Annotated in this window: 36 protein-coding genes; 31 read left to right on the top strand and 5 right to left on the bottom strand. The window is 29.9% G+C overall.

Annotated elements, in window-relative coordinates:
• Positions 1 to 38 precede the first annotated feature (38 nt).
• Positions 39 to 644 (bottom strand): DedA family protein, encoded by a 606-nt coding sequence (locus RH99_RS06700; protein WP_026038423.1) that lies wholly within the window; start codon positions 642 to 644, stop codon positions 39 to 41.
• A gap of 380 nt (positions 645 to 1,024) precedes the next feature.
• On the opposite strand from RH99_RS06700, the gene pyrB reads away from it, so the two are divergent.
• From pyrB to yihA, 18 genes are all read left to right on the top strand, one after another.
• On the top strand, positions 1,025 to 1,948 hold the full coding sequence (gene pyrB, locus RH99_RS06695) for an aspartate carbamoyltransferase (protein ID WP_010235662.1): 924 nt from the start codon (positions 1,025 to 1,027) through the stop codon (positions 1,946 to 1,948).
• On the top strand, positions 1,949 to 2,371 hold the full coding sequence (locus RH99_RS06690) for an aspartate carbamoyltransferase regulatory subunit (protein ID WP_010235660.1): 423 nt from the start codon (positions 1,949 to 1,951) through the stop codon (positions 2,369 to 2,371).
• A 70-nt stretch (positions 2,372 to 2,441) separates the two neighbouring features.
• Positions 2,442 to 3,629 (top strand): dihydroorotase, encoded by a 1,188-nt coding sequence (locus RH99_RS06685; protein WP_010235658.1) that lies wholly within the window; start codon positions 2,442 to 2,444, stop codon positions 3,627 to 3,629.
• 13 nt (positions 3,630 to 3,642) lie between these two features.
• Positions 3,643 to 4,512, top strand: coding sequence for an orotidine-5'-phosphate decarboxylase (pyrF, locus tag RH99_RS06680; protein ID WP_010235656.1), 870 nt, complete (start codon positions 3,643 to 3,645; stop codon positions 4,510 to 4,512).
• A 149-nt stretch (positions 4,513 to 4,661) separates the two neighbouring features.
• A complete protein-coding gene (locus RH99_RS06675; protein ID WP_010235653.1) occupies positions 4,662 to 5,402 on the top strand; it encodes a dihydroorotate dehydrogenase electron transfer subunit in 741 nt (246 codons plus the stop codon).
• The gene (locus RH99_RS06670) at positions 5,395 to 6,294 is read left to right on the top strand and encodes a dihydroorotate dehydrogenase (protein WP_010235650.1); all 900 of its coding nucleotides are present in this window, start codon (positions 5,395 to 5,397) and stop codon (positions 6,292 to 6,294) included. The genes RH99_RS06675 and RH99_RS06670 overlap by 8 nt, the downstream gene beginning before the upstream one ends.
• Before the next feature lie 50 nt (positions 6,295 to 6,344).
• On the top strand, positions 6,345 to 6,926 hold the full coding sequence (pyrE, locus tag RH99_RS06665) for an orotate phosphoribosyltransferase (protein WP_010235647.1): 582 nt from the start codon (positions 6,345 to 6,347) through the stop codon (positions 6,924 to 6,926).
• A 177-nt stretch (positions 6,927 to 7,103) separates the two neighbouring features.
• Positions 7,104 to 8,621 (top strand): M1 family metallopeptidase, encoded by a 1,518-nt coding sequence (locus tag RH99_RS06660; protein ID WP_010235645.1) that lies wholly within the window; start codon positions 7,104 to 7,106, stop codon positions 8,619 to 8,621.
• Between the two features lie 398 nt (positions 8,622 to 9,019).
• Positions 9,020 to 10,105, top strand: coding sequence for a glutamine-hydrolyzing carbamoyl-phosphate synthase small subunit (gene carA, locus RH99_RS06655; RefSeq protein ID WP_010235643.1), 1,086 nt, complete (start codon positions 9,020 to 9,022; stop codon positions 10,103 to 10,105).
• 71 nt (positions 10,106 to 10,176) lie between these two features.
• Positions 10,177 to 13,362 carry a carbamoyl-phosphate synthase (glutamine-hydrolyzing) large subunit gene (gene carB, locus RH99_RS06650; RefSeq protein ID WP_010235641.1) on the top strand — a complete coding sequence of 1,062 codons (3,186 nt, stop codon included), beginning with the start codon at positions 10,177 to 10,179 and terminating at the stop codon, positions 13,360 to 13,362.
• 279 nt (positions 13,363 to 13,641) lie between these two features.
• Entirely contained in the window at positions 13,642 to 14,442 is an 801-nt protein-coding gene (locus RH99_RS06645; protein WP_010235639.1) for a hypothetical protein, read from the top strand.
• 21 nt (positions 14,443 to 14,463) lie between these two features.
• On the top strand, positions 14,464 to 15,246 hold the full coding sequence (locus tag RH99_RS06640) for a sugar phosphate isomerase/epimerase family protein (protein ID WP_010235638.1): 783 nt from the start codon (positions 14,464 to 14,466) through the stop codon (positions 15,244 to 15,246).
• Positions 15,247 to 15,448: 202 nt separating this feature from the next.
• Positions 15,449 to 16,744, top strand: coding sequence for a trigger factor (gene tig / locus RH99_RS06635; protein ID WP_010235636.1), 1,296 nt, complete (start codon positions 15,449 to 15,451; stop codon positions 16,742 to 16,744).
• A gap of 132 nt (positions 16,745 to 16,876) precedes the next feature.
• The gene (clpP, locus tag RH99_RS06630; RefSeq protein ID WP_010235634.1) at positions 16,877 to 17,461 is read left to right on the top strand and encodes an ATP-dependent Clp endopeptidase proteolytic subunit ClpP; all 585 of its coding nucleotides are present in this window, start codon (positions 16,877 to 16,879) and stop codon (positions 17,459 to 17,461) included.
• A 20-nt stretch (positions 17,462 to 17,481) separates the two neighbouring features.
• Positions 17,482 to 18,828 carry an ATP-dependent Clp protease ATP-binding subunit ClpX gene (gene clpX / locus RH99_RS06625; protein WP_010235631.1) on the top strand — a complete coding sequence of 449 codons (1,347 nt, stop codon included), beginning with the start codon at positions 17,482 to 17,484 and terminating at the stop codon, positions 18,826 to 18,828.
• Positions 18,829 to 19,053: 225 nt separating this feature from the next.
• Positions 19,054 to 20,730, top strand: coding sequence for an ATP-dependent protease LonB (gene lonB, locus RH99_RS06620; RefSeq protein WP_010235629.1), 1,677 nt, complete (start codon positions 19,054 to 19,056; stop codon positions 20,728 to 20,730).
• A gap of 112 nt (positions 20,731 to 20,842) precedes the next feature.
• Positions 20,843 to 23,161, top strand: coding sequence for an endopeptidase La (gene lon / locus RH99_RS06615; protein ID WP_010235627.1), 2,319 nt, complete (start codon positions 20,843 to 20,845; stop codon positions 23,159 to 23,161).
• A 4-nt stretch (positions 23,162 to 23,165) separates the two neighbouring features.
• Entirely contained in the window at positions 23,166 to 23,762 is a 597-nt protein-coding gene (gene yihA, locus RH99_RS06610) for a ribosome biogenesis GTP-binding protein YihA/YsxC (protein ID WP_010235625.1), read from the top strand.
• A gap of 171 nt (positions 23,763 to 23,933) precedes the next feature.
• Here the strand turns inward: yihA and RH99_RS06605 are convergent, their stop codons facing one another.
• Positions 23,934 to 24,890, bottom strand: a complete 957-nt coding sequence (locus tag RH99_RS06605; RefSeq protein WP_010235624.1) for a hypothetical protein — start codon at positions 24,888 to 24,890, stop codon at positions 23,934 to 23,936.
• A gap of 98 nt (positions 24,891 to 24,988) precedes the next feature.
• Positions 24,989 to 25,423 (bottom strand): transcriptional regulator PerR, encoded by a 435-nt coding sequence (gene perR / locus RH99_RS06600; RefSeq protein ID WP_010235623.1) that lies wholly within the window; start codon positions 25,421 to 25,423, stop codon positions 24,989 to 24,991.
• A gap of 382 nt (positions 25,424 to 25,805) precedes the next feature.
• Here perR and RH99_RS06595 point away from each other — a divergent pair, with 382 nt between their 5' ends.
• From RH99_RS06595 to RH99_RS06535, 13 genes are all read left to right on the top strand, one after another.
• The gene (locus RH99_RS06595) at positions 25,806 to 27,182 is read left to right on the top strand and encodes a PhoH family protein (RefSeq protein ID WP_010235622.1); all 1,377 of its coding nucleotides are present in this window, start codon (positions 25,806 to 25,808) and stop codon (positions 27,180 to 27,182) included.
• Between the two features lie 448 nt (positions 27,183 to 27,630).
• Positions 27,631 to 28,707, top strand: coding sequence for a phosphodiester glycosidase family protein (locus tag RH99_RS06590; RefSeq protein WP_010235620.1), 1,077 nt, complete (start codon positions 27,631 to 27,633; stop codon positions 28,705 to 28,707).
• 22 nt (positions 28,708 to 28,729) lie between these two features.
• The gene (locus RH99_RS06585; protein ID WP_010235618.1) at positions 28,730 to 29,758 is read left to right on the top strand and encodes a hypothetical protein; all 1,029 of its coding nucleotides are present in this window, start codon (positions 28,730 to 28,732) and stop codon (positions 29,756 to 29,758) included.
• 86 nt (positions 29,759 to 29,844) lie between these two features.
• On the top strand, positions 29,845 to 30,879 hold the full coding sequence (locus RH99_RS06580; RefSeq protein WP_010235616.1) for a phosphodiester glycosidase family protein: 1,035 nt from the start codon (positions 29,845 to 29,847) through the stop codon (positions 30,877 to 30,879).
• Positions 30,880 to 30,889: 10 nt separating this feature from the next.
• The gene (locus RH99_RS06575; RefSeq protein WP_010235614.1) at positions 30,890 to 31,915 is read left to right on the top strand and encodes a hypothetical protein; all 1,026 of its coding nucleotides are present in this window, start codon (positions 30,890 to 30,892) and stop codon (positions 31,913 to 31,915) included.
• A 130-nt stretch (positions 31,916 to 32,045) separates the two neighbouring features.
• Positions 32,046 to 32,702, top strand: a complete 657-nt coding sequence (locus tag RH99_RS06570) for a site-2 protease family protein (RefSeq protein ID WP_010235613.1) — start codon at positions 32,046 to 32,048, stop codon at positions 32,700 to 32,702.
• A 491-nt stretch (positions 32,703 to 33,193) separates the two neighbouring features.
• Positions 33,194 to 33,829, top strand: coding sequence for a tRNA (guanosine(46)-N7)-methyltransferase TrmB (gene trmB / locus RH99_RS06565; RefSeq protein ID WP_010235612.1), 636 nt, complete (start codon positions 33,194 to 33,196; stop codon positions 33,827 to 33,829).
• A gap of 129 nt (positions 33,830 to 33,958) precedes the next feature.
• A complete protein-coding gene (locus tag RH99_RS06560) occupies positions 33,959 to 34,216 on the top strand; it encodes a DUF3892 domain-containing protein (protein WP_010235610.1) in 258 nt (85 codons plus the stop codon).
• A gap of 373 nt (positions 34,217 to 34,589) precedes the next feature.
• Positions 34,590 to 35,705, top strand: coding sequence for a rod shape-determining protein RodA (gene rodA, locus RH99_RS06555; protein WP_010235608.1), 1,116 nt, complete (start codon positions 34,590 to 34,592; stop codon positions 35,703 to 35,705).
• A 458-nt stretch (positions 35,706 to 36,163) separates the two neighbouring features.
• Positions 36,164 to 37,267 carry a rod shape-determining protein RodA gene (gene rodA, locus RH99_RS06550; protein WP_010235606.1) on the top strand — a complete coding sequence of 368 codons (1,104 nt, stop codon included), beginning with the start codon at positions 36,164 to 36,166 and terminating at the stop codon, positions 37,265 to 37,267.
• A 40-nt stretch (positions 37,268 to 37,307) separates the two neighbouring features.
• Positions 37,308 to 38,054, top strand: coding sequence for an elongation factor P 5-aminopentanone reductase (gene ymfI, locus RH99_RS06545; protein ID WP_010235604.1), 747 nt, complete (start codon positions 37,308 to 37,310; stop codon positions 38,052 to 38,054).
• A gap of 69 nt (positions 38,055 to 38,123) precedes the next feature.
• Complete coding sequence (locus tag RH99_RS06540; RefSeq protein ID WP_243441463.1) at positions 38,124 to 39,008, top strand: MBL fold metallo-hydrolase; 885 nt, start codon at positions 38,124 to 38,126, stop codon at positions 39,006 to 39,008.
• Between the two features lie 241 nt (positions 39,009 to 39,249).
• Positions 39,250 to 40,143 carry a DUF2156 domain-containing protein gene (locus tag RH99_RS06535; RefSeq protein WP_010235597.1) on the top strand — a complete coding sequence of 298 codons (894 nt, stop codon included), beginning with the start codon at positions 39,250 to 39,252 and terminating at the stop codon, positions 40,141 to 40,143.
• 43 nt (positions 40,144 to 40,186) lie between these two features.
• Here the strand turns inward: RH99_RS06535 and RH99_RS06530 are convergent, their stop codons facing one another.
• Together RH99_RS06530 and RH99_RS06525 are read right to left on the bottom strand one after the other, a co-directional pair.
• Entirely contained in the window at positions 40,187 to 40,444 is a 258-nt protein-coding gene (locus RH99_RS06530; protein WP_010235593.1) for a hypothetical protein, read from the bottom strand.
• A gap of 119 nt (positions 40,445 to 40,563) precedes the next feature.
• On the bottom strand, positions 40,564 to 41,073 hold a 510-nt coding region (locus RH99_RS06525), incomplete at its 5' end, for an MBL fold metallo-hydrolase (RefSeq protein ID WP_010235592.1).

Genomic DNA, 41,073 nt, shown 5'->3' with positions numbered 1-41,073 from the left:
ACACGTAGTATTGCAGCTTTATATTATTTAAAGTTAATTTATTCACTTACAGTTTTTTTCCTTGTAGCAAATTTATATATGATAAATGCTACTATTAATATAGCTACAACTATGTCTGCATAGTGATAATAAGAATGTATGATCTTCCAATTTTCACCCATCATAAATCCTAGGTATCCTAGAAAGGCTGTCCATATTGCGGAACCAACCACAGTATATAATACGAATTTTGAAAAGTTCATTTTAGCTACTCCAGCAGGTAAAGATATGAATGTCCTAACAATAGGAAGGAGTCTTGAAAAAAATATTATTTTGTCACCATACTTATTAAACAGGGCATCACTTTTTTCAATCTTCTCTTTTGATAAATGGAGTTTACTTGCATATTTTTCTACAAGATGTCTACCACCTCGAGAGCCTATTAAATAAGCTATAATAGAGCCAATAGTTCCCCCTAATGTACCTGAAATTATCATGAGTATTAAATTCAGATGACCTTTAAAACTTAAATAACCTCCAAAGGGTAAAATAATTTCGCTGGGAATAGGAATACAGGCACTTTCAAATAACATACCTAAAAATGTTCCCCAATAACCTAGTTTGTCCAATATGAGAATTAAGATATTTATAATATGTTCTACCAAATTTAACACAATCCTTTCCTTATTAATACACATTATCTATTTTAATAGTTTAGGACAATTTTTTCTATAACAATTTTAACAAAAAGTAAAAAATAACAAAAATTAATATTTATTTCAAAAGTACTTTAAGTAATAACTTATAATGTTCATTGACATTGATATTTTGGTATGATATCATATTCAATAATAAGTGAGCCTTTAAATTCAGTCCTGTGAGACTGGGAAGGTACCGTGAATAGGGATTCCTATGCCTTCTGTTGTGGAGGCATTTTTTATTGTATAAAAACAAATATGTAATTAAAAAAATGGAAGTGGAAATTGATTTTATCAATTTTTATACCTTTAAATTTAGTACAGTGAGACTAAGAAGGAGGAGTATTATGTTAAAAGGAAGAAGTTTAATTGATCCTATGGATTTTACTACAGAGGAACTTGAGGAAATATTTTCTCTAGCAGATGATATAATAGAAAATCCTAAAAACTATCTTAATAAGGCAAACGGTAAAATTTTGGCTACACTTTTTTATGAACCAAGTACAAGAACTAGATTTAGCTTTGAAGCTGCAATGTTAAGACTTGGTGGTCAAGTAGTTGGTTTTTCTGAACCAAATTCAAGCTCCGTTTCAAAAGGTGAAACTGTAGCTGATACTATAAGAGTAGTATCCTGCTATGCAGATATAGTTGCTATGAGGCACTCTAAAGAGGGCGCACCTAAAATAGCTTCCATGTATTCTGAAATTCCTGTTATAAATGCAGGAGACGGAGGACATCAACATCCAACTCAAACATTAACAGATCTTCTTACCATAAGAAAAATGAAAGGAAATCTTTCTAATTCAACAATTGGTATATGCGGGGACTTAAAATTTGGAAGAACTGTTCATTCTCTAATAAAAGCATTATCAAGATATAAAAATAATAAACTTGTGTTAATTTCACCACGAGAACTGAAAATACCTGAATACATAAAAAAAGAAATACTTGAAAAAAATAATATAGAATATATAGAAGCAAAAAAATTAGAAGATGTAATAGATAAATTGGATATTTTGTATATGACAAGAGTGCAAAGAGAAAGGTTCTTTAATGAGGAAGATTATATAAGATTGAAAGATAGTTATATATTAAATAAAGAAAAGCTAGATAATGCAAAAAAGAATATGATAATACTACATCCCCTTCCAAGAGTTAATGAGATATCTTACGAAGTAGATGAAGACGAAAGAGCTTGTTATTTTATGCAGGCGAAATTTGGCATGTATGTAAGAATGGCATTAATTGCTAAACTTTTGGGGGTGTGTTAATTGATTACAATAAATAGTATAAAAAGCGGTATAGTTATAGATCATATAAAAGCCGGTCATGGAATAAAAATTTACAACTACTTAAATCTTCAAGATGCAGATTTCCCTACAGCTTTAATAATGAATGTTACTAGTACAAAAAATGACAAAAAAGATATAATCAAGATTGAAAATGTAATAGATTTAGATTTTAAAATGCTTGGGCTCCTAGATCCTAACATCACTGTTAATATAATAGAAAATGAAAGCATTAAGGAAAAGAAGAAACTAAGTTTGCCAGAAAGAGTTGAAAATGTAATAAAGTGCAAGAATCCTAGGTGTATAACTTCTATTGAAAAGTATGTACCTCATATATTCCACCTTGTAGATAAGGAAAAGGGTGAATATAGATGTGAATATTGTGATGAAATAGTGACAGTATAAGGTATATGAAAATAGGTTAGTGTTGTGGTCATTTATAATGACTAACATTTAATAATAAGGGGAGAAAGCTATGGAGCTTTTAATAAAGAACGGAAGAGTTATAGATTGGGCGTCAGATTTTGTTGGAGATATATATATTAAGGACGGAATTATAAAAGAAATTGGCCATAATTTAGATAAAAACTGTGAAGCTATAGATGCTAAAGGGTATACAGTTATGCCTTCTTTTGTAGATTTACACAGCCATTTTAGAGATCCAGGTTTAGAATACAAAGAGGACATAGAAACAGGTAGTAAAGCAGCAGTTAGAGGTGGATATACGGCTGTGAACCTTATGGGAAATACTAAGCCTATATGCAGTGATATGGAAACTGTAAATTATGTTACAGGCAAGGCTAAAAAAGTAGGGCTTATAGATGTGCATCAAACTGTTAGTATAACTAGAGATCTTCATGGAAAGGATATAAGCCATCTGTCTGATATAGATGATTCTGTTAAATGTATATCTGATGACGGAAAAGGTGTATACAGCGGGAAAATTATGGCTGATGCTATGATGGTAGCTAAAAAGAGAAATTTTGTAGTAATGTCTCATGCCGAGGATGAGGAAATAACACCTATAAGTACTAGACTTTCCGAAAATATGATGACATCAAGAGATATTGCTTTAGCTAAATTTACAGGTGCTCATCTACATCTATCTCATGTAAGTACAAAAGAGGCTATGAAGGATATTATTGATGCTAAAAAAGAAGGCTTTAATATAACTTGTGAAGTTACTCCACACCATATAGCTTTAACAGGAGAAGATAAATATAAGGTGAATCCACCAATTAGGGAACAAGAAGATGTAGATTATCTTATAAAAGCTATTCATGATGGATATGTGGATGCTATAGGTACAGACCATGCACCTCATACAAAAGAAGATAAAGAAAAGGGTGCTTGTGGAATATCTGGTATAGAAACTTCCTTTTCTGTATGCTACACAAAGCTTGTTAAGGAAGGAAATTTAACTATAAATAATCTTTCAAAAATAATGTCTAAAAATCCTTCAGAAATACTAAGACTTAATAAGGGAAGAGTGGCTATAGGTTATGATGGTGATTTAGTAATTGTAGATTTGAATAACAAATATACTGTGGACTCTAAGGATTTTCAGTCAAAAGGTAAAAATACACCATTTGATAGTATGGAAGTGTACGGAAGTGTTATTAGAACAATAAAGTCAGGTAAAACTGTATTTCAAGGTATATAGGAGGAACGGAATTATGATTATAGATGAGCTTTACCAAAAGGTTGCAAAAAACGGACACGTTTGTTTAGGATTAGATACGGATATAGATTACATACCAAGTTATTTTTTAAATAAATATAATAATATTGAGGATGCAATATTCAATTTCAATAAGAAAATAATAGATGAAACTTTAGACGCAGTAGCTTGTTATAAGGTTCAAATTGCATATTATGAAGCTTATGGAATCAAAGGACTTAATGCATATAAGAAAACCTTAGAATATATAAAGTCTCAAAAAGCTATATCCATAGCAGATATAAAAAGAGGGGATATAGCAAAGACTGCTGAAATGTATGCAAAAGCTCACTTTGAGGGAGATTTTGAAAGTGATTTTGTAACGCTAAATCCATATATGGGATTTGATAGTGTAGAGCCATACACTCCTTACATTAGAGATAAAGAAAAAGGTGTGTTCATATTATTAAGAACTTCGAATCCAGGTTCAAAGGATATACAATACATCAGTACTGTTGATAACGATAGAGTATACAATGTTGTAGGTAAGAAAATAAATGATATAGGTAAAGAATATTTAGGAGAATGCGAATATAGTTCTATAGGTGCTGTGGTTGGATGTACTACAGGGTTTGAAGGAAAAGAAATAAGAGATAAATATAAATCTACATTTTTCCTTATACCAGGCTATGGAGCTCAGGGTGGAACTGCCGAAGAAGTAGCTAACTATTTGTCTAATGGAAATGGTGGTATTGTGAATTCTTCAAGAGGTATACTTCTTGCATATAAAAAAGTTGAAGACGGAGAACATAAATTTGAGCAGTGTGCAAGAAATGCTGCTATAATTATGAGGGATGATATTAGGTCATATTCAAAAAATAAATAAGTGAGTATGCTAGTCTATTTTCAATTCTATTGCATCAACAGAATCTGTTTTTTGTTGAATTGAAAATATACGTGGCATCTTCCACTTAGTATTAATTTTCATATGCCTTAAAAAACATAGGTTAGAAATATGGAGTTTGGAGGAAATTCATGAGCGAAAAATATATGGTGAAAAGTGTATATAGCAATGAAAAAATAGAAGATGATATATATGAAATTACTATAGAGGGAAATTTTGAAGGAAGACCTGGTCAATTTTATTTATTAAGGGCTTGGGATATTGAGCCCGTATTGTCTAGACCTATAAGTATATATGATAAAGACTCAGAGAAAATAAAGTTTCTATATAGAACATTTGGAAGAGGTACAGAAATATTAGCTAGATTAAAAAAAGGTGATGAGATAAAACTTACTGGACCTTTAGGAAATGGCTTTGATTTAGAAAAGATACATGGAAAAGTTGCATTAGTAGCTGGAGGGATAGGAATAGCACCTATGCTCTACTTATCAAAAGAATTAAAAAATTGTTCGGTAGATTTATATGCAGGTTTTAGAAATAGTAGCAGAACTGTGGATAATGTGGAAAAATATGTTAATAACTTTTATTTATCCACAGAAAATGGCGAGGTTGGACATAAAGGTTTTGTTACAGATATACTTAATGTGGAAAAATACGATGTGGTTGTCTGTTGTGGTCCAGAAATAATGATGGCAAAAGTAATAAAAATGTGTAATGAGAAAGATATACCATTATATGTATCTATGGAAAACAGAATGGCATGTGGAATTGGGGCATGTCTTGTATGTACCTGCAAAACTAAGGATGGAAGAAAGAGGTCTTGTAAAGAGGGACCTGTATTTTTAGGAGAGGAGCTTGTGTTAAATGACTAATGTTAGCATTTGTGGAGTGAATTTTAAAAATCCTGTAATAGCGGCTTCTGGAACTTTTGGTTTTGGAAATGAGTACATTAATTATTTTAATGTAGGGAAGCTTGGTGGTATTTCTTCAAAGGGATTAACTATTAATCCTAAAGAAGGAAATGATGGCATGAGAATTTATGAAGTGGCTAGCGGTATAATGAATAGTGTAGGTCTTCAAAACCCAGGAGTTGAGCATTTCATAAAAGAAGAGCTTCAGGATATGAAAAAACTTAATACAGTTGTAATAGCTAATTTAGGCGGTGGAACTACACAAGACTATGAGAAGGGTATAGAATTATTAGATAAGACAGATGTTGACATTATAGAACTTAATATTTCTTGTCCAAATGTGAAACATGGTGGTATGGCTTTTGGTATAAAGTCAAAGGTTGCCTTTGATGTAGTTAGCAAAGTTAGAAAACTATGTCATAAACCTCTTATGGTAAAATTATCACCAAATGCAGAAGATATAGTAGACATGGCTGTTAAATGTACTGAGGCAGGGGCTGATTCCATATCTTTAGTTAACACTTTTAAGGCAATGGCAATTGACATAAATAAAAGAAAACCTGTATTTGATAATATAAGTGCAGGTCTTTCGGGTCCTTGTATAAAACCAATAGCTTTAAGAATGGTATATGAAGTTGCAAAGGCTGTAGATGTACCTGTAGTTGGTATGGGTGGAATATCTAGTGGAAAAGATGCTTTAGAATTTATTATGGCAGGAGCAACAGCAGTACAGGTTGGAACAGCTAATTTCATGAAGCCAGATATATGTCTTGATATAATAGATGATATTGAAAAATTCATGAAAAAAGAAGGAATAAAGAATTTGTCAGAAATAACAGGTATAATTAAATAGACTATTTAAAAGAAAATTATTTATAATATAACTAAGGAGAGTGTATAATTATGGAAAATACAGAAAGCAAGGTCATAGAAATCTTAAGAGAATCAGAAGCACTTTTAGAGGGTCATTTTTTATTATCATCAGGAAGACATAGCGAAAAATATTGTCAATGTGCTAAATTGTTACAACATCCAGATAAGGCTGCAAAAGTTATAAGCGTAATTACAGATAAAATAAAGGATGTAGATTTTGATATAATCGTTGGACCTGCTATGGGAGGAGTATTAGTCTCTTATGAATTAGCAAGGCAAACAGGCAAACCTGGAATTTTTGCTGAGAGAGTAGACGGGAAAATGACTATTAAAAGAGGGTTTGAAGTAAAAAAAGGAGATAAAGTAATAATTTCAGAAGATGTTATTACTACAGGGAAGTCTTCTCTTGAAGTAGTGGATATTTTAAGAAAGCTTGGAGCAGAAGTAGTTGCTCTATGCTGTATAGTTGACAGAAGAACCAAGGATGTAAAAACTGAATTCCCTATATATAGTGCTGTTAAGCTTGAAATAGAAAGCTATGAAAAAGAGAATTGCCCTCTTTGCGCAAAGGGATTAGAGTACATAAAACCAGGTAGTAGAAATATAGTTTAATTGATATAGTTTTCAATAAAAATTTAAGAACTTTTTAAATATTTAAAGTGGTAGATTTCGGTCTACCACTATTTTTTTTGGATGAATGCAGTCAGTAAATAGCGGCGAAATAAAAAATAAATTAATCTGTATGATATGATTGAATTTTACATAAACTTTCATTCAGGAGGAATGTTTATGATGAAAAAGATATGGAGTATTATATGTGTATTTGCAGTTATAATGTTATTAATAGCAGGATGTGGAAATGAAAATCGAAGTGCTCAAGTATTCAATCCCAGTAGCCCAGCAGTAAAAAACATAAATTTAATAAAGCCTGCACAGGAGAGCAGTACAAAAATTGATTTTTTGAAAAATCAGTATAAATTAGATGTGAAATTGGATACTAAACTTAAAACTTTAACTGGAAAGGAAAAATTAATTTATGTAAATAAAAGTAAAGTGCCTCTTAAAGAAGTGTATTTTCATGTTTATCCTAATGCATATAAAGAGAGAGCTACTACACCATCTCAATTTGGATTCAATCAAACTTTTCCAGAAGGGTTTAGTGCGGGAAGTATTGATATAAAAGATGTATGCACAAATGGAAAACCATCTGATTTTGAGATAAGTGGAAAAGATAAAACAATTTTAAGAATTCCATTAGAAAAAGAACTTAAACCGGGTAAAAAAGTAGATTTAAGTTTGGATTTCATAGTGAAGATTCCAAAGGGTAAAGACAGGTTAAGTTACTATGATACATCCTATAATTTTGGAAATTGGTATCCAATAGCAGCAGAATATGATAATAAGGGATGGCATTTAGATTCTTATTATAGCATGGGAGATCCTTTTTATAGCACAGTGTCTAATTATAAGGTAGATGTAACTGTACCAAAGGATTACATAGTAGCATCTACAGGTGAAGCCGGCAAGGAAAAGATTAAGAATAATTTAAAGACCTATTCTTTTAGTGAGGAAAATGTAAGAGATTTTGCTTTTACTACCAGTAATAAATTTAAAGTTAAAGAGGAAAAAGTAGACGGAATAAATATAAAATGTTATGGACTTGGAACGGATTCAGAACTTTCCTATGAGATGAATTATGCAAAGAATTCTATAAAGACTTTTAATAAATTCTTTGGTAAATATCCATACAAAACCTATTCAGTGGCAGAAAGCAGTTTTTTAACTGGCATGGAGTATCCTGGAATAGTTTTTATATCTAATGATCCATCTTATAAAAAAAGTGGCTACTATGAATCAATTGTAGTTCATGAAACTGCTCATCAGTGGTGGTATGGAGTTATAGGTGATGATGAAGTAAATGAGGCATGGCTAGATGAAAGTTTTGCATGTTATTCTGAAAATATATACAATGAAAGTGTAAAAAGTAGCAGAGTCGATTTCTTAAGGTTAAAGGATTACTATAATATTTATTCTAAAGTGAATCCTGATAAAAATGTAATATTAAAGCCAGTACAGGATTTTAAAGATGATATAGAGTACTCTACGTTAGTATATTATAAAGGTGCCGTAATGCTGGATGATTTAAGAGAAAAAATTGGTGATGAAGAATTCTTTAAAATAATTCAAACGTATTATAGCAGATATAAATATAGGATTACTACTACTGAGGATTTTATAGGAGTAGTAAATGAAATTACAGGTGAAAATTGGAATAATTACTTTAATAAATGGCTAAAAGGTCAATAGAAGATAGAAAAATAAATAATAGGATGATAGATTGGCATATTAAATGGTTATTTTTTTAGATGCATAAAATTAAAAATAAATAATTGATATATATATAATTATGGTGTATTATATTATATAGAAAATTAAATATGACCTTTAAATTTGGTCCAGAGAGGCTGAAAAGGTGAAATTGTATATACTGGATAAAAAAAGCAACATTATTATATGTATAGCTTTGTTTTTGTATGCAAGAGCCTTCTGCCATAGTAGAAGGCTCTATTTTTATAAAAAGGTATCATACATGTGTAAGTTTGAGTTGACAGACAAAATAAACTTATGCTAATCTATGAATAAATATAAAAAAAAGTGTATAAATATTAATAATGATGTTTTAATATAAAGAAGAGGTGTATTATATGAAAGGAATATTATATTTAGAAGATGGTACGATATACAGCGGTGAAGGTTTTGGAAAAATTGGTACATCTGTTGGTGAATTAGTTTTTAATACTTGCATGACAGGATATCAGGAGGTACTTACAGACCCATCCTATGCAGGTCAAATAATAAATATGACATATCCTTTAATCGGAAATTATGGAACAAATAGTTTTGAAAGTGAATCAGAAAAAGTATATGCTAAAGGATTTATTGTAAAATCAGTAAGTGATATTCCATCAAACTATATGAATGAAGCCAGTTTAGATACAATGCTTAAAGATATGAATATAGTTGGAATTTGTAATGTTGATACTAGATCAATTACAAAAAAAATAAGAAGTGGTGGAGCTACAAAGTGCATAATATCAAATGAAGAATTATCTATTGACAAGTTAAAAGAAATTATGGATAAAACAAAGCTTAGTAAAAGTTATGTAAAAGAGGTAAGCCCAAAGGAAGTTAAACATATTCCTGGAACAGGTTTTAAAGTTGCATTAATGGATTTTGGTGCTAAGCAAAACATAATTGAAAACTTAAAACAAAGAAATTGCGACATAACAATATTCCCCTATGATGCAACCTATAATGATATTATGGAGATAAAACCAGATGGATTATTCTTAAGTAATGGACCAGGAGATCCAAAAGAAATACCGGAAACTGTAGAAACCGTAAAGCAATTAATCAAATCATTGCCTACCTTTGGAATATGTCTTGGACATCAGATATTGGCATTAGCTGTAGGTGGAGACACATACAAATTAAAGTTTGGTCATAGAGGTGGAAACCATGGAATCTATGACATAGAGAGAGATAAAGCATATATAACTTCTCAAAATCACGGATATTCAGTAGATGAAAAAAGTATAGAAAATAAGGGTATGGTAGTTACTCATAGAAATCTTAATGACAACACTGTTGAAGGAATGAAACATAAATCCTTACCAGTTTTTTCAGTACAATTCCATCCAGAAGGAGCACCGGGGCCAATAGATACAGCATACTTATTTGACAAATTTCTAACTATTATGGATGGAGCAATTAATGACGAAGCAATGTAATTAAAATAGTGTATTCTTAACTTATTATTTTAAAATGACTAATAATACTAATGATTTTGGAGGAAACAAATATGCCTTTAGATAAAACAATAAAAAAAGCTCTTATTATTGGATCGGGTCCGATAATCATCGGTCAAGCAGCCGAATTCGATTATTCAGGTACAGAAGCTATTAAAGCCATAAAGGAAGAGGGAATAGAAACAGTTCTTGTAAATAGTAATCCTGCCACTATAATGACAGATTATCATATAGCAGATAAGGTTTATATAGAACCATTAACAGTAAGTGCTTTAGAAAAAATAATAGCAACAGAAAAACCGGACGGCATACTCGCTGGATTTGGTGGCCAAACTGCACTTAATCTTGCAATGAAACTAAAAGATGAAGGTATTCTTGAAAAGTATAATGTAAGACTCCTTGGCGTAAACAGTGAAGCTATAAAAAAAGCTGAAGACAGAGAAGAGTTCAAAAATCTTATGGAGGAAATAAATGAGCCTATACCTAAAAGTATAATTGCAACTAAGGTAGATGAATGTGTAGATTTTGTAAATAAATATGGATTTCCAGTAATAATAAGACCAGCATACACTTTAGGTGGAACTGGTGGTGGAATAGCAGAAAATATGGAAGAATTGCTTGAAATATCTAGTAGAGGAATTGAAATGAGTCCTATAGGACAAATTCTGTTAGAGCAAAGTGTTGCAGGCTGGAAAGAAATTGAATACGAAGTAATTAGAGATAAAAAGGATAACTGTATAATAATATGTAACATGGAGAATATTGATCCAGTTGGAATTCATACTGGAGATAGTATAGTTGTTGCGCCTTCTCAAACTCTAAGAGATACTGAATACCAAATGCTTAGAAATGCAGCTATAAAAATTATAAGAAACCTTAAAATAGAAGGTGGATGTAATATTCAATATGCATTAGATCCAAAAAGCAACAACTATATAGTAATAGAAGTAAATCCTAGAGTTAGTCGTTCTAGTGCTCTTGCATCTAAGGCCGCTGGATATCCAATAGCAAAGATTGCAGCTAAAATAGCTATAGGATATAGTTTAGATGAACTTAAAAACTATGTTACTAAGAATTCTAGTGCTTGTTTTGAACCAGCTCTGGATTACTGTGTAGTAAAAATACCAAAATGGCCTTTCAATAAGTTTGATACAGCTCTTAGAACACTTGGTACACAGATGAAGGCTACTGGTGAAGTAATGGCTATAGATAGAACTTTCCACAATGCTCTTTTAAAAGCTGTTACATCCTTAGAAGGAAAGTTTAGTGCTTTGAGAATAGAAGCTTTTGAAGCATTAAATGTAGATGAGCTTGTTAATAAGATAAAGAAACAGGATGATGAAAGAATTTTTGCTATAGCAGAAATTATGAGAAAGGGAATCTCTATAGATGAAGTACACAATATAACAAAAATAGACAAATGGTTCCTAAATAGCATAAAAGTAATAATAGATATGGAAAATAAGCTTAAAGAAAAAGCTACAAGAGAAAATATAATTGAAGCAAAGAAAATTGGATTTACAGTAAAAGAAATCAGTAGACTTACAGAAATAGATGAAGAAAAAATAACAAATATTTTAGTGGAAAATAATATAAAGCCAGTATATAAAATGGTTGACACATGTAGTGGTGAATTTGAAGCAGATACGCCATACTATTACTCTTGTTATGAAGATGAGGACGAAGATGAAATATCAGATGATAAGAAAATAATAGTTTTAGGATCTGGTCCTATAAGAATAGGTCAAGGTATTGAATTTGACTATTGCTGTGTTCATGGAGTCTGGGGAATTAAAGAAGCTGGATATAAATCAATAATTATAAACAATAATCCAGAAACAGTAAGTACAGATTTTGATACAGCGGATAAATTGTATTTTGAATCTTTATATATAGATAATGTACTTGATATTATTGATAAAGAAAAACCTTATGGTGTAATTGTTCAATTTGGTGGTCAAACTGCAATAAATCTTGCAGAAATGCTTGATAAAAAGGGGATAAACATTCTTGGGACTTCATTTAAATCTATAGATTTAGCAGAGGACAGAGAAAAGTTCAGTGAACTTTTAAACAATATAGATATACCACTACCAAAGGGATTATCTGTAACAAGTATGGAAGCAGCTTATAAAGCAGTAGAAGTCTTGGGATATCCGGTAATAGTAAGACCTTCTTATGTAATTGGTGGTAGAGCTATGCAAGTAGTATATGATAAAACTACTCTTGAAAAATATATGAAAGAGGCAGTTAATCTATCTACGGCACATCCTGTACTTATAGATAAATACATAAGAGGAACTGAAATTGAGGTAGATGCAATCTCTGACGGTGAAGATGTTTTAATACCAGGAATTATGGAGCATGTAGAGAGAACTGGCGTACATTCTGGAGACAGTATAACAATGTATCCTACTAGAACACTTTCAAAAGATGTATTAAATACATTAAAGGAATATACACAAAGGATTGTAAAGGCTCTTGATATTAAAGGGCTTGTAAATATACAATATGTTTTTGATGGAAAAAATGTATATGTAATAGAAGTAAATCCAAGAGCATCAAGAACAGTACCTATTTTAAGTAAAGTTACGGGAGTTCCTATGGTTAAACTTGCAGTAGAAATAATACTTGGTAAGAAACTAGAGAATCTTGGTTATGGAACTGGAATTAATGAAAAATATAGATTATGTGCGGTTAAAATACCAGTGTTTTCTAATGAAAAGTTAGTAGATGTAGATACTTATCTAGGACCTGAAATGAAATCTACTGGTGAAGTATTAGGAGTAGATGAAGATTTTGAAGCTGCTGTATACAAGGGATTCTGTGCTGCAAACTATGATATCCCTACTGGTGGAAATATATATGTATCTTTAAATGATATAGATAAAGAAGAGGGTTTAGATGTAATCAAGAAGTATATAGAGCTAGGTTTCAATATAATTGCATCTGAGGGAACAGGTGAGTTCTTAAGGAATAAAGGTATAAAATCTGATATAAAGCCACTAGCTGAAATAATAGATAATTTAGTTGACAACAAGATAGCATTTATAATTGATTCACCAACTAAAGGAAATAATATCAATACTTTAGGCTTTAAGCTTAGAAGAAAGGCATCGGAACACAGAATACCAGTATTTACATGTATAGATACTGCAAATGTATTCATAACTGCTATAAATTATAACATGTCAGGAAAAGAAGTAGAGTATTTCCCTATGAATAAATACTTCATGTAATAAATATTTATTTAAAGGGGAAGGTTATTATAGAAAATTATTAATAGCATTAGACTCTTAATATATTATTACATTAAGTACAATGAAAACACTATCAAAGCTATTGAAATTCAATAATTTTGGTAGTGTTAATTTTTAATTTGTAATTTCCTGTTAAAATATACTTTACTTTAACAGTTTTTTAATATGTTTAATAATTAATATACAAAAAATTATTATTAAATTTTTTAACAATGAGTTATAATAAATGATGTATGGTTCATGCAAGGAGGGTTTAATGTGGCAAAACCAAGTATTTTTAGTAATCGGTATAGAAGACAAATGAAAAAGAGGAGAAATAGAACTGTTATTATTATAGTATGTGCTATTGTTATAATTGCTGCAATAGTAGTATTAGCAAGTGGCAGACTAACTGACTGGACTAAAAATAGTGCCAATGTAAAAAAAGTACCAGCAGCTCAGTCTGATAAAAAACAGAGCACAGCAGTTAAAGAGGATACAAGTAAGAGTGCTGAAAAACCAGCAGATAATAAAGAATCGCAAAAGCCAGTAGATAAGGTATTTGCTGTTAATATGCCTGATGGGAAAGCTATAAATGTTATATATGATGATAGTTCAAATACAAGGAAAATTACAAATATACAAAATCAAGATCAGGATATGGAGTTTAATATTAATCCATCAAGTACAGTGGCAATATTATATGAAAAGAGTACACAAAATATGTTGCTTGTAAATGCAGATGGAACTTCCTCAGATAGTGCAAGTACTTCATATAAGTCAACTACAGGAACAACTTTTAATAAAGATAGTATAATAAAAGATAAGTCTGGTTACATATGGCAGCAATCGCCTAAGTTTATTGATGATAATAATATAGCATATATAAGTCAGTTACCATGGTTTGATAACAGAACTAGTAAGTTTATATGGAAATATAATATTAAAGACAAAACAAATATAAATACAAATATAACAGGTACAAATGTTCAAATAAATAATTTAACCGATAAAGGGCTTGAAATAGTAACAGATAATGTTACTCAGTATCTAAAAGGTGATGGGTCTGTAACTAAATAATTATATTTTGGGAGAACTTTTATGAAGATAGGATTGTCATCAGCAGTATTTTATCCAAATTTGAAAACAGAAGATAGTATAAAATTAATTTCAGAATTAGGTTTTAGTTGTGCTGAATTATTTTTGAATAGTCCTTTTGAATATGAAACAGAATATGTAAAAGGACTTGTAGAAAAAAAGGAACAATGTGGACTAAAAATAAATAGTGTGCATAGTTTTTCATCTTCTTTTGAGCCTTATCTTTTTGATGCGTATAAAAGAAGAAGAAAAGATATGTTGAAATTTTTTGAAATGGTATGTAAGGCGGGAAGGCTTTTAGGAGCAAAATGTTATACTTTTCATGGAATGCGAATAGGTCCTAGTGATTTTGTAAGCAAAGAACTTATGCACGATGTATATAATAACCTTACATATATAGCAGGAGAAAATGAAATACAATTAGCTCAGGAAAATGTATCTTGGTGCATGTCTAGTAAGATTGAATATTTAAAAGACTTAAAAGAAAGTTGTAAATATCCTTTATATTTTACATTTGACATAAAGCAAGCTTACAAAGCAGGGGTTAATCCTATGGAGTATCTAGAAGTTATGGGTGTGGATTTAACAAATATCCACATTAATGATAGGGACGATAAAAATGTATGCTTACTTCCTGGAGATGGAAAAGTAGATTTCAAGAGTATATTAGATAAGACAAAATCATTAAATTATAAGGGAAATGCTATAATGGAAGTCTATAGTACCAACTACAATTCATATGAAGAAATAAAAAATTCTAAGAAATATTTAGAAAAATTTTTATAGTGATAAATTACTTAAACTTATAATTGTAAACTTATACTCCTTTGTTATATAATATATATAGATAGATTATATAACAATTTTTAATAAGAAATTCAACTTGTAGTATAACTATTTTGTAATATTATTTGTAAATACATAAGAATATGTTATAATGTTTAAGTTAAAATAAGAAGCTTTTACTTTGATTAGGAGGAATTTACGTATGAACGCTAAAATGGAAAAATTAGAAAATAACGTCGTTAAATTTGAAATAACAGTTGAATCAGCAAAATTTGACGAGGCCGTTAAAAAGGCATATAAAAAGAACTGTAAAAAATTCAATGTACCAGGATTTAGAAAGGGAAAAGCACCTTTATCTATAATAAAGCAATACTATGGCGAAGGAGCATTTTATGAAGATGCAGTAAACTTTTGCTGTGATGATACATACCCAGTAGCTTTAGAAGAAAATAGTATAAAGCCTGTGGATTATCCAGAAATTGATGTGGTTGAAATTGGTGAAGGAAAAGATTTTGTATATACAGCTAAAGTAACTGTTACTCCAGAAGTTGAACTTGGAGAATATAAAGGATTAGAAGTTAAAAAAGTAGAATATCCTGTAACTGATGAAAGTATAGATAATGAATTAAAATCTATGCAAGAAAAAAATGCTAGAATTGAAACAAAAGATGAAGAAGCTGCCGTTGAAAAAGGGAATCTTGCAGTTATAGATTTTAAAGGTTTTGTAGATGGAGAAGCTTTTGAAGGTGGAGAAGGTACTGATTATTCTCTAGAAATTGGTAGTGGCTCATTTATAGATAACTTTGAAGATCAACTTATAGGAATGAAAAAGGACGAGACTAAAGACGTAGAGGTTACTTTCCCAGAAGAGTATGGTAAAGAAGAGTTAAATGGTAAAAAAGCTACATTTAACGTAACTATAAAAGAAATAAAAATAAAAGAAGTACCAGCAATTGACGATGAATTTGTAAAAGAAGTATCAGAATTTGATACATTAGATGAACTTAAAAATGATATAAAAACAAAGATGGAAGAAAGCAACAATGCTAAAGCTAAAGCTGAGTATGAAGATAAAGTTATAGATGCGGTATGTGAAAATGCTAAGGTTGATATTCCAGAAGTTATGATAAAGAATGAAACAGATCAAATGATTAAAGAACTAGAAATGAAATTAAAATATCAAGGATTAGATCTTGATTCTTATTACAAATTCACAAATAGTTCAGAAGAAAAAGTTAGAGATTACATGAAAGAAACAGCAGAAAAGAGAGTTAAAACAAAACTTGTTATTGAGAAAGTAGCTACTCTTTCAGAAGTTAATCCAACAGAAGAAGAAATGTTAGCAAAAGCTACAGAGATGGCTAAACAATATGGCGGTAAGGATACAGAGAAAATGGCAAAATTATTGTTAGATGCTCAAAAACCTATAATAGAACAAGATGTAATAAATGAAAAAGTGATAGATATGCTAGTAAATAGCAGTAAAGCAGTAGATTAAAAAAAAAATAATTATATTTAATTATATATTGATTATTTGGTGTGATATGTTAGCATAATATAAAAGGGGTTAATTGCCAGAATGTATTTCTGGCAATTAATTTTAATATTCATATAAGAGGAGGGAATTTTTATGAGTTTAGTACCTATGGTAGTAGAACAAACAAATAGAGGAGAAAGGTCTTACGATATTTATTCTAGACTTTTAAAGGACAGAATTATATTTTTGGGTGAGGATGTAAATGATACAACTGCTAGTTTGATTGTTGCTCAACTTTTATTTTTAGAAAGTGAAGATCCAGATAAGGATATATCACTATACATAAATAGCCCAGGAGGATCAATAACTGCTGGAATGGCTATTTATGACACAATGCAATATATAAAACCGGATGTATCAACTATCTGTGTTGGAATGGCAGCATCAATGGGAGCATTTTTACTAACTGCTGGTGCAAAGGGAAAAAGATTTGCATTACCAAATAGTGAAATAATGATTCACCAACCACTTGGAGGTTTTCAAGGTCAAGCAACAGATATAGGAATACATGCTGAAAGAATATTGAATATTAAAAAGAAATTGAATTCAATATTAAGCGAGAGAAGTGGTCAGCCTTTAGAAGTTATAGAAAGAGATACTGAAAGAGATAATTTCCTTGAAGCTATAGAAGCCAAAGAGTATGGATTAATTGATGAAGTTATTACAAAAAAGAAATAACCTTATAAAGGGGTGCAGATATGTCAAAATTTGAGGATAAGAAACAACTGAGATGTTCGTTTTGTGGTAAGAGTCAAGATCAAGTAAGAAGACTTATTGCTGGACCAGGAGTATATATTTGTGATGAATGCATAGAGTTATGTTCCGAAATAATAACTGATGAATTTGAAGACAATTCTTCTGTAGAAGTAGGTTCTCTTCCAAAACCTATTGAAATAAAAAATTATCTAGATCAATATGTTATAGGTCAAGAGGAAGCAAAAAAATCTTTAGCTGTAGCTGTATACAATCATTACAAGAGAATTAATTCAAATGTAAGTAATGAAGATATAGAATTACAAAAAAGTAATATTTTGCTTTTAGGACCCACAGGTTCAGGTAAAACACTTTTAGCTCAAACTTTAGCTAAGTTCTTGAATGTACCATTTGCTATAGCTGATGCAACAACATTAACTGAGGCAGGATATGTAGGTGAAGATGTAGAAAATATACTTTTAAAGCTTATACAAAATGCTGATTATGACGTTGAAAGAGCAGAAAAAGGTATAATATACATTGATGAAATAGATAAGATAGCAAGAAAATCTGAAAATCCATCAATAACAAGAGATGTTTCAGGTGAAGGAGTACAGCAGGCATTACTTAAAATATTGGAAGGTACTGTGGCTTCAGTTCCACCTCAAGGTGGAAGAAAACATCCTCATCAAGAATTTATACAAATAAACACTACTAATGTTTTATTCATATGCGGTGGAGCTTTTGATGGTGTAGATAAAATAATAGAACGTAGAACGAGAAAAAGTTCTATGGGATTTGGTGCAGATGTTCAATCAAAGAAGGAAAAGGATATGGGTATTCTTTTAAAGGATATTATGCCAGGAGATTTATTGAAATTTGGTCTTATTCCTGAATTTGTTGGAAGACTACCAATACTTGTTACTCTTGATGCTCTTGATGAGAAGGCACTAATAGAAATATTAAGTAAGCCTAAAAATGCATTAGTAAAACAATATAAGAAACTATTCCAAATGGATAGTGTAGACTTAAGTTTCAAAGAGGCAGCTCTTAAGGCTATAGCTAAAGAAGCTATTAATAGAAATACTGGTGCAAGAGGTTTAAGGGCAATAATAGAAGATATGATGAAGGATATAATGTTTGATATACCATCAAGACAGGATATTAAGAAAGTATCTATTACTGAAGAGACTTTAAAATCTAAAAAACCAGAATTAGAACTGAAAGATGCTAGTGAAATAGCGGCTCCTCAGACTCCAGTTAAGAAAACTGAGGATATAAAAAAGAAAAAGGCCCAGAAACGGCTTAGATCTTTAAAAAAGAGTAATTTTTATTACTCTTTTTTTTATTGATTAAATTGGTTTTCATTACAATTATTAAGAAAAGATACTAGATACAATTTAAAAAATTAACATGATTTAGTTATTAAGTGATAATTTACAAATTTATAACTTGAATAGTAGATTTTGTGGAATATATTGCTATGAAGATGAACATACTAAAAATAATATGAGTTACAAAATTATTTTTAGGAAGGAGAAAGATATTGAAAGATTATATCTTAAATGTATAGTAATATGACAAATATTTTATTAGTTATAGAAATATTTTTTATGGTTATTGCCGCAATGTATTTTTTTAATGCACTTAAAAGTCAACAGTCAACTAAAATTGTAATTGACAAAGAAAGCACAAAGGAGATGGATAATCTCCAGAAGCTAAGAAAAATAAGTCTCACTATACCATTAACAGAGAAAAGCAGACCGGGAAAATTTGAAGAGATAATTGGTCAAGAAAAAGGCTTAAAAGCATTAAGAGCAGCACTTTGTGGGCCTAATCCTCAAAATGTGATAATTTATGGACCACCTGGAGTAGGTAAAACTGCTGCAGCAAGACTGGTATTAAGGGATGCAAAAAATAAGGTCTATTCACCTTTTAAGCAGGATGCAAAATTCATTGAGATAGATGCAACTACTGTGAGATTTGATGATAGAGGGATAGCAGACCCATTAATAGGATCTGTTCATGATCCTATATATCAAGGGGCAGGGTCGCTTGGAGTTGCGGGAATACCTCAGCCTAAACCAGGGGCTGTTACAAAAGCACATGGAGGAATTTTATTTATAGATGAAATTGGAGAATTACATCCTATTGAAATGAATAAGTTGTTAAAAGTATTGGAGGATAGAAAAGTATTTTTTGATAGTTCTTATTATAATTCTAGTGATAATAATATGCCTAGATACATAAAAGAAATTTTTGAAAAGGGGCTGCCTGCTGATTTTAGACTTATAGGAGCTACTACTAGAAGTCCAGAAGAAATTTGTCCTGCACTTAGATCTAGATGCGTAGAAATATTCTTTAAATCATTGCTTCCGGAAGAAATAGAAGAAATTGCAAGAAATGCAGTGTTCAAAGTTGGCACTGAAATAGAGAAAAATGCCTTAAGCTTAATTGGAAAATATGCAAGTAATGGAAGAGATGCTATAAACTTAGTTCAATTAGCTGGAGGTATAGCTATAAATGAAGATAGAAATGAAATAAGTTTAGAAGATGTTGAATGGGTTATTGAAAATGGACAATATTCACCAGCACAAGAGAAAAAAATAAATAAAAAACCACAAATAGGATATGTAAATGGACTTGCGGTATATGGTGCTAATATGGGAACTATTATGGAAATAGAGGCCAGTGCTAAAAGAGTAAATCTTAGAAAGGGAATTTTGAAAGTTACAGGAATAGTTGAAGAGGAGGAAATAAAAAATTCTACAGGCAAAATTTTCAGAAAAAGTAATGCTAAATGTTCTGTAGAGAATGTTATTACTATGCTTGAAAAGAATTTCAGTATTAATTGTGACGAGTATGATATACATATAAATTTCCCAGGAGGAGTACCTGTAGATGGACCATCTGCGGGTATAAGTATTGCTACTGCAGTTTATAGTGCAATAAAAGAAATCCCAATAAACAATAGGGTTGCTATGACTGGTGAAATATCTTTATATGGTAAAGTAAAGCCAATAGGTGGTGTAAATGCCAAAATAAATTCAGCTATCAAGGCTGGAGCTAATAAAATTATTATACCAAAAGAGAATTGGCAAGCTAGCTTTGAAAAAATTTCTGGGGCTGAAATTTTGCCTATAGATAATATAGATGAAGTGTTTAATATAGCACTTTTGGAAAATGAAAAATCCAAAAATATTGTGATTAAATCCAAAGTAGATATACTGGCAGCACAGAATTTAAAGCTTTAATAAGTTTATAGTTAAAAATAGGGAGACTTATAATTGAAAAATACTTATTTTAAATGTATAATGTACTAGACTATCTACATAATTAGATAGAGATGAAAGTGAGGGGAGAACAATGAGTAATGATAAAAAAATTCTTCCTCTAATTCCACTAAGAGGTATAATTATATTTCCTTATATGGTAATGCATTTTGACGTGGGCAGAGAAAAATCAATACTTGCTTTGGAAGAAGCTATGGTAAATGAGCAAGAAATATTTTTAGCAGCTCAAAAGCAAGCAAAGCTTGAACTGCCGGAAGAAAAAGATATATATTCAATTGGTACCGTTTGTACTGTTAAGCAGCTACTAAAGCTACCTGGTGATACTGTAAGAGTATTAGTTGAAGGTGATAGAAGAGCAAAAATTAGTGAATATATTGAAAAAGAACCTTTCTTTAAGGTTGAAGTAGAAGAAATTGAAGATACGGTTTTGTCAGATGATCAACAAATTGAAGCTTTAATTAGATTAGTAAAAGAGAGTTTTAGTAGCTATATAAAACTTTCAGGTGCTATACCTAATGATGTATTAATATCCTTAGATAGCATTGAAGAACCAGGGAGATTTGCTGATGTTGTATGTTCTTATTTAATGGTAAAACAGGATAAGAAGCAGGAGATGTTGAATGCAGTAGATCCTATGGACAGATTGGAAAAGGTGTTGGAAGTTCTCCAAAACGAAGTAGATATACTTGAAGTGGAAAAAGAGATAGGGAATAAAGTTAAAGAAAAGATAGATAAGTCTCAAAAAGACTATTATTTGAGAGAACAAATTAAAGCCATGCAAGAAGAGCTAGGAGAAGAAGACGAAGATAAAAAAGAGCAAAAAAAATATAAGGCTAAAATAGCTAAAAGTAAGCTTCCTAAAGAGGCTAAAGAAAAAGTTATATATGAATTAAATAAACTAAAAAATTCAGGAAGTTATTCTTCAGAGGGTGGGGTTATAAGAAACTATCTTGACTGGATTTTAGACTTACCCTGGAATATAAAAACAAAGGATGATCTTGATATAAAAAAGGCAAGGGATATACTTAATAAAGAACATTATGGGCTTAATGATGTTAAAGATAGAATAATTGAATATCTTGCAGTTAAAAAGATCAGTAATTCCCTAAAAGGGCCAATACTTTGTCTTGTGGGACCACCAGGAGTTGGAAAAACATCTATTGCTAAGTCCATAGCTCATGCATTAAATAGAAATTTTGTTAGAATGTCTCTTGGCGGAGTAAGTGATGAAGCTGAAATAAGAGGACACAGAAGGACATATATAGGCGCAATACCTGGTAGAATAATATATAGTATGAAAAAAGCAAAATCTAAAAATCCTCTTTTCCTTTTAGATGAAATAGATAAAATGGGAGATGGATATAAAGGTGATCCAGCAGATGCTCTTTTAGAAGTATTAGATGGAGAACAAAACAATACTTTTAGAGATCACTATTTAGAAGTCGATTTTGACTTATCAGATGTTATGTTTGTAACTACTGCTAATAGCTTAGATACTATTCCAGCACCACTTTTGGATAGGATGGAGATAATTGAGGTTTCTGGATACACTTCAGAAGAAAAATTTAACATAGCCAAAACTTATCTAATACCAAAGCAGTTAAAAGAACATTCTGTACAAGATGGTAGAGTAGTTTTTAGTGATAACAGTATCTATTATATAGTTGATAATTACACTAGAGAATCTGGAGTAAGAAATTTAGAAAGAAAGATTGCCAGTGTAATAAGAAAATCTATTGCAGATATAGTGGAAAATGATAAAGACAGTATAAATATAACTATCACATTGGTAAAGAAATATTTAGGATCAGACGTTTTTAGTTTTGAAAAAGTAGATAAAGAGGATAAAATAGGCATAGTTACTGGTATGGCTTGGACTGGATATGGTGGAGACACACTCCCTGTAGAAGTTGCAGTAATGCCTGGAAGTGGAAAGTTATCACTTACGGGGCAATTAGGCGATGTGATGAAAGAATCTGCAGAAGCTGGTTTTAGCTATGTTAGAACTAATGCAAAGAAATATGAAATTAATGATAAGTTCTATAAAGAGAAGGATGTACACATTCATGTACCAGAAGGAGCAGTGCCTAAGGATGGACCTTCTGCGGGTGTAACAATGATAACGGCTATGGTATCAGCTTTGACTAATACAAAAGTAAAGCATAATGTAGCAATGACAGGAGAAATTACCCTTACAGGAAGAGTGCTTCCTATTGGGGGACTTAAGGAAAAATCATTAGCTGCGTATAGAGCAGGTATAGATACAGTTATAATCCCTAAAGATAATAAAAAAGATTTAAAAAACATTCCTAAGTCTGTGAAGAGCAAAATTAATTTTATATTAGCAGATAAAATTGATGATGTAATAAAAAACGCATTGGTTGGTGAATAAGCGAATGGAAATAAAACAAGCTGAATTTATAATTTCAGCTGTAAAAAGAGAACAATTTCCTGATACTGGGCTGCCAGAGGTAGCTTTTGTAGGAAGATCAAATGTAGGTAAGTCTTCAATAATAAATGCCATTACTAATAGAAAAAAATTGGTGAAAGTAAGTGGTACTCCAGGTAAGACCAGGCTGATTAATTTTTTCCTTATAAATAATAATTCATACTTTGTAGATTTACCAGGTTATGGTTATGCAAAGATATCTAAGGAACAGAAAAAAGAATGGGGAAAAATGATGGAAATTTATTTACAGGATAGAAATGAACTTAAAAAAGTAGTTCTACTACTAGACTGTAGAAGAGTTCCAAATGAAGATGATATACTTATGTATAATTGGATCACCCATTATGGATATAATTGTATGATAGTAGCTACTAAAAGTGATAAATTAAATAAGAGTGAACTTGTTAGAAGTGAAAAAACTATTAAACATACTTTAAATCTCAACCAAGATGAAAAGATAAGTTTTTATTCTTCACTTAAAAAAGTGGGAAGGGAAGAGCTATTAGATAAAATTTTTTATGAAGTTTTATCTGAGGATATATAAAAATATTTCTTATTTTGAATAAGAATTTGAAAAATGGATAATATAATAAATGTAATTGGAGATATATCTCCAGTAGTGTGAAGTGAGGGCAATTAACAAAGTCTTTATTTTATACTAAAACCCCCCATCCCCCTTGGGACCGTAAAACGGTCCCTTTTTTATTATATTTATTTAATTATTATCTTTTGAGGCTAATTGTATAGAAGATATTTTAAAATAGTATTTTTCAGATGCATCTCCATAGGTTTTTAGAAGTAAATTTAAGGTATAATTTTTTATGATATTACTATCTTTATTGGAAATTGCTTTAAAATTTAATGTCCATTTAACTTCAACTATTTCTCCATCAGTATTGCAACGGTTGTCCATAAAAACTCCGTCTTGAAAAGTAAAGGTATTATCTGAAGCAGAAAGTACACCTATAGTACTAAGTGCATCACCGTCAAGTCCAGGATAAAATATATCATTTGGTTTATCTATTTCATTTTGAGGCAAACCTTGAATATACTTTATAAAAGATAGTATAGAATCTTTTCCTAAAAAATTATCATTATAGTTATTAACGTAATTTATAAGGCTACCTTGAGAAAATATATAATTACTCATATGTATAGTATCTTCATTTACATTACCAGATATTATTTTTGGTGTTTTATTGTTATGAAGATCTATGAAGCCAAGTATATTATTAGCATTACATAATATATCTTTGAATTTAGTTCTATCCCATACAAATATGTGTTGAATTGCTTTCCCATTTTCAGCACCTTGAGTGAAAATTTCAGGAAGCTTATCCCTTGATACATCTACAAATGTAATTCGTAAAGGCCAATAATCATAATGATTTCCTAAGGTATTCAGTTTTTTATTAGGTACTAATTCATAACTTTTTTCTTTAGAGGCTATACTTACCATATATTTTTTATCCATTGTTTTTATTGAAATTAAATCTTTTTCACCATCACCAGTGACATCATAATTTTTTATTAGTCTATTATTATCTATAGTTGTAAAAGTAGGGGTAGGAGTTCCTGAAATAAAAAATAAAACTAGTAATATAATTAAAGATAATCCTAGAACTACATAATAAATGTAACGTCTCTTAAAAAAAAATACTTTGAATTTCATATAAATCACCTCATAAAAAATATATGATGAAGTATAATAACTTATTATAAAAAAATAGATTGTATAATAATAATTATACAATCTAAGGTAAAGAATGATTATTGAGCATGCTGATTAATAACATGATCCTTGCAATTCTTACAAATGCCATAAAAATAAACTCTATTTGTTAGGACTTCAAAATCAGTGAATTCACTGATTTTGCTATTTAAATCTGTAAAGTTTACATTTTCTACATCATCAACTCTACCACAACAGATGCACTGTATGTGAGGATGAGAGGATACATTGCTATCATATCTAAAGTTGCCCTCACCAACATTTAATTCAATAACTAGATTTACTTCTGCAAGTGTTTTAAGTGCTTTATAAACTGTAGCTAAACTCATAGTAGGATAATCTGTTTGCAAAGCTTTGTATATAGTTTCAGCAGAAGGATGCTCTTTTGTTGACTGAAGATATTTATATACTGCTATACGTTGAGGCGTTAATTTTAATTTCTTTTCTCTAAAAATATTTGTTATGCTGTTCATAAGCACCATCCTTACTTTTTAATTAGCTATATTATATAATAAAGATTATCACTTGTCAAAAGAATATTTTTATTATATATATGTAAATATGATAATATATGGAATGAAGTATTCGCATATATTACTATAAGAGATATTTAAAAATTTTAATTTAATATAAATCAATTAACATTTAATTACTACATTAATAATATAAATAACATATAATATTAATAGATGTTATTTATATTATTAATTAATCTTGTTTACTGAGAATTATATAGCTCATTAAGTTTAGATGAATTATCTAAGATTACTCCAACAATCTTCTTTTAGAAGATTGTATAACTATGGAGGTGATCATGAGATAAACTATTGGGTGAATTTGAAAGGGGGAGTTTTTTTGAAGCGTACCTATGTATTGGATACAAATGTTATCCTCTATTCTCCAGGGGCAATAACTTCTTTTGCAGATAATGATGTGGTTATTCCAGAGGTAGTTCTTGAAGAATTAGATTCATTTAAAAAAGATAAAAATGATTTAGGAGCTAATGCAAGACATGCTGCAAGAATATTAGATAAATTAAGAAAAGAAGGTAATATAAGTGAGGGAATAGAGCTTCCAGGGGGAGGTAAGCTTAGGGTAGAGATGAATCATCATGATACACAAATACCTGAAAGTTGGGACAAATCTAAGCCTGATAATAGAATAGTACAGGTATGTAAAGCTCTTAAAGAGCAAGGTGAAGATGTCTATTTAATTAGTAAGGATATATTTGAAAGAATAAAAGGGGATTGTGTAGGGGTAAATGTAGAGGATTTCTATGAGAAGGTAGTACCTGAATATGATAGCCAGTATACAGGAAGAATTGATGTCTATGTTCCTTCAGAAAAATTGGAAGATTTTTTTAAAAATAAATTTTTGGATTCAAGTAATCTGTTAAGCTATTCTTATGATACTGAGCAGTATTATAAGCCAGAACTCTATATTAATCAATTTGTTATAATTCATTCAATGGATAATGCTAAACAGACAGCGCTGGGTAGGTTTGATGGTAAATTAGTAGTTCCACTTAAATATACAGAAATGAAACCCTTAGGACTTACTACAAGGAATGTAGGACAAAAATTCATGCTAGAATCTCTATATACGGATGCGGATAAGGCGCCACTTGTAATAATAAAGGGACCGGCAGGAACTGCCAAAACATTATTTTCCTTGGCAGCAGGGCTATACAAAATACTAGAAGAGAGCGATGTTCAGTATAGAAGAATACTTGTATGTAGACCAAATGTAACTATGGATGAAGATATAGGCTATTTACCAGGATCAGAACAGGATAAAATATCGCCATTTATGAGACCTATCTTTGATAATCTAGAAATACTTGTGGATTCAGATGAAAATGAAAGATACAAGAATGAAGGAGAATTAAATGATAAGGTAAAAGAACTCTTTGACAGAAGAATAATAACAACAGAAGCTGTAGCCTATCTTAGAGGTAGATCAATACTAAAAAATTGGGTTATAGTAGATGAGGCTCAAAACTTATCACCAAAGCAAGTTAAAGCTATTATAACAAGAGTAGGAGAAGGAACTAAACTTATACTCATTGGAGATCCAGATCAGATTGACCAACCATTTTTGGATTCACGATCTAACGGATTATGTTATGCGGCAGAGAAAATGAAAGGAAGCAAAATATGCTATCAAGTTACTTTGAAATTTGATGAATGTGAGAGATCACCACTTGCTTTTGAAGCATCTAAACGATTGTAAATAACTTCAATATGTAAATATAATATTTATGAAATTTTATTAAGGCATGTGAAAATAAATAGTAAGTCAAAGATGCGACGAATATTTTGAATTGAGCAAGGAAGCAGGTTCCGAAGATAGTTGGGCTATCTGAGGGTTCTGCTGACGCAGTAGGATTCAAAATAGGCTAGCATACTGACTAGTTATTTATTTGAATATGCCTAATGGGAATTAACATGCCTATTTAGTTATGAGTCTAATTTAACTAAATAGGCTTTTATATTATTTTAAATATATATTGTACATATATGCCTATTTTTAGAAATGGATATTTAATTAGATTTTAAAGATAAATATTAGATAGTTACTAGTTAAGTTACAAAAAATATACAATTTTTAAATGAAAAATTTTCTGAAATGTTGTAAAATATAAGTTATATGTTAAAAAAAATTTTTATGAGGTACAAATATGAAAAATGGAATTAGTAATGAATCAAATTTAAGAAGAAATAGAAATAATAAAAAGGGAGTGAAAAAAACTAAAAGATTTAAGCTTTTAATATACTTTATAATTTTTCAACTGGTCTTTAGTATTGCTACTGCTCCTTTAATAGTTTTTTATGGACCATTCGCTACACTAAAAAAGACAATAGTAGGTACTGCTATGAGTACATTTAAGAGTCAATACATTGCTACACTTTTTTTATCCAAAAAACAGATTAATGATATACTTTATAGCGATGATAGTAGCAATGGGAATGCTAGTCCAATTACTTCATTAGAAGAAGATTTGAAAAAGATAAAAATTGGAGGACATGATAGTAGCATAGAATTAGAAAAGGTTGATGGAAGAAAATTTACTGGGTTAATGCTTGTAGTTCATGATCCTACAAGAGTTAAAATTGGTTATTCATCTAAGCTTGGAACTGTAGGTGAAAAAACCAGTCAGATAGCTAAAAACAATAACGCCATAGGAGCAATAAATGGGGGAGGATTCCAAGATAAGGGCAAAAATTCTACAGCCACTTGGACTGGAACTGGAGCTTTACCTACAGGTATAATAATTTCTGGCGGTAAACTTATTTATCCAAAGGAAGATGTAAATTATAATCAAAAGATGATAGGTGTGGCCGGTATTACTAAAGATGGACATTTAGTAGTTGGTGATCACAGTGTTAATGAACTATTAAAGAATGGAGTTAAGGAGGCAATATGCTTTGGACCAACACTTATATTAAATGGAACAGTTCAGACTAGAGATAGTAACGGAAGAGCCATAGATACTCAGGGAGCTAATCCAAGAACTGCTATTGGACAAAGAGCAGATGGATCAATACTTCTTCTAACTATTGACGGAAGGCAAGGACTTCAAATGGGAGCCACTATTTCAGACGTACAAAGGGTTATGAAGGACCAAGGAGCATTAAATGCAGTTAACCTTGATGGAGGAGCCTCAACTACTTTATATTATAACGGAAGCGTGCAAAACAATCCAAGTGATAAATTTGGTGAAAGACCAATACCAACAGCCATATACGTAAAGTAAAATAAATGAGGAGGATTATACGGTGAGAACTTCTAAGAGAATTTTTACATGGATTATTATTTCACTAATTTTACAATGTTCGCTTTATTTATTTTTAGATAAATTTTATTTTTCTCCAGAAGGAAGTATAAAAGTTACAAAGATAGATAGCGTAGATAAAAAAAAGCAAATAAAACCTAATGTGACCTTTGATAGTACAGATAAGAATATATCACTATCTGATGACTTTACTTATACTGCATATATGTCTAACGGACTTGTAAAAGTAGTTGACACTACTACTGGAAAAGAAAGAAAGATAAATTTTTCTAGTGGAATAAAGTGTTTATCATATAAATGGGTACCAGGTACAAGTAGGATGATTATAGCGGAAAAGGTTAATAGCAATACAATAAAGTTTTTTTATTATGATGCTGAAAAGCAGTCCAAAGCAGGAATATATGACTATGAAAACAAAAGAGAAAACTCAATGCCGGCAGGTCAAGATGTAGATTTTCAAATTTCCGAATTGACAGGAGTATTATATGCAAAAATAACTTATAGTAAATCCATAGCCAGAATATATAGAATAGATAGAAATGAAACACTTACTAGAGTTAGTACAGTAACTACAAATGTTGGAAACATAGCAGTTGCATCCAATGATGATCAACTAGTGTATGAAGATTCACAATATGGAGGGATACATAGCAATTATTCACCTAAAAGAACAATAAGTTTAAATGGAATTTCAAGGATTTCACTTCTTGGAGCAGATGATAATGATAACTTCTACATAGGTGTTGGAAAATTAACAATCAATAAAATTTATTATGGAAAACTTACAGAAAATACTTCTTCTTGGAAAGAAGTATCTACAAGCAGCCTGATAAACACTGCTGATGTTGTTGTAAGTTCAAATGGAAACATATATGTAGTTAATAAAGATCAAGAAACAGTTACAGACATAAGTAATAATAAAAAAAATACTTATGAAGGTAATTTTGTTGAGATGAATAATGACTCAATAATTTCCACAATAGACAATAAATTGACAATAAAATCCTTCTAAAAGTAAATTAATGATGAACTCTATTTAAAAATTTGTCTATCTATAGTAGAATATAGTTTATAGTTTGCTTAGAAAGGATAGATAGAATGTCAAATTCCAAAATAGGAAAAGAAACTAAAGATAAAAATAGAAATAGATTAGGGAAATTGAAATATTCAATAGCATTCATTGTATTTGAAATTATTTTTACATTTATTACTTTAGTGTTTATAGTTTTCTATGGACCTTTTAATAATGTTAAAAAGACAGTGGTTGGTGCATTAATGACTTCTGGTAGACATCAGTATGTAGCAAAATGGTTTTTGTCTGATGTAGATATAAATAAATTAACCAATACTGATGTAGCTAATCAAAAATTAGGACAAGGTACTGAAAAAATAAATGTAAATGAAATAAATGTAGAACACAAAAATGATACAAATATAGAGAGATATGATGTAGACGGAAAAAAATTTAAGGGATATATGCTAGTCATACATGATCCAACTAGAGTTAAAGTAGGGTATACTAAAAATCTTGGAAAAGAAGGTCAATGTACTAGTGTGATTGCTGAAGAAAATAATGCTATAGCTGCAATAAATGGAGGTGGCTTTAGTGACGAGTCTTCCTCTGGAAATTCTAAATATACTGGTACAGGAGGAAAACCTATAGGTATTTTAATGTCTAAGGGTAAGATAGTATCTAATAATTCAGGAAATTTATCGCAAAAAGTACCAACTATGGGGATTGATGCAGATGGTAAATTATTAGTTGGAAACTATAGTATTAATGATTTAAAGGAAAATAAGGTTACAGATGCTATTTCCTTTGGTCCTGTACTAGTACTGAATAGTAAACCTCAAGTTATAGATCAAGAAGGTGGAATCGCTCCAAGAACTGCAGTGGGGCAGAGAAAAGATGGGTCTATGCTTCTATTAGTTATAGATGGAAGACAATTAAAAAGTGCTGGTGCTACTTATGAGGATGTGAGAACTGCTATGTTGCAATATGGAGCTGTAAATGCTATAAATTTAGATGGTGGTTCATCAACTACAATGTACTATAATGGCGACGTTATAAATAATCCTTGTGATGCTGTTGGTGAAAGATATGTACCTTCAGTTGTCTATGTTGAGAACTAGGAGGAAACCAATGAGCAGAATACTAAAGCATATGACTGTATGGATATGTATATCTTTAGCAGTACAATTTGGTGTATTGTATTATATTAATAAGAATTATTTAAAAACAGAAACTTATTTTCAAACAAAAAAAATTGAAGTTAAAGCACTTAAAAAGTCAGAAATAACTATAAATATACCTAGTGATGCTGAGCAGATAAAAGCTTCTTATGACGGAAATTATATTTCTTATTATCAAGGTGAAGTTCTTAAGGTAGTTAATACTCTTAATGGACAAGAAAAGAGTGTAGTTCCAGCAGAGGGAAATAAAATATCCCTATATCAGTGGCTTCCAGATAGACATAGAATAATATTAGCTGAGAAACCAACTTCTAGTTATAAGGGTAATATTGAATTGAAATATTATGATTCGAGTAAAGATGTAAAAGACAATATAGAGAAGCTAACTTGGTCAGATAAGCAATCAGAAATACAGGATATTGAAGTTTCTCCTATAACTAATCTTATGTTTGTTAAAGTGAAAAGAAATTCTGAGAGAAACGATACCTATGAAGTAAATGCTATGAATGAAGTAAATAAAATTACTACAGTTTCAAACTTAGGAAATATTAAGATTCTTCCTCATGAAGATGAATTGATTTATGAAGATGCTGATAATCACACTATAGAGACCACAAATAAAGACCATAGTATAATTTTTAAAGATGTGCCTAATCCTACTATATTGGGTTGTGACAATAATGACAATATTTATATAGGTAGTGTTACTAATGGTAAGATAGATAAGATATATTATGGAAGTCCACAGGATCATACTGATCAGTGGCAGGTATTAAATGTTTCCGAACCTTGTGATGCTAATGATATATATGTATCAGAAGCGGGAGAAGTATATGTTAACAGCAATCTAAAGGGACAGATTCAATCTTTAAAAGGCAATAAAATTACTAGTTACAGTGGAAATTTACTTCAGATGACTGATAAAGTAGTGATTTCTAATGAAAATGGTAAATTGCAAAAGACAATTTATAAATAAAATTAAAAATACCTATAAAGGCGTCATTTAATATAGACGTCTTTAATTATTTTTTAATAAGTATTATATGTTCATCAAAAGTTTGGTATAATTATAGAATATAACTAAAAATTTAAAGGGAGGAATATTCTTGTTTGATTCATCACGACTTTTATATATAATTTTATCTATACCTGGAATTTTAATAGCTTTTACCTTTCATGAATATGCACATGCAATTGTTGCAGATAGATTAGGTGATAAAACTCCTAAATTTCAAGGTAGACTTACTTTGAACCCAATAGCACATATAGATCCAATAGGATTTTTATTGATTTTAATATTGGGATTTGGTTGGGCTAAACCAGTACAAACTAATCCTAGTGCTTATAAGAATTATTATAAAGATGATCTTAAGGTATCAATTGCTGGATCACTGGCAAACTTAATTATAGGCTTTGTATTTGCTTTTATAAGTATCATATTTTCTAAGGTAGCGCCAGATTTTAATGTGTCCAGTATCATTCTAAAAATACTTGTGATTACAGCACAGTTAAATTGTATGCTGTGTATATTAAATTTAATACCAATACCTGGATTCGATGGATTTCATATTTTAAGAGATCTATTTCCAAAAGTTTTTTATAATGTAGCTGATTCTATGTATAGATATCAATTGATTATATTTATGGTTTTAGTTTTTCCTATAATTGGAGGAGTATCTATATTTTATTATATTGTAGGAATACCATCACAAGCGATATACAGTATGTTTATGAAATTAGCAAGTACAGTTATAGGACTATAAATTTTAACCTGACTAACTTGGTGTAAGTCTCCCACGCATTCTGTGAAAGTGATTCACACAAAATCAAAAAAAAGATTTTGGTTCTCTGCTTTTCTTCAAGTAGGAGTCCAACGCCAAGTAAGTCATGCATTCGCAGTTCTAAAATTCAGATGGGGTAAAAGAATCCCCACCTGAATTAAGAACTTGCTTCAATATAATTAAATTACCCAGGAAATACAGAAAATGTAATGGATGTGTTTTAAAATTACTGATTTGTATGATTGAATATGAGAATACTTTAGTTTTAAGCTTAGAATAATACTAGTATGTCCATAACTACTTCTTAGATTCAAGGAGAGTTTTACTTTTACTCTCTTTGAATCTAAGAAGTCTGTTTATTTTTAATCAGTATTATAAAGGAATGTTGATTTAACTAATTTACATAAAGATAATAGTGCTTAAAACAGGTTATTTATTTGAATATACTTAATATGATTAACGGAGGAGAAACAATGCGACTTAGAAAAAAATGGTGGGCAAGACCAGAAATGGAAGAAAGCCCTTTAGTTATAACAGAGCCTAGAGAATATAAAGGCAAATGGAAAGATGTATTTAATAATGATAATGAAATATATTTAGAACTTGGTTGTGGTAGAGGTGAATTTGTAACTAAGAAAGCAATAGATAATCCGGATAAAAATTATATAGCAATAGATTTAAAAGATGAAGTGCTTGTATATGTACTTAGAAAAGTAAAGGAAGCAGAACTTACAAATGTAAGAATAATTCCTTTAGAAATAGCTTTTATTACTGAAATTTTTGATAAAAATGAAATAAGTAGAATATATATTAATTTTTGTAATCCATGGCCTAAGGATAGGCATAATAAAAGAAGACTTACGCATACAAGGTTTTTAGAAAGATATAAACAATTTATAAAACCGGGAACAGAAATATGGTTTAAGACAGACAATAGAGAATTGTTTGATGCATCTTTAGATTATATGGTTGAGTCTGGATTTGAATTACTGTTCCATACTTATGATTTGCATAGTAGTGGTTTTGAGTTCAACACAGTAACGGAATATGAGAATAAATTTGTTAGTCTTGGAATGAAGATTATGTTTTTAAGGTCTAAATTAAAATAGTAAAATATAAACTATTTTCATATGCCTTAATATGTCTAATAGTATAATTAATATAAATATGGGAAACATATATATAAGTAAATGGTACTGCTTATTTGTGATTTTGTTATTGATATAAGGAGGAGTTTTATGCAATTGGGATTTAGAAATTCACATATAATACAAAAAGTAATTAAGAATAATAATGATGATATAATTGCCTATAGACTTGAAAACGATGAAATAATAATGAAGGAAGAAGCAGTAAGTATGGCGTCACAAGGATTGATTAGTGGAGTAACAGTTAAATCTGATGATGAAGGAAATGAATATTTGGGAAGTAGTTCAGAAGATTCTAATGATGATTTTTTAATAAATGCATCTAGAAATAATAAAGATTTTTATTAATCAATCCATTTGTAAATAAACTGAAAGTTTTATTTTATTAAAAGGGCTAAGTTGTTCTATTATATCTAGAAGAATTTATAGCCCTTTATAATTTTTTAGTCTATAAGGCATGTTCAAATAAATAACTAGTCAGTATACTAGTCTATTATGAATTATACTACGTTAACAGAACCTTCTGATAGCACCACTATCATCAGAACCTGTTTCCTTGTATAATTCAAAATATACGTCGCATCTTTGACTTGTTATTTATTTTCACATGCCTAAACAAAATTAATAAAATGCATATAAAATTAATTGTTTGTTAATTGACAACTAATATGATTTTTATGGATAATAAGATATCATAAATTTTTGTTTGGAGGTTTATTATTTGAAAAAGTGGATTATAGATAGCCGATTATTAAAACAATTAGATATTCCTTTAATTATTACAGCACTTGTCATTGCCATTTTTGGGGTTATGAATATATATAGTGCAACTAACTCTTCTTCTGGTACTTATTATTTGAGAACACAGGCTTTATTTATATGTATAGCTTTAGTTGCTTGCTATATTATATTATTAATTGATTATAATATAATGAGCAATTTTTCAGAAGTTATATATTGGATTGGTGTAGCGTTACTGCTAGCTACAGATTTACAAAATATGCATGTTAAAGGGGCTAATTCTTGGCTTAAATTAGGACCATTGCCTTCTATTGAACCAGCAGAATTCTTTAGAATGGCATTGGCTTTGATTCTTGCAAAGAAAATAAGTAACATGGAGGGAAATGTAAATGATCCCAAAAATCTTTTGAAGTTAATACTTTATACCGCCATACCAGCAGCAATGATAATTAAGCAACCTAATTTGGGAATGGCTATAATATGTCTTTGTATATCTTTTTGTATATTATTTATATCAGGACTTAATTTAAAGATAATATTTGGAACAATAGCTTTAATTATACCTACTTGTATAATTATATGGGAAAGTAATGTTTTAAAGCCTTATCAGATGGCAAGAGTAACCTCCTTTTTAAACCCTGAGGCTACTCAGCAAAGCACGGGATATCAACTTCTTAATTCTAAGATTGGTATAGGTTCTGGTGGAATTTTCGGAAAGGGATTTTTACATGGAACTCAAATATCAGGAGGATATGTCCCAGAAGCTCATACGGACTTTGTATTTGCAGCAGTAGGTGAAGAATGGGGACTATTGGGTGCTGTTGGGCTACTACTTTTATATGGCATAGTACTCTATAGAATTATAAAAATAGCTAAAAATTCTAAAGACATTTTGGGAAAACTTATTTGTGTTGGAACTTTTGGAGGTTTAACTTTTTCAATATATCAGAACATAGCTATGACAATAGGACTTGCTCCTATATCTGGAATAACACTTCCACTTATGAGTGCAGGAGGAAGTTCTATAATAGCAAACTTCATGGCCTTAGCTTTAGTACTAAATGTAGGTATGAGAAAGAAAAAAATAAACTTTTAGTAGTACATAATGATAAGGCATGTGAAAAAGATAGACTAGAATACATACTAGTTATTTTCTTCACATGCCTAAAATATTTGTAGAGTTTACAATACTTTTAGTGAGGATTTAGTAATTGATGTATTTGTTAATTACTAAATCCTATTTTATATTAGGCACATTCAAATAAATAACTAGTCAGTATGCTAGCCTATTTTGAATTCCACTGCGTCAGCAGAACCCTCTGATAGCGCCACTATCAGCAGAACCTGTTTCCTTGTATAATTCAAAATAGACGTCGCATCTTTGACTTGTTATTTATTTTCACATGCCTTAAGAATAAAAATAGGATTAAAATTTATATTCTTAATATAAGGAGTACTCTTCCATAATAAATATAAATATTTATTAATTGACAAATGAGATGATTTTTGTAGATAATGAATATAGAATAAATTTTTTGTTTGGAGGTCTGAAGGTTGAAAAAGTGGATTATAGACAGTAGATTATTAAGACAATTAGATATTCCCTTAATCATTACAGCACTTTTTATTTCATTTTTTGGGGTTATGAATATATATAGTGCTGCTGGTATTTCTTATTTGAGAACACAAATTATATTTATAATTATTTCAATGATGATTTGTTATATTTTATTATTAATTGATTATAATGTAATGAGTAATTTTTCAGAGGTTATATATTGGATTGGTATAGCTTTGTTATTAGCTACAGACATACAAAATATGGCTGTTAAAGGGGCTAATTCTTGGCTTAAATTAGGACCTTTACCTTCTATTGAACCGGCAGAGTTTTTTAGAATGGCATTGGCTCTAATTCTTGCAAAGAAAATAAATGATATGGAAGGTAATGTAAATGAACCCAAAAATCTTTTGAAAATATTATTTTATACAGCTATACCAACAATAATGATAATTAAACAACCTAATTTAGGGATGGCAATAATATGCCTTTGTATAGCTTTTGGTATACTTTTTATATCAGGACTTAATTTAAAAATAATATTTGGAGCAATAGCTTTAGTTATACCTGCCTGTATAATAGTATGGAAGGCACATATTTTAAAAGCTTATCAGATGGCAAGAATAACTTCATTTTTACATCCTGAAACTACACAGCAGAGTACAGGTTATCAACTCACCAATTCTAAAATAGGTATAGGATCTGGAGGGCTTTTGGGTAAAGGATTCTTACATGGGACTCAAGTATCTGGAGGATATGTTCCAGAGGCACATACAGATTTTATATTTGCAGCAGTAGGAGAACAATGGGGATTGATTGGTTCTATTGCACTCTTATGTCTATATGCCATAGTGCTTTATAGAATTATAAAAATAGCTAAAAATTCTAAAGATATTTTGGGAAAACTAATTTGCATTGGAACTTTTGCAGGTTTAACATTTTCAATATATCAGAACGTAGCTATGACAATAGGACTTGCTCCTATATCTGGAATAACACTTCCACTTATGAGTGCAGGAGGAAGTTCTATAATAGCAAACTTCATGGCATTAGCATTGGTATTAAATGTAGGCATGAGAAAGAAAAAAATAAACTTTTAGCTATAGATTATTTGGTTGATTTGTGAAAGGGAGTATACAATTGAGTAATATTTTAAGTGGAAAAGTTGCACTTGTAACAGGTTCTTCTAGAGGTATAGGAAGGCATATAGCTATAGAGATGGCTAAGGAAGGTGCATCAATAGCTATAAATTATTTAAAAGATGATAATGGAGCAAAAGAAACTCTAGAACTTTTAAATAATGAGGGAATCTATGCAAAGGCTTATAAAGTAGATATTAGAAATTTTAATGATGCAAAAGCTATGGTGGAAGATGTAGTTAATCATTTTGGTAAGATAGATATTCTAGTTAATAATGCTGGAATATCAAAAATAGGATTATTTATGGATCAGTGCGAATTAGATTATAATGAAACTTTCAATTCAAATTTCAAGTCTGTTTTTAATTGTACTAATGCTGCAGTGAGGTATATGATAGAAAGAAAGACTGGATGCATAATAAACATTTCATCTATATGGGGAAATGTGGGAGCTTCTTGTGAGGTGTTATATTCTGCATCTAAAGGTGCAATCAACTCATTTACTAAAGCTCTCGGTAAGGAACTTGCGCCATCAAATATAAGGGTGAATGCCATATCACCTGGAGTTATAGATACTAAGATGAATAGTATGTTTAGTGAAGAAAATATAAAAAATATGGAAGAGGAAATTCCAATGATGAGATTTGGAAGAAGTGATGAAATTGGAAAGTTAGCAGCATTTCTTGCCAGTGATAATGCAAGTTACATAACTTCACAGATTATAACTGCAGATGGTGGTATGATATAATACTAAAAAATTAAATATATAAGTTTATATATATGTGAATATTTAGATGCTAATTTGTCAATATTTTTAATGAACGAATTGAAAGGATGTGATTTGTTTATGGAAATATTATTATTAGTACTTGGAATTTCATTGGTAGTGTTTTTTATGACTATGGGTATAAGTTCAATTGGAAAGAGAAATGGTAAAGTAAAATTTTATTTTATAGGAGTAGTTATTGCTTTTATCATAGGATTTATAGGTTTTTGGAAAATACCAACTAATACAGAAAGCAGCATATCAAATAAAAATGATGTGTCAATTTCTAAAAATCAACAATTGGATGAAAATGAAGATAAATCAACTGCAAATAATACTGAATCAGTGGATACAAAAGCTGTTAATAGTGTTATTAAGAATAATTCATTAAATATAAGTTTTATTAATAATGGTCTCAATGGATGTGTGTTAATGCAATTTAATAAGAAAAATATTCTTATTGATGCTGGTAAAGCAGAAAATACAGAAGATATAAAAACTTCGCTAAAAGGCCATTCCATTAAAGATTTATATGGAATTATTCTAACTACCACAGATAATGACTCTATAGGAGCAGCAGCGGAGCTTATAAAAGATTATAAAATACAAGATATAAGGTATATTGATGATTCTATAAAGAATAATAATTCTTTTAAGGATATACAGTCAGCAGCGGAACAAAATGGATCAACAGTTAAAAAGATAGATTCATCTTATACTATTGATAATACTGTTGTAGATACGAATAATATTACAAAGGGAACTAAGATTAACTTTAAATTTCCAGAAGATCAATATGACTCTAGTATACAAACTATGTCCTTTGTAAAAGATTCATTTCAAACTGGAAACAATCAGAACTTACGTCATGATGTTAATACTAGTTGTGATTCCTTGGGAAATATAATTGTATCAGTATCTACATATCACAACTAAAAATTAAAATTTCATAGTGTTTTATATTAAGTATAAGTATAAGTAAAGATTCTATAACTACAAAATTTATTGTAAATTTAACATAATTCATATTTTATAATGTAATTATTTTGAGGCACTTTTTATATTTGTATATATGATTTGTATTGTAATTTAAAAAATAGTATAATTTGAATAGGTATCAAATGATAATATGATAATATGTGCTATTTTCAGCTAGTTATAGAATTGGAGTGATTTGGTGTTACAATTTAAAAAACTTAATCTTGAGGATAAGGAATTATTCGATGGATACTTGAAGCCTTTTAATTTAAAGAGTTGTGAATATTCTTTTACAACTCTTTTTATATGGAGAGAGGCCTGTAGTATAGAATATGCTATATATGATGATGTACTAATATTAAAAAAGAAAGATTTTAATGGTAAATCTCATTTTATGCAACCCATTGGATATAAAAATAATCAGTTAAAAGAAATTTTTGAACTTCTTAAAGAAATTAAAGAATCTGTAAATATGGATTATTTATTTAAGGATTTGGAGAGTGAATTTGTAGAAGATTTAAGAGAATATTGTGATGTAGAAGTAGATAAAGTAGCAATAGAGGACAAAGATAATTTTGATTATATTTATCCATGTAGTAGTCTTATGTCTTTGTCAGGGAAAAAACTTCATGGTAAAAAAAATCATTATAATCAATTTGTAAAAAATTATGATTACCATATAAAGGATATAAGAGAAGTTGCAGTGGAAGAGTGTATGAATGCTGCAAATGAATGGCTAAGTCATAGAGATGATGTGGACGAATATTTAAAATATGAAATTAAGAGTACAGAGGAACTTCTAAAGAACGAGAATAAATTGGAATATGAAGGTATTGCAGTGTATGTTGAAGATAAAATAGCTGGTTTTACAATGGGAGAAAAGATGAATGATGAGATGGCAATTATTCATATTGAAAAAGCAAACCCTGAAATTAGAGGATTGTATGCATTTATAAATAGAAGCTTTGTTCAGCAATGTTTTAGTGACGTGGATATAATTAATAGAGAACAGGACTTAGGTAAAGAGGGACTTAGAAAAGCTAAACAATCCTATAAACCTTTTGAATTTGTGAAAAAATACATAGTTCAATAAATTAATATTCCCTATACTAATACATAGTATAGGGAATATTAATTTATTTACTACTAATACCTTTATTAGCAGCAGATTTTTGGTTTAACTGTTTAGTTTCTTCAAGACTAGAATCTGATGATGCACTATTTGATAAATTAGAATTAGTAGTGCCTTTATTAATGGCAGAGTCTTGATTTAATTGTTTAGTTTCTTCAAGATTAGAATCGGATGCATTGCTTGACAAATTAGAATTAGCAGCACCTTTATTAGCAGCAGATTTTTGATTTAATTGTCTAGTTTCTTCTAATGAATTAGCCATGAGTAATCTTCTCCTTTAATATATAAAGTATATTTTACTGGCAAACCAGTACATCTCATAGATTACCCATTTAAATAAAAATATATAATAGAACATTTTATATTATATAGATAAAATTACTAATATATAATTTCTTCACCTCTGTGAGTTATATCAACAACTCTTGTATTTCTATCTTTTATTTTATCTTTAAATTGTTTCGTAACCTTATAATCTTCTCTAAAATGCATTGGTATAAATAGTTTTGGACCTATTTCTTTTATAAAGTATTCTCCACCTAAAGAGTAATAGTCCTTAAGACGCAAATCTACGGGAAAAAAAGCTATATCTATAGAATTACCCTTAATTTTTTTTATTTCTTCTTTAAAAGATTTTTCCATATTTGAATTAAATTCTTCGTTTTCATCCAACCAATACCACCAATTTAAATCACCAGCATGAAATATAGTTATTTCATCTATCTTTACTAAAAAGGAAATGCCTATATCAGTAGAACCAAAAGCTTTAATATATATATCTTTTATATTCAAATCTTCATAAGCAGATATCATATTAATATGAGAATCTTTCTTATCTATACTGATGTCACTACTCAATATATATTGAATATCTGGTCTTATACTACGTGT

The sequence above is a fragment of the Clostridium arbusti SL206 genome (genome assembly GCF_000246895.1).
GTDB lineage: Bacteria > Bacillota > Clostridia > Clostridiales > Clostridiaceae > Clostridium_I > Clostridium_I arbusti.
The sequence above is the reverse complement of the archived record's forward strand: the minus strand, read 5'-3'. Positions and strand labels throughout refer to the sequence as shown.

What these genes read in the sequence shown, in the direction of transcription:
- pyrB (WP_010235662.1), top strand. Translation starts at nt 1,025, where the DNA reads ATGTTAAAAGGAAGAAGTTTAATTGATCCTATGGATTTTACTACAGAG.
- RH99_RS06685 (WP_010235658.1), top strand. Translation starts at nt 2,442, where the DNA reads ATGGAGCTTTTAATAAAGAACGGAAGAGTTATAGATTGGGCGTCAGAT.
- pyrF (WP_010235656.1), top strand. Translation starts at nt 3,643, where the DNA reads ATGATTATAGATGAGCTTTACCAAAAGGTTGCAAAAAACGGACACGTT.
- RH99_RS06675 (WP_010235653.1), top strand. Translation starts at nt 4,662, where the DNA reads ATGAGCGAAAAATATATGGTGAAAAGTGTATATAGCAATGAAAAAATA.
- RH99_RS06670 (WP_010235650.1), top strand. Translation starts at nt 5,395, where the DNA reads ATGACTAATGTTAGCATTTGTGGAGTGAATTTTAAAAATCCTGTAATA.
- pyrE (WP_010235647.1), top strand. Translation starts at nt 6,345, where the DNA reads ATGGAAAATACAGAAAGCAAGGTCATAGAAATCTTAAGAGAATCAGAA.
- RH99_RS06660 (WP_010235645.1), top strand. Translation starts at nt 7,104, where the DNA reads ATGATGAAAAAGATATGGAGTATTATATGTGTATTTGCAGTTATAATG.
- carA (WP_010235643.1), top strand. Translation starts at nt 9,020, where the DNA reads ATGAAAGGAATATTATATTTAGAAGATGGTACGATATACAGCGGTGAA.
- carB (WP_010235641.1), top strand. Translation starts at nt 10,177, where the DNA reads ATGCCTTTAGATAAAACAATAAAAAAAGCTCTTATTATTGGATCGGGT.
- RH99_RS06640 (WP_010235638.1), top strand. Translation starts at nt 14,464, where the DNA reads ATGAAGATAGGATTGTCATCAGCAGTATTTTATCCAAATTTGAAAACA.
- tig (WP_010235636.1), top strand. Translation starts at nt 15,449, where the DNA reads ATGAACGCTAAAATGGAAAAATTAGAAAATAACGTCGTTAAATTTGAA.
- clpP (WP_010235634.1), top strand. Translation starts at nt 16,877, where the DNA reads ATGAGTTTAGTACCTATGGTAGTAGAACAAACAAATAGAGGAGAAAGG.
- clpX (WP_010235631.1), top strand. Translation starts at nt 17,482, where the DNA reads ATGTCAAAATTTGAGGATAAGAAACAACTGAGATGTTCGTTTTGTGGT.
- lonB (WP_010235629.1), top strand. Translation starts at nt 19,054, where the DNA reads ATGACAAATATTTTATTAGTTATAGAAATATTTTTTATGGTTATTGCC.
- lon (WP_010235627.1), top strand. Translation starts at nt 20,843, where the DNA reads ATGAGTAATGATAAAAAAATTCTTCCTCTAATTCCACTAAGAGGTATA.
- yihA (WP_010235625.1), top strand. Translation starts at nt 23,166, where the DNA reads ATGGAAATAAAACAAGCTGAATTTATAATTTCAGCTGTAAAAAGAGAA.
- RH99_RS06605 (WP_010235624.1), bottom strand. Translation starts at nt 24,890, where the DNA reads ATGAAATTCAAAGTATTTTTTTTTAAGAGACGTTACATTTATTATGTA.
- perR (WP_010235623.1), bottom strand. Translation starts at nt 25,423, where the DNA reads ATGAACAGCATAACAAATATTTTTAGAGAAAAGAAATTAAAATTAACG.
- RH99_RS06590 (WP_010235620.1), top strand. Translation starts at nt 27,631, where the DNA reads ATGAAAAATGGAATTAGTAATGAATCAAATTTAAGAAGAAATAGAAAT.
- RH99_RS06580 (WP_010235616.1), top strand. Translation starts at nt 29,845, where the DNA reads ATGTCAAATTCCAAAATAGGAAAAGAAACTAAAGATAAAAATAGAAAT.
- RH99_RS06575 (WP_010235614.1), top strand. Translation starts at nt 30,890, where the DNA reads ATGAGCAGAATACTAAAGCATATGACTGTATGGATATGTATATCTTTA.
- trmB (WP_010235612.1), top strand. Translation starts at nt 33,194, where the DNA reads ATGCGACTTAGAAAAAAATGGTGGGCAAGACCAGAAATGGAAGAAAGC.
- RH99_RS06560 (WP_010235610.1), top strand. Translation starts at nt 33,959, where the DNA reads ATGCAATTGGGATTTAGAAATTCACATATAATACAAAAAGTAATTAAG.
- RH99_RS06540 (WP_243441463.1), top strand. Translation starts at nt 38,124, where the DNA reads ATGAACGAATTGAAAGGATGTGATTTGTTTATGGAAATATTATTATTA.
- RH99_RS06530 (WP_010235593.1), bottom strand. Translation starts at nt 40,444, where the DNA reads ATGGCTAATTCATTAGAAGAAACTAGACAATTAAATCAAAAATCTGCT.